Here is a 57,120-nt window from a genome sequence, read left to right on the forward strand (position 1 = left end):
CCTGGTGTAGCGGTTCGCCGCCTTGTGCCACGATGGTACAAACACAACCAATCTTTACTACTCCCAGATTCGCCGTGCTGACATGCGTCAGCGCGGCAACCCCTCATGCCTGGTGACCATAGCGAGTCGGAACCACCCCTTCCCATCCCGAACAGGACCGTGAAACGACTTTGCGCCGATGATAGTGCGGACTACCCGTGTGAAAGTAGGTCATCGCCAGGCTCTTATACCCAGAACCCCCAGCCCCATAAAGGCTGGGGGTTTTGCTTTGTGGGCTTCCGATTCAGCATACTGCACGTGCGATCGGAATTGTCCGTCGCGCCGTGGCTTCCGGATCGCGTACCGGCATCGGTGCCGCGACCGGCGTATCCATCAGCTTCCGATACCAGCCGTGGAAATGGCGCATGCCATCTTCCAGCGGGGTCTGGTACGGACCCGCATCTGTCTTTCCTTGTCGATATAGCGCGCGCCGGCCGGCGTCTACGCGCTCGGCAATCTCGTCGTCCTCGATCGCCGTTTCCATATAGGCGGCGCGGTGCGCCTCCACCAGTTCGCGGTCGAACGCGGCCAGCTCCTCCGGGTAATAGAACTCGATGACATTCATCGTCTCGTGGACACCCTTCGGATAAAGCGTCGACAGCACCAGCGCGTACGGGAAGACCTCGATCATATGGGTCGGATAATAGGTCGCCCAGATCGCACCGAAGTCAGGTACCCGGCCATCGCCGTAAGCGAGCAGTCGCTCATGCCAGGTACGGTACGTGTCGGTGCCTGCGATCTCCAGCGTTGGATGCACGTCGATCCGCTGCACGCTGTACCAGTCTCCATATTCCCAGCTCAGTCCCTCGCTATGCACGTAGCGGCCCAGTCCCGGGTGGAAGGGGCCGATGTGATAGTCGTCGTTGTAGATTTCGACGAAGGTCTTCCAGTTGCAGTCGCAACGGTGCATTTCCACGTGGTCGAGCACGTAGTCGCCAAAATCCAGTTCGGGCCGGTCGAACAGGCCGCGCAGGTCTTGCGCGGCGTTGCGCGGGCCCTCGAACAGGAAGCCATTCACGTTCTGGAGCGGAAAGCGCTCCAGGTTCCGGCACGGTTTTTCAGGAAATTGCGGTGCGCCGATCAACTGGCCGCTGCTGTCGTAGGTCCAGCCGTGGAGCGGGCAGACGATGTTGCCGCCGCGCTCGCGCAGGTTACCCTGGCCGTTGCCGGCAGTCGCGCCGGGTCCGCCGGGTCCGCCGGGTCCGCCGGGTCCGCCGGGGCCGTATTGGCCGAGCATGAGCGCCTGCCGATGCCGGCAGACATTCGAGATCAATTCCACGCCATGGTCGGTGCGCACCAGGACGCGTGCGTTGTCCTCATGGCCCAGCGCGCGCCAGTCTCCCGGGTCGGGCACCATGCGGTCGTGGCCGATATAGCTTGAGCTGCGCGGGAAGATGCGTTCCATCTCCATCGCAAAGACGTCTTCATCGCAATAACTTGAAACCGATAACTGCAAGGCCTCCGCTTCGAAGTGGGAGGACTGACTCAGATCGGACATGGGTGTTCTCCTTGCACGGATGAGCGCCGCCGCGCATGGCGGACGCATACGAGGAAAAATCAGAAAAAAGTGAGAGAGGGGACGCGGGCGGGCTAGGGCCCGTCGCGGGCAGCGAGTCGTGCCAGGCGCTCGGGTACGCGTTGGCGCGGACAGGTGGCGCACATCTCGCCGTCGGTGCGGCGGTAGTGGAGGCAGCAACCCTTGCGGGCGAGGGCGAGCCGTTCGGCGCCGCTGCCATCGCGGTAGGCGAGGAAACCGCATTCGCCGCCCAGGCCGATGGCCTCGAGCCAGCGTTGTCCCAGCGCATGCATGCGCGGCGCGTCCCAATCGGTTCGCTCGCGTTGCACGCACAGTAAGGCGCCGAGGACGCAATCAGCCAGCAGTCGGCCGGCCGCCTTGACCGGCAGCGGGCCGACGTCACGCCATTGCGCGTGCAGCCGAGTCCAGCCTTCGGCGATCTGGCGGGCGACGCCCCGCAGCCCGTCATCCTCCGCGCCCAGCCGCGGCGTATGCGGCGCGATGCGGAAACCGTGGATGCCGCCCGCCTCGGTGCGCTGGGACAATGCCGACAGATCCGGCGCGCACGCACAGCAATGCACGCCAACTATGCCGAGATACACCGGTTGCCAGATATGCAATCCCCAAGCGCGAAGTGACCAATAGTGCGCCCCGGCTTCGGGGACATGCGTGCCGAGGTGCCGCACCATCGGTGCGATGTCCTCCGCGCGCGCCTCACTCCACGCGCGCCCGCCCCGGCCGCCGCCATCGTCGATTCCGTTGATTCCGTCGATTCCGTCGATCGTGCCGATGGTGCCGATGGTGCCGTCAAGTCCCGGCACCACACGTGCCGCCGTGGCCAGCAGCGCGTGGAGCCGGTCCGGCGCGGGCGCGAGCATCAGGCGGCCGCCTTGACGTTGGCGGAGCGGGCGCGGCCCGCCATGGGGTTGGGCAGCGACCCCGCCATGGTCAGGCTCGACGCCGGATCCGCCAGGTTCACCATCTGCAGGTTGTTCTTGAGCTGCAGCCGGTTCAGGCACGAGTGCAGGAAATCCGGCGCGAAGAAGTCGTAGCGCGCGAACTTGTGCTGCAACTCGGGATGCGCCGCCTGGTAGTCGTGCGCGCTGTCCGCCACCACCTGCCAGAAGTCGTCCTCGGAACAGCTGCCGCCCTCCACGAGGATCTGGGCCATGTGCCGGAACACGCCGTCGAACACGTCGATGAAGATGCCGAGCAGCTTGTAGTCCTCGGGCACGTCCACGGCGAGCCGCTGGATGCCTTCCGGCAGCACCGCGTCCTTGTTCAGGATGGCCGACTCCTCGGCGATGTCCTTCATGAACACCCGCGCGACGGTATGCCCCTCCAGCACCAGGATCAGGTTTTCGCAATGCGGCATGAACACGAGGTCGTGCGCATAGAAGCAGTGCATCAGCGGTTCGAGGTAGGCGCGCAGGTACTGGCGCAGCCACGTCCGCGCGGAGAGCCCCGAGCGGCGGATCAGCGCCGGCAGCAGGGCGTCGCCCTGCGGGTCGGTGTGGAGCAGCGCGGCCATCGTCATCAGCCGTTCACCCTCGCGCAGCTTGCCGAGCGGGCTTTCGCGCCAGAGCGCCGACAGCATCTTCTTGTGGGGGCTGTCCGTCTCGAGCGCAGCCTCGTAGTAGCGGTTGCGATAGCCGACCGACGCCACCTCGCGCAGGATGCTGAAACCGTAGCCGCGCAGCGTGGCATCGTCGTTGATCAGCCCGTCCAGGAAGGCGTTGATGGCGGGCGTGCCGGCCATGTAGTACGGCGACAGCCCGCGCATGAAGCCCATGTTCAGCACCGACAGCGAGGTCTTCACATAGCACTTGTCCGGCTGGGAGGCGTTGAAGTACGTGCGCACCGACTGCTGGGCGGTGTACAGGTCGTCGCTGTAGCCGAGCGGGATGATCTTGCGATTGGCTACATCGGCGGCAAACGCGATGCTGAGCTTGTTGAACCACTGCCACGGATGAGCCGGCATGTAGAGGTAGTCCTCTGGCGCTACATCGGCCTGCGCCAGCGCCTGGCGGAACGCGGCCAGGCGCGCTTCGCCCAGTTCGCTCGCCATGTGGGCCTCGTAGTCCAGCCCGGGAATGCTGGCGAAGTGGGCGTTGTCACGATGCACGGCCAGCCAGATCACGGCGAAGCGCGAGCCGGTCTCCGGGGCGAAGGCGCGGTAGTCCTCGGCATCGAAGCCGAGCCGGCCGTTGTTCGCCACGAAGCCCGGGTGGCCTTCGATCATCGCCCACTCGTAGGTCTGGAAATCCGCGTCGAGCAGGGCCTCTGCGCTCGGCGCCTGCGGGTTGTGCTTGTAGGCCGCGCCGAACAGCGTGCTGCTGATCTCGTCGAGGTAGACCGGCAGCTTGTCGGCGGGAATGCCGAGCGTGTGCTTGAAGTCGTTGATGAAGGTCAACGCGTCCAGCGGCACGCTGGCGCCGTCGAGCACGCGCTCGATGCTGGCCGGGTCGATGCGCCAGTGGCGCAGGGCCATCGGCTGGCCGTCGAAGGTGTAGTGGCAGTTGGGCGTGTCGGCGTCGATGCGGTAGCGGGTCCAGCCGTCCGCATCGGCCGCGCCTTGCGCCGCCGGCGTGATGACTACCTCGTGCGCGTATTCGGCGATGGCCTTGCGCACGAGCAGGCGGTTCACTTTGGCCCAGACGGCCGGTTCGAGGTGGCTGACCACATGGCGCGGCTCGCGCGTGGTCTGGGCTTGCAAGGTGGCGTGGATGGTGGCGTCAAGCGGGGCGTTCATCGGTGAAATCTCCTCGGATGGATCGTTCGAAATCGGGGCGGGTGCAGAAGGCCAGCCAGGCGGTCTTCTGCGGCAGGGTGATCTGGCGGTCGTAGGCGAAGCCCACGGCGCGGTTCAGGGCATGGACCTTGTCGTTGCGCGCATCGGGCTCCACCACCACGCGCTGGGCGCCCAGTGTGTAGAACGTGTGCGCCATGACGTGGCGCAGCACGTCGCGCGTGAAGTGGCGCACCGGTGCGGCCGGCGGCCCGACGAAGAAATGCATGCCGATGTCACTGGCGCGCGGCGCGAAGTGCGTGCCGACGGGCTCGTGCGCGGGGTCGTAGCATTCGATCAGGAACGCCGGCGCCCTCTCGCAGAGGCCCATGTAGGCGCCGCCATGGCCGCTCGCGAGCAGATCCGTGTAGAAGCGGCGCGTCTCGTCGAGCGTCAGGTCCTGCATGTTCCAGAAGCGCGCGTAGTCCATGGTGAACCAGCGATGGAGCAGGCCGATGTCGTGGTCGAGCGACAGCGCCCGGATCGTCATGGCCGGGTGGAGCGACAGGCGCAACGCGGCGGGAATCGGCTCGGCGCCTCCACGGGTGATGTCCCAGCGGTCAGCTTGCATGGGGCGCTCCAGCAAGTCCGGCGGTACCCGCGGCATCGGTCTGAGGTTGCGCGGCTGGCGCCGCGTGGCGACGATCCACCCCAAAGGTCCAGCGGTCCAGCGCGGCGGTCAGCAGCATGCCGGCGGCGGCCAGCACGAAGGTGACCTCGATGCCGAAGTGGCTCACGATCAGCCCGGCGCCGAACGACGACAGCAGCACCCCCAGGTTCTGGAAGAAGTTGGCGATGCTGAAGTCCTTGGCGTAGGCGTCCGGCGTGCTGACCTTGAACAGCGTCACCTCCAGCTTCACGATGACCTGGAACATCGACCACCCGTACAGGCAGCGTCCGATCAGCACCAGCGCCGGGGACGGCGCCGCCTGCAACAGCAGCCCCACAGTGCCCAGCAGCAGGTTGCCGAGCGTATGGTCGAGCAGCTTGCGGCCGTCCCGCGTGGCCCGCTTGTTGGCGATCAGCGCCACCAGCGCGACCACGCCCGGAATCGCGAACACCAGCCCCGTCAGCATCTGGTTGTGCATGCCGGAGATCTGCTCCCAGTACACCGAGAAGAACGGGCGGACGAGGTAGGCGCTGAAGTCGAACAGCAGCATCAGCAGGCTCAGGCGCAGGATCAGCCCCAGCGTGCCGCGCCGCGCCGTGCTGGCGGCACTGCCTGCCGCCGGCGGCGGCGCATCGGTGCCCAGCACGCGCACCACCCGGCCGGTCCGGATCAGGTAGATGCACAACGCCATCTGCACGAAGTCGCCAGCGGCCATCATCCACAGGCAGGTGCGCGGGCCGAACTGCTGGAGCGCCATCCCGCCCGCCATCGCCCCGAAGATGCCGCCGATATGCACCACCACCGAGAGCAGGCCGATGGTGGCGCCGTGCGTCTCGGCCTTCTCCAGCCGCATCAGGTACGGAAACATCAGCAGGTAGCTGCTCTTGGTCATGAACATCAGCATGGTCAGCACCCAGAAGGCGGTGACCGTCTCCGCCCAGGCGCTCAGGGCGCCGAAGGTGCCGGCTACGAGCTGGGTGTAGACCAGCAGGTGCATGGTTTCCACGCGCCGCGCCACGCGCGCCCAGAGCGGCAGCGTGCACATCACGGCGATGGAGATGGCGGCGATGTAGGCGCCCACGTGCACCGGGCTGGTGATGCCGTAGCGCACTTCGAAGAACTGCGGGTAGAACGCGATCAGGATGGCGTCGCTGATGACGCCGAACGCGGACATGATGACGATGGTGAGTCGCAGGCTCATGGTCTATCCCGCCACCGTGATCAGCTGCGCCAGCGCTGGCTGGGCCGGCATGGGCGTGCCGTTGCCGGGGGCCGGCACGGTTGCCGAAGCTTCCGTCGCCTCGATTCGCTCGAAGCCGCTGTTGGCGCGCGGGGCGAAGTCCTGGAACGTGGTGCGCGCCTCGGCGCGATAGTGGTCCACGCCGGTCAGCGCGTGCAGCAGCCGTGCATTGCGATGGCAGGCCATGCCCAGGTCCGGGTTGGTCAGGCCGTGGCTGTGGAAGCCGGCGTTCTGCACGAAGATCTCGTCGCCATGCACGTCTACCGCGAAGTTGCGCGCCTGCTGGTAGCGGCCGCCCGCGTCCCAGCGGATGCGCTCGCGAATGCCGTCGATAAAGGCTGGCACGCGATGCGTGTAGCCGGTCGCCATGACCACGCCGTCGGCCACGTGGCGGTAGGCCTCGCCCAGATCCATGTGGCGGAACGTCATCTCGTACTGGCGCGCGGCGGGGTCGAAGTGCATGCCGTCCAGCGCGAGGTTGGTCAGCAGTTGCGTGCGGGCCCCGGCGCGGTGGCGCTTTTCGTCGAGCGTGTCGTAGATCTGGTCGATCAGCGTCTTGTTGATGCCGTTGTAGATGCTGCGCTGGTCCTCCAGCACGCGCGTCTTCACGGATTCGCCCAGGTCGTAGAAGTGGTCGCTGTAGGCCGGCGAGATCAACTCCAGCGTGAGCTTGGCGTTCTCCATCTGGAAGAAGCGCGGCGAGCGGGTCACCCAGTTCAGCGTATAGCCGTGGGTGTCGCAGTCCTTGAGCAGGTCGTGGTAGACCTCGGCGCCGCTCTGCCCGCTGCCGATGACAGTGATGGTGCGGCGCTGCTGGAGCCAGCGCTTGTTGGCGAGGTAGGCGGAGGTGTGGATCGGCGCGTGCTCGCCCGCGCAGCAGGCGGGCAGGTTCGGCGTGCTGCCGATGCCGAGCACAAGCCGCCGCGCGCGATGCCGGAACGGCGTTCCGGTGTGCGTATCGACGCCACTCACCACGTAGCCGGGCAGCGACGGGTCGTGACGGATGTCGAGCACGTCCTGCCGATAGCGCACGTTGGGCAGCTGCCCGGCGGCCCACTTGCAGTAGCGGTCGTACTCCTGCCGCGTCAGATAGAAGTTCTCGCGGATGTAGTAGTTGTAGATGCGGCCCTGCTGCTTGCAGTAGTTCAGGTAGCTGAAGCGGCTGGTGGGGTCTGCCATCGACACGAGGTCGGCCAGGAACGGGTTCTGCAACGTCGTGCCGTCCACGAGCATGCCCGTGTGCCAGCCGAACGCTTCCTTCTTCTCGAGGAACAGGCTGCGTACGCCGGGCAGCGGATCGGCCAGGCACGCGAGGCCGAGATTGAACGGGCCCAGTCCGACGCCGATAAAGTCATAAGGATCTTCATTGCTCATGTTTAGCCCTGGTGGATCGCGAAACAGGAAGGCTTCCGCAGTGGAAGGGGGATACCCATCAAGACGAATGGCCTCGTCATTCGTTTAGTTCGGCCATGTCATTCACTTAAAACATGCGGGGCTGTGCGGGCTCGCGTCATCGAAGCCGTGCTACGCGTGCCCGGGCACGCGCGAGGCACGCATGGCGCGTGCACGTGTGGAAGATCGGCAAGCGGAAGGAGAGCGGCGCGCGGCATCCACCGCGCGGCCGTAGAGATCAGCGGGCGACGGTCATCGCGCAGCCGTGCGCTCAGCGCGCGATATTCATCGCACTGAGGGCGCTGCGCGCATCCTGGAGGATGAAGTTCACCATCGTGGCCGAGATGCCCAGCCGCTCGGCGATGCGCTTCTGCGTCTGGTCCTCGTAGTAGTACTGCACCACCGCGTCGCGGGTGCGTGATGGCAGGCGCCGCATCGCGTCACGCAGGCAGGTGGTTTGCTCATGCGCCATGGCGATGCAGTCCGGCGAGTTGGTGTCGAGCGGTGCGTCCTGCTCGGGCACATCGCCGATGAATAGTCGCTTCTCCAATTGTTGGCGCCGGTAGCTATCCAGCGCGAGATTGCGCACCACCCGGCTGATGTAACTCGCCTCGCTGCGCAAGGCTTCGGGGCAGGGCTCCTGGCAGAGCTTGAGAAACGCGTCGTGCAATACGTCCTCGGCCAGGCAGGGGCAACCCAGGATGCGGGTGGCCACGTGGAGCAGGCTGCGCCGCTGGGCGATGAAGGTGTGTAAAACCGTGCCGGATGGATCGTGCGCAGGGGGCGTGTCAGCGCGGGCAGGGGGCGTGCGATCGTCGATCACTGTCATGTGAACTCCATGGGAAGGGCCATGCGTTCCCCGCAGCGGGGATGTACCGTTTTCAACGAGGCGCCCATCCTAAAGTAAATGCGAATCGTTCTTATTAATGACCGCGCCGCACAAGTGGTCACTGGGGACGAAAGCTGAACACAGACTTAAATGACGTGATATGCGAGGAAGATACGTCTTGTTACACGCACGATGGCGACAGCACGCCAGTGCAGGCCTTACCCATCGGTTGTAATTCCGGAGCGCTCCCTAGGCGGCACGCGGCCCCCAGGGCGCCCGGCACCGCACGTGCGGGACCGGCACGGCTTTCGCTACCTCATGAAGGGAGCGGTGGTGATTTCCTCCCGCCGCAAACGATTTGCCATGTGGAGGTAAGCCATGAAGACCATGAAGACGATGCGCGCCAGCAGTGTGTTGGCCGCCGGGGCGCTGGCGCTGATGTCGGTGTCGGCGCTCGCGCAGATGACGCCGGGCCCGCGTGACCCCTACACGCAGGGCGGTGTCACGTCCACGCCGGTCGACCCCTCGACCAGCGGCGCGCGCACGGGCGACAAGTTCGACCCGTACTCGCAGGGCGCGGCGCAACCGACGCGACAGGATCTGGCCCCGCAGCAACAGCAGCAGATGCAGATGCCTTCGCAAAAGTACGATCTGGTGCCGGGCGCGACGACCACGACCAATCGTAGCTATGGCAGCGCCGCCTATCAGGGCGACATGCGCTGGACCACGCCGAATCTTGGCCGGCCCATCGGCGAGCGGAATCGCTATCTTGATGGCGCCTGATCGTTGATCGGACCCCAAATAAGAAACGCCCCCGGTAAAACGGGGGCGTTTCTTATTGAGGCGGCAAGGCGCAGTCGGACGCGTGAGCGTCACAAAAGTGCGCCATAATCCACTGAAAGCCGCTATCCGTACTCACCCGCCGTGTATTTCAGTGCATTACACGGCAAGTCCTGTCATCCAGATTCTTCTTCAAGCTGGTACGATGACGCGCATCTCGTCATTCGGCTATGGAACTAGTTGCAATCCTGTTAGCCGAATGCTGCATTGCATCACGACGGCGACGGCTTCCCTGGAGGAGACGGTTGTCTTTACCCTGATACAAAGGGTGCCGCCGTGCGGTGCAGACATTACCGTGGCAATGCGCCGCCAGCAAGCATCGGGAAAACCGATTATTGTGGCGGCCGGCAAGACGTAGCGCGACGTTCAGATCGGCGCACGGGCTGGCGCGAAGCACGGTGAACCGGACAAGCGAAGGAACGTGCAGGACATTTCAGAATACGGGGAGCAGGGCGGTTCCACGAACCCCCTGCGGCCGGACACGCGCGCGCGGCGCGGCCGGTCTTGTGTTTTCCTCCAGGCCAGCAAATGGCGAAAGCAGGGGCCCATGGCGACAATCCGCTGAACCCGACGACCGAATTTCGTGCCGGCGACCCGGCACGCCACTTGCGTCCACGCGCTGCGCCGTGGCGCCCGCCTGGTCTACGGGGCCAGGCCACAACATTCCGTTTCATCCTCGAGGAAATCGCTATGCAAGCAATGCGCGCCAGGCGTGCTTTGATTCCGGGCATGCTGGCCATCGCCGTCACGGTCCTTGCCGCCTGCGGCAAGGAAAACAAGCCGCCCGCAGCCCAGACGCCGGAAGTAAAGGTCGTGACGCTGAAGGACGAGACCGTGACACTCGACTCGTCGCTGCCCGGCCGGACCACGGCCTTCCGGATCGCCGAAGTCCGCCCGCAGGTGGACGGCATCATCCTGAAGCGGCTGTTCGTGGAAGGCTCCGACGTCAAGCAGGGCCAGCAGCTGTACCAGATCGACCCGGCTACCTACGAAGCCACGGCCAAGAGCGCCGATGCCACGCTGGCGTCGTCGCGCCTGCTCGCGGAGCGCTACGGGCGCCTGGTGGGCGAGGAAGCGGTCAGCAAGCAGCAGCACGACGAAGCCAAGGCTGCCTACCTGCAGGCCCAGTCGACGGCGGACCGCGCCCATATCAACCTGCGCTACACCAAGGTGCTGTCCCCGATTTCGGGCCGCATCGGCCGCTCGGTGGTCACCGAGGGGGCGCTGGTCACCAATGGCCAGGCCACCGCGCTGACCACCGTGCAGCAGCTGGACCCGATCTACGTGGATGTGACGCAACCGTCCACCACGCTGCTGCGGCTGCGGCGCGAACTGGCCGACGGCCGGCTCCAGGCCGCCGGCGCCAACGCTGCCAAGGTGATGCTGATGCTCGAGGATGGCAGCACCTATAAGGAAGCAGGCCGGCTGGAGTTCTCCGAAGTGTCCGTGGACCCGAGCACCGGCTCGGTCACGCTGCGCGCGGTGTTCCCGAACCCGCGCCACGAACTGCTCCCGGGCATGTTCGTGCACGCGCGGCTGGCCGAAGGCGTGAAGACCTCGGCCATCCTGGCGCCGCAGCGCGGCGTCACGCGTGACCTCAAGGGCCAGGCGACCTCGCTGGTGGTGAACGCCAACAATGAAGTCGAGCAGCGCGTGCTGAAGACCGACCGGACCATTGGCGACAAATGGCTGGTCACGGACGGCCTGAAAGCCGGCGACCGCGTCATCGTGGAAGGCCTCCAGTTCGTGCGCCCCGGCGCCAAGGTCAAGGCCACCGAGGCCAGCGCCACCGCCACCGCCGTTACGGCCCCCAATGCCGCCTCGGCCCCGGCCGCCGCTTCCGCGCCCGGCGCGGCCAAGTCCTGACCGGGACCGACGCATGAGGAATCGCCATGTCTAATTTCTTCATCGACCGGCCGATCTTTGCCTGGGTGATCGCGCTGGTCATCATGCTGGCAGGGGGCTTGGCCATCCGGTCGCTGCCTATCAACCAGTACCCGGCCATCGCCCCGCCGACCATCGCCATTTCGGTGAACTACCCGGGTGCGTCCGCGCAGACCGTGCAGGACACCGTGGTGCAGGTCATCGAACAGCAGATGAACGGGCTGGACAAGCTGCGCTACATCTCGTCGGAGTCGAACTCCGACGGCAGCATGACCATCACCGTGACGTTCGAGCAGGGCACCAGCCCGGACATCGCCCAGGTACAGGTCCAGAACAAGCTCGCCCTGGCCACGCCGCTCCTGCCGCAGGAAGTGCAGCAGCAGGGTATTCGCGTGACCAAGTCCGTGCGGAACTTCCTGGTCATCGTCGGCCTGGTGTCGACCGACCCCAGCCAGACGCGGGAGGATCTGTCGAACTACATCGTCTCGAACCTCCAGGATCCGATCTCGCGGACCGCTGGCGTGGGTGACTTCCAGGTGTTCGGCTCGCAGTACGCCATGCGCATCTGGCTGGACCCGGCCAAGCTCAACAGCTTCCAGCTGGCGCCGCTGGACGTGAGCACTGCCATCAAGGCGCAGAACGTGCAGGTGGCCTCCGGCCAGCTGGGCGGCCTGCCGGCCGTGCGCGGGCAGCAGCTCAATGCGTCGGTGATCGGCAAGACCCGTCTCCAGACCGCCGAGCAGTTCGGCAACATCCTGCTGAAGGTCAATCCGGACGGCTCGCAGGTGCGCCTCAAGGACGTGGCCGACGTGGGCCTGGGCGGCCAGGACTACAACATCAACGCGCAGTACAACGGCCGCCCGGCTTCGGGTATCGCCATCCGGCTGGCCTCGGGCGCTAACGCGCTGGATACGGTGAAGGCCATCCGCGCCACGCTGAACCAGCTCGAGCCGTCGTTCCCGGCGGGCATGCAGGTGGTGTTCCCGTACGACACGACGCCAGTCATCGCCGATTCGATCCACGAAGTGGTGAAGACGCTGCTCGAAGCCATCGTGCTCGTGTTCCTGGTGATGTATCTGTTCCTGCAGAACTTCCGCGCCACGCTGATCCCGACGATCGCCGTGCCGGTGGTGCTGCTGGGCACGTTTGGCGTGCTGGCGGCGTTCGGCTACTCGATCAACACCCTGACGATGTTCGGCATGGTGCTCGCCATCGGCCTGCTGGTGGACGATGCCATCGTGGTGGTGGAGAACGTCGAGCGGGTGATGTCCGAGGAGGGGCTGGGGCCGAAGGAGGCCGCCCGGAAGTCGATGGGGCAGATCCAGGGCGCGCTGGTCGGCATCGCGCTGGTGCTGTCGGCAGTGTTCCTGCCGATGGCGTTCTTCGGCGGCTCCACGGGCGTGATCTACCGCCAGTTCTCGATCACGATCGTCTCGGCGATGGTGCTCTCGGTGCTGGTGGCGCTGATCTTGACCCCGGCACTGTGCGCGACCATGCTCAAGCCGATCGAGAAGGGCGACCACGGCGAGCACAAGAAGGGCTTCTTCGGCTGGTTCAACCGCAGCTTCATCCGCTCCACGCAGCGCTATGAGCGCAGCGTGGTCGGCATCCTGAAGCGGCGCGTGCCCTACCTGATCATCTACGTGCTGATCGTGGCGGGCATGGCCTTCCTGTTCACGCGCATCCCCACCTCGTTCCTGCCGGAAGAAGACCAGGGCGTGCTCTACGCCCAGGTGCAGACCCCGGCCGGCGCCACGGCGGAGCGCACGCAGGCGGTGCTCGACCAGATGCGGAACTACCTGCTCAATGACGAGGGCAAGATCGTCAGCTCGCTCTTCACCGTGAACGGCTTCAACTTCGCCGGCCGCGGCCAGAGTTCGGGCCTGGCGTTCATCCTGCTCAAGCCGTTCAAGGAGCGCGAGGGCGACGCCACCAGCGTGTTCGACCTCACCAAGCGCGCCCAGGCCAAGTTCAGCACCTTCCGGGACTCGCTGGCCTTCGCCTTTGCGCCGCCGGCCGTGCAGGAGCTGGGCAACGCCACCGGCTTCGACTTCTACATGCAGGACCAGGCCGGCCTGGGGCATGACGCGCTGATGGAAGCCCGCAACAAGTTCCTGTCGCTGGCCGCCAAGGACCCGGCGCTGCAACGCGTGCGCCCGAACGGGCTGAACGACGAGCCGCAGTACCAGCTGGAGATCGACGACGAGCGCGCCCGCGCGCAAGGCGTGTCGCTGGCGGACATCAACAGCACCATCTCCATCGCCTGGGGTTCCAGCTACGTGAACGACTTCATCGACCGCGGTCGCGTGAAGCGCGTCTACCTGCAGGGCCGCCCCAACGCGCGCATGAATCCGGAAGATCTGGACAAGTGGTTCGTGCGTAACGACAAGGGCGACATGGTGGCGTTCTCGACCTTCGCCACCGGCAAGTGGGGCTATGGCTCGCCCAAGCTCCAGCGCTACAACGGCGTGCCGGCGGTGGAAATCCTGGGCGAACCGGCGGCGGGCAAGAGCTCCGGCGAGGCCATGGCGGCGGTGGAAGCCATCATGAAGCAGATGCCGCAGGGCATTGCCTACTCGTGGACCGGCCTGTCGTACGAAGAGCGGCTGTCGGGCTCGCAGGCGCCGGCGCTCTACGCGCTGTCCCTGCTGGTGGTGTTCCTGTGCCTCGCCGCGCTGTATGAAAGCTGGGCGATTCCGTTCTCGGTGATGCTGGTGGTGCCGCTCGGCGTGGTCGGCGCGCTGCTGGCGACGATTGGCCGGGGCTTGTCCAACGACGTGTTCTTCCAGGTGGGCCTGCTGACGACCATCGGCCTGTCCGCCAAGAACGCGATCCTGATCGTGGAATTCGCCAAGGAACTGCACGAGCAGGGCAAGAGCCTGGTCGATGCGGCCGTGGAGGCGTGCCGGATGCGCCTGCGGCCGATCATCATGACCTCGCTCGCGTTCATTCTCGGCGTGTTCCCGCTGGCGGTGTCGCAAGGCGCCGGCTCGGGCAGCCAGCACGCCATCGGTACCGGCGTGATCGGCGGCATGCTCACGGCCACGGTGCTGGCCATCTTCTGGGTGCCGCTGTTCTTCGTGGTGGTGAACGCGCTCAAGGAGCGCCGCGAGAAGCACGATTCCTCCTCCCTCGAAAAGGAGGCCAAAGCATGAGACAAACGCTAATCAGCATGGCCGTCGCCGCTAGCGCGGCGCTCGCGGGGTGCAGCCTGATCCCGACCTACGAGCGTCCGGCGGCGCCGGTGGAAGCCGCCTATCCGCAGGGCGAAGCCTACCCGGCCGCCAACGGCGCCGGCCAGGTGCCACCGGCCGCGGAACTGGGGTGGCGCGACTACTTCGCCGATCCGCGCCTGCAGCGGCTGATCGACGTCGCGCTGCAGAACAACCGCAACCTGCGCGTGGCGGCCCTGAACGTGGAGGCGTACCGCGCGCAGTACCGCATCCAGCGCGCGGACCTGTTCCCGCAGGTGGGCGTGGCGGCGCAGGGCACGCGGCAGCGCGTGCCGGCCGACCTCTCCAGCACGGGCCAGCGGGTCATCAGCAGTTCGTATGGCGTGTCGCTGGGCACCACCGTTTGGGAAATCGACCTGTTCGGCCGGCTGCGCAGCCTGAGCCAGGCAGCGCTGGAGCAGTATTTCGCCAGCGACGAAGCCCAGCGCAGCACGCATATCGCGCTGGTGGCCAGCGTCGCCAACGCCTACCTGACGCTGCGCGCCGACGAGGCGCAGCTGAAGCTGACGCGCGAGACGCTGGTGACCTACGAGCGGACCTACAACCTCACGCGCCGCAGCTACGAGGAAGGCATTTCCTCGCGGCTGGACCTGCGCCAGTCGCAGACCCAGGTGGAAAACGCCCGGGCCTCGCTGAGCCGCTATACGCGGCTGGTGGCGCAGGACACCAATGCGCTGACGCTGCTGCTCGGCGCGAGCCTGCCGGCGGACCTGCCCGAAGGGCTGCCGCTCGATGGCAAGCTGGTGGCGGACGTGCCGGCGGGTTTGCCGTCTGACCTGCTCCAGAACCGCCCGGACATCCTCGCCGCCGAGCACCGCCTGCTGTCGGCCAACGCCGATATCGGCGCGGCGCGCGCGGCGTTCTTCCCGAGCATCTCGCTGACCGCCTCGGCGGGCACGGCGAGCCGCCAGTTGTCGGGGCTGTTCGATGCGGGTTCGGGCACGTGGCTGTTCTCGCCGCAGATCAACCTGCCGATCTTCACGGCGGGTAGCCTGAGCGCCAGCCTGGATTACGCGCGGATCCAGAAGGACATCAACGTGGCGACGTACGAGCAGACCGTGCAGTCGGCCTTCCGCGAAGTGGCGGACGGGCTGGCGGCGCGCGGCACGTACACGGAGCAGCTCCAGGCGCAGGTGCGCCTGGTCGAGGCGAGCCGGGACTACTTCCAGCTCGCCGAGGGCCGCTATCGCACCGGGGTAGACAACTACCTGACGCTGCTCGACGCGCAGCGGCAGCTGTTCGCGCAGCAACAGGTGCTGATCGACTCGCGCCTCAACCAGCTGACCAGCGAGGTCAACCTGTACAAGGCGCTGGGCGGTGGGTGGAACGAGGTGACGGCGCAGGCGAAGGGCGGCTGAAGACGTTCTCCCCTCTCCTGCTTGCGGGAGAGGGGAGCCCAAGCCAGCGCTGCTACAGCGTCGACTTCCCGAACAAGCTTTCCAGCAGGTCCACCACCAGCTCGGCCGTCTGATTGTGGACGTCCCGGGCCGGGTTCAGCTCCAGCACATCGAGCGACCCCAGCGCCCCGGTATCCTCGATCATCTCCAGCGCCAGATGCGCCTCCCGATACGTCGGCCCGCCGCGTACCGGCGTACCCACCCCCGGCGCGATCTGCGCATCCAGGAAATCCACATCGAAGCTGACATGCAGATGCGTATTCGCGTCGATGCCGGCGAGCGCCTGCTCCATCGTCTGACGCATGCCGTTTTCGTCGATATAACGCATGTCGTAGACCGTCAGCCCCAGCTCGCGCAGGCGCAGCTTCTCCCCGGCATCCACGCTGCGGATGCCCACCTGGCGGATCGACTGGGCCGACATGGCCGGCGTGACGCCGCTCAGGGCGGTCAGCGGCGCGGGACCGTCGCCGCACAGGCAGGCCACCGGCATGCCGTGGATATTGCCCGTGGGACTGGTGCTGCCGGTGTTGGCGTCCGCGTGGGCATCGAGCCACAGCACCAGCAGTCGCTTGCCGGTCTCGCGGCAGTGGCGCGCGGCGGCGCTGATCGAGCCGATGGCCAGGCAGTGGTCGCCGCCCATCAGCAGCGGCATCTGGCCGCTGGCGAAGCAGGCATAGGCGGTGTCGAACACCAACTGGTTCCACGTCAGCACTTCCTGCAGGTGGCGCATGCCGTCGACGGGAAGCTGGCCGGGGTTGCCCGGGCCGCTGAGGTTGCCGAAGTCGGTCACCTGCAGTCCGTTGCGCGCCAGCGCCCCGGCAATATCGGCCACGCGCAGGGCCTCCGGCCCCATCGACGTACCGCGAATGCTGGCACCGACATCGGTGGGCGCGCCAATCAGCGTGACAGGATGCATGGGAGGCTCCGGTAGTTGCGGCTCCTCCCCATATTAGGCGCTATTCCGCCGCCGGGGCCGGCGCGCCCTGGTGGATAGGCGCCGACTGGATGGCGAACAGGGCCGCGCTGGCCGCCAGCCCCAGCCCGCCCGAGACCCAGAGCGCCTGTGCACCCCAGACGTCGATACAGAGCCCGAACAGCCACGGTGCCAGCGCCTGCGCGATGCGCGCCGGCACCATCAGCACACCCTGCCGATGCCCATACCCCTGCGGCCCGAAGATGACGAGCGGCAGCGTGCCCTTGGCGATGGTCAGGATGCCGTTGCCGGCGCCGTGCAGCACCCCGAACAGCGTGGCGGCCGGCGCGCCCGCGACCATGAAGGCCGCCGCGCCGATCGGGTGCAGGGCCGCCGCCAGCCGTGCCGACAGCAGCGGATGAACCTTGCGTAACAATCCGAACTCCAGCAGCCGGGCGCCAACCTGCGACGGCCCGATCAGCGCGCCGACGAGCACGGCCGTCGCCAACGTGGCGCCGCCGGCCTGCAACAGCCGCGGCAGGTGCGCGGCCATGGCCGTGCTGATGAACCACGTCGCCGCGAACACGAAGGCCAGTACCCAGGTGGCCGGCGCGCCCGACGCCGGTCCGGGCGCCGCCGGTTTGCCGGCTGCGGGTGCCGTGGATGGGGGCGCCGGATCGGCCCCCGCGCGCGGCAGGCTCGCATTGAGCGCGAGGCCCACCGTCAGGTGCAAGGCGGCCCAGACCAGACAGGCCACGCGCCAGCCATAGTGGCTCTCCAGCCAGGATGACAGCGGCCATCCCACGGTGCTGGCAAAGCCGGCGATCAGCGTGATGCCAGTGATCGCATTGCGCGAGCGCGTGCCGTACAGGCGCACCAGCGTGGCGAACGCCGCTTCGTAGAGCCCGCTGCCCATGCCGATCCCGATGACGAGCCACGCCAGGAACAGTCCCACGCTTTCCCGGGCCAGGCCGAGCCCCGCCAGGCCGGCCGCGAAGACGAGGCTGGTGGCCATCAGCACCGGCCGTCCGCCCAGCCGGTCGATCAGCCGGCCCGCGTAGGGGCCGAGCAGCGCCGAGACCACCAGCGCGGCGCTGAACGCCGCGAAGACCGTCGGCACCGACACGCCGGTGTCGCGCGCCATCGGCACCGCGAGCATGGCCACTAGATAGTAAGAGGATGCCCAGGCGAGCGTCTGTGCAGCCCCGAGCCGTGCCACGAGGCTGCCATTCGGTACGTCGGTCATGGTTGGCCTTATTCGACTTCGCCTTCGTCGGTGTCGCCCGCAGCCGCTTGGCGCTCGTGGTCCATCGCCGCCGCCGCCAGCGCCGCCGCCCGGGCCGGCGCGGCGTCCTTGCGCTCGCTGTAGCGGTCGGTCAGGTAGTCGGAGCGGTCCCGGATCAGCAGCGTGAACTTGTACAGCTCCTCCATGACGTCGACCACGCGGTCGTAGTAGGCGGACGGCTTCATGCGCCCGGCGTCGTCGAATTCCTGGTACGCCTTGGCCACGGAGGACTGGTTGGGAATCGTCACCATGCGCATCCAGCGGCCCAGCACGCGCAGCGCGTTGACGGCGTTGAACGACTGCGATCCGCCGCAGACCTGCATGACCGCCAGCGTGCGGCCCTGCGTAGGGCGGATGCCGGCGCTTTCCAGCGGCAGCCAGTCGATCTGGTTCTTGAACACCGCGGTCAGCGTGCCGTGGCGCTCGGGGCTGCACCAGACCTGGCCTTCCGACCATGCGGACAGCTCGCGCAGTTCCACCACCTTGGGGTGATCGGCGGGCACGCTGTCAGTGACCGGCAGGCCGCTCGGATCGAACACGCGCGTCTCGGCGCCGAAGTGGCGGAGGATGCGTTCGGCTTCCAGCGTCAGGAGCCGGCTGTAGGACGTCTCGCGCAGCGAGCCATAGAGCAGCAGGATGCGGGGCGGATGGGTGCTGACCCGCGTGGGCTCGAGCTTCTGGACGTCGGGCGTCTCCAGCAGCGCCGGCACGACATTGGGCAAGGCAATCGTCATGGACCCACCCTCCGGCCCTGCGCGTCGATGACCACCTCGCCATCCTCCTTGGTGAACGGGCTTTGCTGCGGCGACGGCAGGATATCGAGCACAAGTTCAGACGGCCGGCACAGCCGCACGCCGAGGTCGGTCACGACGAACGGGCGGTTGATCAGGATGGGATGGGCGAGCATGGCGTCCAGCAACTGGTCATCCGTCAAGGCCGGATCGGCCAGCCCCAGCGCGGCGTAGGGCGTGCCCTTTTCGCGAATCGCCTCGCGCACGGTCAGCCCGGCTTGTCCGATCATGGCCTGCAACTGCGCCCGCGACGGCGGCGTGTGCAGATATTCGATGACTTGCGGCTCGATCCCGGCATTGCGGATCATCGCCAGCGTGTTGCGGGACGTGCCGCAATCAGGATTGTGATAAATCGTGACAATCATCTTGGTTCCTCAGGGGAGCTTGGCCTCGTACCACCGCTGCGAGCGGTTGACGATGTGGACGACCAGCAGCATGACCGGCACCTCGATCAGCACGCCGACCACCGTAGCCAGCGCCGCGCCGGACTGGAAGCCGAACAGGCTGATCGCCGTGGCCACGGCCAATTCAAAGAAGTTACTCGCGCCGATCAGGCTGGACGGCCCCGCCACGCAGTGCGCCACGCCAAGCCGGCGATTGAGCAGGTAGGCGAGACCGGAATTGAAGAAGACCTGGATCAGGATCGGCACCGCCAGCAGCGCGATGACCATCGGCTGGTCGATGATCGCCTTGCCCTGGAAGGCGAACAGCAGCACCAGGGTCAGCAGCAGCGCACTAATAGAGTAGGGGCCAAGGTGTCGGAGCACGCGCTGGAAGTGCGCCGCGCCGCGCGCCAGCAGCAGCTTTCGCGCGATCTGCGCGATGACCACCGGCACCACGATGTACAGGCCGACCGAGGTCAGCAGGGTGTCCCACGGCACCGTGATCGACGACAGGCCGAGCAGCAGCGCTACCACCGGCGCGAAGGCCACGATCATGATGCCGTCGTTCAGCGCCACCTGCGACAGCGTGAAATACGGATCGCCTTTGCAGAGCTGGCTCCAGACGAACACCATCGCCGTGCATGGCGCAGCCGCCAGCAGGATCAGGCCGGCCACATAGCTGTCCAGCTGATCGACGGGCAGCAGCGGCGCGAATAAATGCCGCACAAACAGCCACCCCAGCAGCGCCATCGAGAACGGCTTGACGGCCCAGTTGATAAACAGCGTCACGCCGATGCCGCGCCAGTGCGATTTCACCTGCCCCAGCGCCGTGAAATCGATCTTCAGCAGCATCGGGATGATCATCACCCAGATCAGCACGCCCACGGGCAGGTTGACCTGCGCGTACTCCATGCGCCCGATGGCCTGGAACACGCCGGGCAGCATCTGGCCGAGCGCGATGCCGACCACGATGCACAACGCCACCCAGACGGTGAGATAACGTTCAAAGAATCCTATGGCGGGCGCGGAGGCGGCTCGGGCTGGCGCTGCAATGTCCGGGCTGCTCATCCTTCGGCTCCCTGCAACGGCGGGGTGGCGCAAGCCGCCGTCGGCCCGCACGGATTGCCGCCGCAGCAGTTCTCGGTGAGGAAGCCGATCAGGTCGTTCATGGTTTCGTAGCGGGCGGTGTAGATGACCGACCGTCCGGCCTGCCGGCTGTTGGCGAGGCCGGCCCGGTGCAGCTCCTTCAGATGGAAGGAAAGCGACGAGGCCGGCACATCCAGGAGCGTGGCGATCTGCCCGGCAGGCAGGCCCTCCGGCCCGGCCTGGACCAGCGCGCGGAACACCGCCAGCCGGGAGGCATGGGCGAGGGCGGCCAGCGCTTCGATGATTTGAGAAGATTCCATGATTCGAATGTAGTCGAAATATCGAATCGAAGCAACGCAGTTCTCCCACGTTCCGCCCTGCAAATTAAGGAAATTTCGACCTATAATCATTGACCGCACAACGATTGATCGGGCAATAGAATGACTTCCGCGTCGCAAGAAGGGCAGGGCGCTCCACATACGTCCGGCAACGGGCAAATCCTGCCGTTCCGGGAATCGCTGCTGGCGATGATCGGCATCGCCTTCGTGGTGATGCTCGTGGCGCTGGACCAGACCGTGGTGGCCACCGCGCTGCCGACGGTGGTCGCCGAACTGCAGGGCTTCGAGTACTACGCCTGGGTCGCCACGGCCTACCTGCTGACGTCGGTCGTCACCGTGCCGATCTTCGGCCGGCTGGGCGACTACTACGGCCGCAAGCCCTTCGTGCTGGTGTCGATCGTGGTCTTTCTGGTGGCCTCGGTGCTGTGCGGCATGGCGCCCAGCATGCCGTTCCTCGTGGCGGCGCGCGCCCTGCAGGGCATTGGCGGCGGCATGCTCGTGGGCACCGCCTTCGCCTGTATTCCCGATCTGTTCCCAGACCCGCACGTGCGCCTGCGCTGGCAGGTGATGATGAGCACCGCATTCGGGCTCGCCAATGCCATCGGCCCGTCCATGGGTGGCGTGCTGACCGAATGGTATGGCTGGCGCGCGGTGTTCTATATCAATGTGCCGGTGGGCCTGCTCGGCCTGCTGTTCGCGTGGCGCTACCTGCCGCATCTGCGCCATCAGGCGCACAAGGGGCCGATTCGCGTGGACTGGCTGGGCGCGCTGCTGATCGCGGCGGGGCTCGGTTGCCTCCAGCTCTCGGTGGAATGGCTGCCGGAGCGCGGGCTGGACATCGTGACGATTGGCCTGGCCGTGCTGTCCGTGGCGTCGTTCGTCGGCCTCTGGCAGTGGTCGCACCGCGCGGCGGACCCCCTGCTGCCGCTCGACATGTTCCGCAATCCGGCGCTGGCCTCGCTGTTCGTGCTTGGCGTGCTGGGCGGGTTTGCGATGTTCGCGCTGCTGCTCTACGCGCCGCTGCTGTTCCAGGGCGGGTTTGGTTATTCGCCGAAGGAGGCCGGACTGCTGGTGACGCCGATGGTGGTCTGCATCACCATCGGCAGCATTCTCAATGGCCGCATCATCACGCGCATTCCGGTGCCGAACAGCATGCTTTATGCGGGATTTGCGCTGCTGGCGCTCGCCTGCCTCGGTTTGTCGCAGGCCACGCGCGGCATGCATCACATGGTGCTGCTTGGGACCATGCTGCTGGCCGGCCTCGGGCTCGGCTTCGTGCTGCCGAACCTGACTGTGTTCGCCCAGCAGACGGCCGGCCGCGCCCACCTCGGCATTGCAACAGCGATGTTGCAATCGTTGCGGATGGTAGGCGGCATGGTCGGCACCGCGCTGGTTGGCACGATGGTGACGCGCAGCTATACCGGAGGCGTGGAGCGTGCGTTGCAGGCGGCTGGCGCGTCGGACTGGGCCGGGCGGATGACCGACCCCCAGATCCTGATCGACAAGGTCGCGCAAGCAGAATTGCTGACCAACCTTCAGGAGGCAGGGCACAATGGAGCCCTGCTGCTCGAGCAGGCGCGCCAATCGCTCGTCGGGGCCATCCATCTTGGCTTGCTCGTGGCGGCGATTGCGGCCCTGGTGGGGCTCTGGCGCGTACGCCGGGTCCCGCCGGTGAAGCTGACGCGGGTGCAGGAGCCCGCGATGGCAGCCGACTGATCCGCCTGAGATCACGGCGCCCCCGCGGATGCAAGCGTCCGCCTAAAGGAGATTCGGAGTGGAACTGGAGCGACAAAGCCTGGCCGTACTGCAACAGTTTGGACGCACTTACCGCGCCTATGCGGCGGCGTTCGAGCAGCGCATCGGTCATCCGCTGCCGCGCTGGCGCATCTTGTCCGCGCTGCATGGCCACGATGGCCCCATCGCGCAAAAGCCGCTGGCGGACCGCGTCGGCATGGACCCCGGCGCCCTCACGCGCCAGTTGAAGGCGTTGCAGGAACTGGGCTGGATCGAACGCACCACGAGCGAGCGCGACAATCGCATGACCAATGTCACGCTGACCCCGCTCGGGCGCGATATCGTCGAGCAGGCCCTGCCGCGCCGCTCGACCTTCCTCCAGGACGTGCTGGCCGATGTGTCCGAGACGACCATGCACAACCTCTCCAAGGGTCTGGCGCAGCTCGAGGCGGGCATTGCCGATGCCGCGGCCCGCACCGTGGCCGAGCGCGACGCCGCCTGAGCCGGTCCCCCATCCTTCCGCTATCCCGCTATCCCACCTTCCCGCCCAGCAGCGCCGCAATGGCCAGCGGGTTGGTCGGAAAATACAGATGCACATATGACGCCGTGAGCGAGCCGGTCTGGTAGACCGCCTCGCCCGGCGCGCCATCGCGCGGGGACACCGCCCGCACCGCCGGCGCCAGCGGCGAATCGGTCTTCGAATAGTGGAAGGTGTGGCCGCGCAGGGGTTCTCCGGGTTTGTCCGGCAGACCCGGAAACGTTACGGACTGGTGGCCGATGGCGGCAAGCCGCCGCTGCATCGTCACTGTGCCCGGCAACAGGCCGGCCATCTGGTGGCTGACGCCTTCCTTGTCTACCAACGTATCGAACAGCGCCATCATGCCGCCGCACTCGGCCAGTATCGGCAGGCCGTCCGCATGGGCGCGCCGCAGTGCCGTGCGCATGTCGGCATTGGCCGCGAGCGTGGCGCCGTGCAGCTCCGGATAGCCGCCGGGCAGCCACAGCGCGTCGCACGCGGGCAGCGCGCGGTCGCGCAGCGGCGAGAACCACACCACATCGGCGCCGAGCGCGAACAGCGTGTCCACATTGGCGGGATAGATAAAGCGAAACGCGTCGTCGCGGGCAATCGCCACGGTCTTATGTGCCAGCGGGCGCGGGCCGGGCGCAGCCGGCGGCGCTGGCGCCGGGAAGGGCACAGCGGGCGGCAACTGGCCGATCGGCAAGGCTTCCAGCGCGTCGGCCATGCGGTCGAGGCGCTCGATCAGGTCTGGCAGTTCGTCGGCGCTGAACAGGCCCAGATGGCGCTCGGGCAGGCTCGCCGCCGCGTCGCGCGCCAGCGCACCGGCCCAGCCGATGTCCGCCGGCAGGCTTTCGCGCAGCAGGTCGGCGTGGCGCGCCGTGCCGACCCCGTTGGCCAGTACGCGCATTGGCGGCAGCGGCGCCCCATAGTGCGCCAGCCCGTAGGCCAGCGCGCCGAAGGTCTGCGCCATGGCGCCGGCCTGGATCACGGCCAGCACCGGCAGGCCGAAGCGCCGCGCCACGTCGGCGCTGCTCGGCGTGCCGTCGTGCAGGCCCATCACGCCTTCCACGAGGATCAGGTCGGCCACTTCCGCCGCCTCGGCCAGCCGCGCGCGCGCGTCGGCCTCGCCCGTCATCCAGAGATCGATCGAATGCACCGGCGCGCCGCTGGCCGCCGCCAGCAGCGTCGGGTCGAGGAAGTCCGGGCCAGTCTTGAATACGCGGACGGTGCGGCCCTGGCGGGCATGCAGCCGGGCCAGCGCGGCCGTGACGGTGGTCTTGCCTTGCCCGGAAGCCGGGGCGGCCACGAGCAGGGCGGGCACGGCGCGGCCGGGGGTGCCGGGGGACGGCGGGGTGGTTGTGGCAGTTGTGGCGGGATGGTGTTCGGGCATGTCGGTAGGTGGCGCATGACAACGGTGTCATACGGCGAAATCGATTATAGCGAGCGGTCGCGATGGCAATGGCTTCGGTTTTGCTTCGGTCTTGCTTCAGTTTGGACTCAGTGTTGTCTCAGTTTCGCCCTAGGGGCAGGACGACGCCCTGCAGCGCCGCGCATTCGAACAGTTCGCGGTCGTTGCTGACGCCGAGCTTGTGCATCGCGCAGTTCTTTTGCCGGCTGATGGTCTTCACGCTGCGGCACAGCGTGGCGGCGATCTCCGTGACCGTGCGCCCGGTCAGGTATAGCCGCAGGACCTCGGTTTCGCGCGCGGACAGGCGCTGCACGCCGTTGCGCCCGCACGGCAGCATGGTGCGCAGCTCGGTGGGCGCCAGCGCGCGCAGCGCGGACTTGCCGATGTAGGTGAAGCCGCGCTGCGCCCGCGCGATGGCGGTGACGATCTCGGTCAATGGGCAATCCTTGAGCAGCAGGCCATGGACGTGCGCGTCCAGGATCGTGCGCAGGACCAGTGGATTGGTGATCATCGTCAGCACGATGATCGACAGCGCGGGGTAGCGCCGCCGCAGGCTGGTGATCAGCCGCACGCCGTCCAGTTCGGCCGGGCCGGGCATGTGGTAGTCCGTGACCACCACGTCGGGCTGCAGAATTTCCACCTGTTGATGCAGTTCTGTTGCGCTTGCCACTTCCCCGCAGACTTCCCAACCCGTCTGTGTCTGCAAGCACGCGCGGATTGCCGCCGTAATGACGGGATGGTCGTCGGCCAGCAAAATCCTCAATGTCATCCAATGCCTCCTGTGCACATGGGTCCGATACGACTTTTGGCAGGCGTGAAAAAAGGCGCCGCACGCGGGAGGGCGTGCGGCGCAAACACGCAGGCAACTGCGTGCACGCGTGCGCGCGGACCAAACGGGATACGACCCGGCGCACGTCAATGCCCGCTGAGATTAATGCGGACTCCTGCGCAAATGATTTGAGACGATTCGGAAAATGCAGGCGGCTGAGAGCCGGGACTTGCGCGGCAGGGGTTGGCCGGAAAGGAAAGACCCCGCGCGGCGGTTACCGCGCGGGGTCCGAGGGTGTCACGGAGGGTGTCCCGGCGCCGGGGCGCCGGGGGAGGAGCGTCAGGCCACCGCCAGGCGGCGCGGCTCTGGCCGGCCCTGCCGGCGGTTCTCGATGGCGCGGATGGGGTCCCGTAGCACGGCGGCGCCCACGTCCATGATGTCACGCATCGCCACGCGGTCCGGGGTTTGCTCGGCGGTCCAGAACTGGAGCGAGGCCCAGCCCGGGAAACTGCCCGGCGGCGCCAGCAGGCGCGTCTTGCGGTCGCGCGTGACCAGCGGCACGTTGAAGTCGAGTACCGGGCAGATGCCGCCGGCCGCGTGCAGCAGGGTGATCTGCGTGTGCCACGACGGCACCACGGTTTCCCGATGCCCCGGCGTATTGGCCTGCCGCGCCAGGAACGCCCGCAGCGGGCTGCCGGCCTCGCAGTCTTCCTGCAGCAGGATCCAGTCGCTCTCCGCGTCGTCGGGGCCATGGGCGCGCGCGGCGCTGACCAGCCGGCGCGGCGTGGCGAGGATGCTGTGCGGCATCACGCCGTCTGGCACGGTGGCGCCATCCACCACGAAGGCGCAATCGAGCTGACCGGTATCCAGGCTGCCGGCCAGGGAGGCATCGGCAATGACCGGCCGGGTCACAAAACTGTCTTGCGGGAATTGCTCGCACAGCGTGCTGAGGATCTCGGTGATGACCGGATCGCCAATCGACGATGAAAAACCAATGGAAATACGACGTCCGGTGGCACCGGTTTGTGTGCTTTCGGCCAGCGGGCGGACCAGTAGATTCCACTTTGCAAGAATCTGCCTGGCAGTATGCTCGAGCCGCAGCGCATGGGGCGTTGGCTCCAACGTGCCATTGCGCTTGACGAACAGCGCGTCGCCGGTGATCTCGCGCAGCCGCGCGAGGCTATAGGCCACGGTGGGGACACGGCCCTGGGTACAGGCGGCCACCGCGTTGAGGTCCCGATATTCCATCAACAGGACAAAGACGTGCAAAAGCTTGGTGCTGACGTGCCGCATGCTGACTTCTCCCGATCCAGATTGTTGGTTTTATTTTTTGTGGGCACTAAGGAAGTTGCGACTTCCTGCCTGTGTGGTCGCAGCTTGAAAGCGCGTCGGCACCCCCGTGCCGGACCAAGCCGAAACTGCCAGGACTTATGAACTGCTAGAGGGCGGGGAATTGCAAAGTGGTCAAGAGTCGCCCGGGTTACCGAAATCTGCAGTGCATGCCACGGGTTCGCCGCGCGACGCCGAAGCGTTGCATGGCACGTGACGTTAGCAGTGGTCCCCTTCTTCCTCAGGCCGGTTGGCGGCGGCAATGAAATCCGCGCCGATAGTCGCCTGTCCGAGAGCGCAGTGGCACTCTTTGCAGGCGTTTCGAAATTTAGTTGGTGCCGAGGAATCTTAATACATCATTTAGCAAACTACTAGGAACTCGGTTCGATTCCTGACAGAACAGGGATGCATATCGGGCCTTATGTCCGGACAATCAGACAACGCGAAAGCCGTGCCTGGCGCGCCTTGCAGGGCGATGGCCGACCCGCGTGACCGGCGTTTGCAAGTGTGAGCCAGCAATGTCCGACGGGTTTGAAGCGGCTGTCCGGCAGTGAGTGATGACATGAATTTGTCCAATTTGGAATACCGAAATTTGCGCCATTTCCCTGTCAACATCGGATACGCCTGACACGGACTCGGACCACGCGGGGCACGCGGCCGGGTCGTTAATTTGCTTAACTCGCGCTGCAAAGACACTGAATTCCTTTTGCCCGGGCATTGGGCTACCTTACCGGCAGGGTGGGCTGGCCGCGTGCATGCGCGGGGCGAGCGCTTGGTGCAAGCGGAGGCATTCGGATGAACAGACGCTATTCGGAGGAGCAGATCCGCATGTACCTGGCCGAGGCCGCCAGTGGGGTGCCCGTGCGGGAACTCTGCGCGCGCTATGGTTTCAGCGATGCGTCGTTCTACGGATGGCGTGCGAAGTACGGCCCGGCACGCGAGTCCGATGTGCCGGACGGGCGCCGCATGCGCCAGTTGCAGCAGGAGAACGCGCGTCTTAAGAGTATGCTTGCGGACGCACTGCTCAAGCTCGAGCTGCTGCGCAACCGTACCGGCCGCAATGGCGATGGCAACGGCAAGGACCGCTAGCGCATAGCGCGCGGATCGCCGTTGCCGGGCGCGCGGGCCGGTGTTTTTTATCATCATGGCGATGCATGCGTGCATCGCCGGCAGTTTCCGGAGTTTCCTGGTGAAGAGGTTTTTCGTAGCGTGGGGTGTGGGGTTTGGGTTGTTGATGACAGCGGGCATGGCATGGGCGCAGACGCCGCCGATCGACCCGGGCACGCCGATGATCGCGCCGCCGCCCCCGCGCATGCTCGACCCGGCCACGGCGACGCTCAACGGCGAAGGTGCCACGCCGGGCGTCTCGCAACGCGAGCATTGCCGGCAACTGCTGGACCAGATCAACGGCCTGTCCAAGGAGCCGCAGCAGTGGGAACAGAGCAAGTCGTCCGTGACCACGGCGGATGGCCGCACCTATTCCACGCTGGAACGCGCGCCTGATCGCAAGCGGCTGGAAGAGGCCTATCGCCAGGAGTGCGCGCAGTCGGCCAGGTAGTACCCCCTCGTCCGTCCTCATCCGTCATTGTGGGAGCCAATATGTACCGGTTGCGACGTATTCTGGCGTGGTGCTGTGGATGGATGTTGTTACTCGGCGGCGGGACCGCCTGGGCGCAGGCCAAGCTCGACAATGCGCATCTCGACCAGTTGCTGGCGCCCGTGGCGCTCTATCCGGACGCGCTGTTGTCGCAGGTGCTGATGGCGTCGACCTACCCGGCCGACGTGGCCGCGGCAGCGGAATGGTCGAAGGCCAATGCCAGCCTGTCCGGCGACGCGGCAACCAAGGCGGTGGCCAACGAACAGTGGGACCCGAGCGTGCAGTCGCTCGTCGCCTTCCCGTCCGTGATGGATATGATGGGCCGCCAGCCGCAATGGGTGGACTCGGTGGGCGACGCCTTCCTCGCCCAGCCCGATGATGTGATGGACTCGGTGCAGCGCCTGCGCGTACAGGCCCAGAAAGCCGGCACGCTGAAGACCACCGAGCAGCAGAAGGTGGTGACACAGCAGTCCGGCGGCACCACCATCGTGCAGATCGAGCCCGCCAATCCGCAAGTGGTCTATGTGCCGACCTACAACCCCACGGTGGTCTACGGCGCGTGGCCCTATCCGGCGTATCCGCCAGCCTACTATCCACCTCCGCCCGGATCGGTCTTCGCCAGCGCCGTGGTGGCGGGCGTGGGCTTTGGCCTGGGCGTGGCCGCGGTCAATTCACTGTGGGGCGGGTTCAACTGGAACTCGCACGACGTGAACATCAACGTCAATCGCTACAACAATATCAATGTGAATCAGCGGCTCGATGTGAACCGCTCGAACGTGAACTGGCAGCACAACCCGGCCAATCGCGGCAACGTGCCGTACAAGAATTCGAACGTGGCGAATCGCTTCGACACGCAGCGGCAGCAGGGGCTGGCGAACCGGCAGGCGGGGCAGGGCGGGCAGCGGCTTGGGCAGGGCGGCCAGGGCGTGCAGGGTGGCCGGCCTACGCCGCAGGCGGGCTCGCGCGATGCCGCGCGTGACCGCGCCGCGCAATCGTTCCAGGGCCGCACGGGCCAGTCGATCGCCGGACACGGGCCGAACGTCAATCGCGGCGGTGGGGGCGGCATGCAGAATCCCCGGCCCGCCGGCGCCGATCGGCAGCGGGCCGATCAGTCCGCCGCGCGCGACCGCGCACGGGACAGCAATCGTAATAGCGCCTTGCGCGATGCCGGCAACGGCGACCGCATGCGGCAGCAGGTGCAGCGCGGCGGGAATGCGGGCGGCTTCCAGCGCGGCGGGAATGCCGGTGGCATGCAACGCGCCAGCCATCCGGCGCAGCGGTCCATGCCGCAACGTGGTGGCGGTGGAGGGGGAGGGGGCGGCGCGCACTTCGGTGGAGGAGGCGGCGGTGGTGGCGGTCATCTTGGACATGGTCGGAGATAAGACATGATGAGAGCGACGTTGTCCGCCACCATGATGCGTATCGTGCGCCGGGTCCTGGGCGCCGCGATGCTGGCCGTGCCGTTGCTGGCGGTGTCCGTGCCGGCGCAGGCGCAGCGGGTCTATCCCTCGCCCGAGGCTGCCTCGGACGCCCTGGGCGACGCCATCGCCCGCAGCGACCATGACGCGCTCAAGGGCGTGCTCGGCCCGAACTACCGGACGCTGCTGCCGCCGCAGGGCGTCGATCAGGAGGATATCTACGAGTTCCTGGCCGCGTGGGCGCGCCACCATGCGGTGGAGCGCGCGGGCGAGGATACGGCGCGCGTGGCGGTGGGGGAGAGCGGCTGGACCTTCCCCGTGCCCATCGTCAAGCGCAAGGCGGGCTGGCAGTTCGATATGCCGGCTGGTCAGCGCGAGGTGCATGTGCGGCGCATCGGCCGCAACGAACTGGTGACGATGGACACGCTGCTCCAGCTGGCGGACGCGCAGCAGCGCTACGCCGAGCTGGCCGGCAATGGCCGCTATGCGGCCCAGCTCGTCAGCAGCCCGGGCAAGACCAACGGGCTCTACTGGCCGTCTTCGTCGGCCGAGAATGACAGCCCGCTGGGCCCCGATGCGCTGGCGATGGGCCCCGACACTCCGCCAAACGAGGCGTTCTACGGCTACCGGTACCGCATCATCGCCGCGCCGAAGGGCAGCAACGCGAAGTACGCGATCGTCGCGTGGCCGGCCCGCTATGGCGACAGCGGCGTCAACACCTTCATCCTGGACAGCGAGCGCCAGTTTTATGAGCGCGACCTGGGAACAGCCACCGCCAGCCGGGCTGCCGCACTGCGCACATTTTCGCCCGAGGGGTGGACGCGGGTAGCGGAACAGTAGATCCGGTTACTCTGCCGCATCATCTGTCGAACAGGCGCCTATATGGCGCCTTTTTCTTTCTTTTCCTGCTAAACGGCACAACGGTGCGCCCGGGCTCCATGGTAGCTGGCCGCCCTCCAGGCAAGGGGAAAACTGTTTCGAAATCTAATGTTGTGCTTTGCAGACAATGCCGCTAATCCATCACGCCGACTATGGTATGCTGCGTCGCACAATAGCGGAGGAGACCCGTTCCTAGATGAGCAGGAGTCTTCATATGGCCAAAAGCCTGTCGACGGACTGGGAAACGCAACTGCGACAAATCGGTCGCACGCAATTCCGGACCGCAAAGCAAATCCGAACATGGCTGGGGCGCCTTGACTTGGCGTCTCCGGCAACCCGCCGCCGCATGCCGGCCCCGGGTGATACCGCGCCGGGTGACCTGCCCGGCACGTGGCAATCCTTGAAGCTCAGCCTCGCCCCATTGCCGGGCGAACTGGTGCCGCAGCTCTCGTATCGTCTCTATATTCCAGCCGGTGCCAAGGGCGCGTTGCCCGTGGTGATGATGCTGCACGGCTGCCAGCAGACGCCGGAAGACCTGGCGGCCGGCACGCGCATGAACGCGCTGGCCGAGCGCGAGGGCTTTATCGTCGCCTATCCGCAGCAGCCGCTGCGGCGCTCGGTACATCGGTGCTGGCAGTGGTTCGACCTCGCCGCCGGCGAAGGCGGGCGCGAGGCGCAGGCCGTGGCGATGCTGATCGACGAACTGGCGAGCCGCCCCGACGTGCGCGCGGACCAGATCTATCTGGCAGGACTTTCCGCCGGGGCGGCGATGGCCGCAGTAGTGGCGCTGCGCTATCCAAGCAAGGTGGCGGCCGTGGGGCTGCATTCGGGCGTGGTGATCGGCGCTGCCGATACGCCCCGGGCCGGGCTCCGGGCAATGCAGCATGGCTCCCAGGCTGAACCGGCCTGGCTGCTCGACGCCGCCGGTGCGGTGCCGGGCGGCCCGGTGATGCCGGCCATCGTGCTGCACGGGCTGGCCGACGAGGCGGTGCACCCGATCAACGGCCGCCTGCTGGCGCGCCAGTTCCTGGCCTACAACCGTCTCGATGACCGCCTGGGCACCACGGCCGCCAATGACGCGCCGCCGGTACCGGATGGCGATTTCCGCGACGCCCGCTTCGGCCGCTGGAATCGCGATCTTGTGCGGCTGGTGGAAGTGGCCGGTCTGGGCCACGCCTGGAGCGGCGGCGACGGGAAGGTGCAATATCACAGCGATACCGGCCCAGACGCCAGCAAGCTGATGTGGCAGTTCTTCCGCGATCACCGACGCGGCGGGGCATAAAGAAACGGGGAAGGCCAGCAGCCTTCCCCGTTTTTCTTTGCGTCGGGAATCGGGACGTCAGTAATCGGGACGTCAGTGCGAACGCTTCCGCACGAACAGCGCCGTCACCACGCCAATCACACACACCGCCACCACGTAATGCGCCGGGGCGAGCGGGTCGTTCTTGAGCATCAGCGTCACTGCCACCGGCGTCAGGCCGCCGAAGATGGCGTAGGCCACGTTGTACGAGAAGGACAGGCCCGAGAACCGCACCTGCGGCGGGAAGGCATGTACCAGCACGTATGGCACGGCACCGATCGAGCCGACGAAGAAGCCGGCCACCGCGTACAGCGGAATCAGAAGGTCTGGGCGCGCGCCAATTGTCGTATAGAGCACATAGGCGCTGATGGCGAGCAGCGTGCCGCCCACCGACAGCGTCAGCCGGGCGCCGAAACGGTCGGCCAGCAGGCCGGCCACGATGCAGCCGACCGACAGGCACAGCGTGGCGATGCTGGTGGCCAGTTGCGCGGTGCGGCCGTCGAAGTGATATGACTTCTGCAGGAAGCCCTGCGTCATCAGGATCACCACCACGATGCCGGCGGACAGCATCCACGTGAGCAGCATCGACACGACTACCGCGCCGCGATGGTCGCGCACGACAGACTTCAGCGGCATTTCGGCGGCGAGTGCCTTGCGCTTCTGGAGTTCGGCGAACACGGGCGTCTCGTGCAGCCAGCGGCGCAGGTACATCGAGCCGATGCCGAACACGCCACCCAGCAGGAAGGGCAGGCGCCAGCCATAGTCATGCAGCTCCGCCGGCGTGAACACGGTGTTCATGCCGGTGGCCACGAGCGAGCCGAGCAGGATGCCGGCGGTCAGGCCCGCCGTGAGCGTGCCGCAGGCGTAGCCGATGCGGCGCGGCGGCACGTGCTCCGAGACGAAGACCCAGGCGCCCGGCACCTCGCCGCCGACGGCTGCGCCCTGAAGGATGCGCAGGATCAGCAGCGCGATCGGGGCCAGCAGGCCAATCGTCGCGTAGGTCGGCAGCAGGCCCATCAGCATCGTCGGCACGGACATCAGCAGGATGGACAGCGTGAACATCTTCTTGCGGCCGAGCAGGTCGCCGAAGTGCGCCATGATGATCCCGCCGAGCGGCCGCGCCAGGTAACCGGCGGCAAAAATGCCGTAGGTCTGGAGCTGGCGCAGCCAGTCCGGCACGGAAGGCGGGAAGAACAGCTCGCCAATTACCGTGGCGAAGAAGACGAAAATGATGAAGTCGTAGAACTCGAGCGCGCCACCGAGGGCGGCGAGGGCAAGCGTCTTGTAATCCTGTCCGGTCAGCGGGCGGGCGGCTTGGCCGTCCTGCGCACCCGGTGCCCCGACAGTACTGCTGGTGGTAGGCATGAAATGACTCGCATGGTGAATTCACATGCGAAGCGCGCAACACGGATGACGTGGAGGGGACGGCCGAACGGATGACAGCGCGGAATGGGCAGGCCTGTGGCCGGCGGGTAGGCCGGCGGGGGCGCCACGGGACGCTTCGCAAAGGCGTAAAGATACCAGAACGACCCCTCGCCCATTTGGTTTTGGCCCTGTCGGATTCAAAATCGCCCGTCGGCCTGCCATAATCCGTCACAATAATGCCAAAAGAAGTGAAATCCGGGATACAAAGCGCCATCGGCGAACCATAAAAAGCCGACCAAATTGGCGTGTGGGGTCAAATCTTCTGGGGTGACATGGCTTTCAAGGATTCCATCCAGGCCGCCACCGGGGCGGCCATGGCGACGCCCCGCAGGCGGGTGGCGTTGCGCGTGGCGGGCGGTGCGGTGGCCGCGCTGGCGATTTTCGGACTCGCCGGCTATTTTGGCGGGCCGCCGCTGATCAAATATCTGGTCGAGAAAAACGCGACTGAGGCGCTGGGCCGTAAGGTCACGCTCGGTGCGGCACAGGTGCGGCCGTTCGAGCTGGCCGCGACACTGAACGACCTGACCATCTTCGAGCCGGACGGCAAGACGCCGATGGTGACGCTGGGGCAGATCGAGGCCAATACTTCGGCGGCCTCGGTGTGGCACCTCGCGCCGGTGGTGGACTTCCTCCATATCGACCGGCTGGCCGTGCATGTGGTGCGTAATGCACAAGGGCAGATGAATTTCGCCGATGTGCAGGAGCGCTTCGCCGCGCAGCCGCCCAAGCCGGCGGATAGCAAGCCGGCGCGGTTCTCCGTCAGCAATATCGCGGTGTCCAACACCAGCTTCGTCTACGAGGACAAGGTGCTGGATACGGTGCAGCGCGTGGAGAATTTCACGCTGACGCTGCCGTTCCTCTCCAACCTGCCGCACGACGCCACGATCAACACGCGCCCGACGCTGTTCGCGAAGATCAACGGCACGCCGCTGGCGCTGGCCGGCACCACGCAGCCGTTCGCTGACACGCGCGAGACCAATCTCAACGTCAACCTGGACGGCCTGGAGGTGGCGCGCTATATGGCGTTCGCGCCGCGCCTGAAGGATGCCGAGGTCAAGGGCGGGCTGGTCGATACGCGCCTGAATATCGGGTTCCGGCAGGATAAGGACAAGCAGGACCTGTTCGTCACCGGTACGGTGACCCTGCGCGATGCCGATGTGCGAACCCACGCGGGCGCGGAACTGGTCAAGGCCGGGAAGCTGACCGTGGACGTGGGCCGGCTCGAGCCGCTCGCGCACAAGGTTCAGCTTCGCAGCATCGAGCTGGAAGGTCTGGGTTTGCAGGCCGCTCGGCGCGCCGACGGCACGCTGAACCTCGCCACGGCTTTCCTGCCGGAAGCCGCGAAGACGCCGGCACCTGCCGCCGCCGCGCCCGCTGCGCCCGCCTCCGCCCCGGCCGCTGCCGGCGTGCAGGCGCCACCCAAGGCGGACGAGGTGCCGTGGTCCTATGCCGTGGAGCGCGTGGCGCTCAAGAGTGCGCGGATTGGCTTTGTCGATGAACTCGCGCCGTCTGGCCCCGGCAAGCTCGATCTCGGCCCGATCAACGTGGACGTGGCCGGCCTGGCCAGCACCGGCGACAAGCCGGCGAAGCTCGACGCCACCGTGACCATCGCCGACGGCCAGACGCTCAAGCACACCGGGGAACTGGCGCTGACCCAGGGCACGCTGGCGGGTACGCTCGAATCCACGGGGCTGCGGCCGCAGGGCTTCGCCGCCTGGTGGCCGCGTGCGCTGCGCAGCCAGTTTGGCGATACCGGCATCAATGCCGAACTCCACTACAAGATGGCGTGGTCCCAGCCGGTGTTCCAGTTCACGCTGGAGAAATCGCGGCTGGAACTGTCGCCGGTCTACGTGGCCACGCGCGAGCCGATCGTCCTGCCGGCGACGCCGGCTGCGGCCGAGCGTCCGGCGAATGCCGAACGGCGTGCCGCACGCGCCGAATCGGCTGCCCGAGGCGACAATGCCGGCAACAACGCGGGCAACGGCAGGGGCCGCGGGCTGCGCGTGACGCGCCGCGCCGCCGATCTGGAGGGCGACAAGCTGCCGCTGGTCCGGGCGGAAAAGCTCGTGCTCGAGAACATCAGCCTCGACCTGGCGCGGCAGAACTTCGAGGCCGGGCAGGTCTCGCTCGTGAAGCCGCAGATCGCCGCCACGCGCGACTTTCACGGCGAACTGCTGGAAATGGCCCGCATCTGGGCGGTGGAATCCGCCGAGCAGAAGGCGGCGCCGGCCAGGCCGGCTGTCCCGACGACTCCGGCTGCGCCCGCTGCCGGCGCCACGAATGGCCGCAACAGCGCCGCCGCCCCGCCGGGCTGGAAAGTCCGTCTGGGCAAGGTGTCGGTCGAAGGGGGCGCCGCGCGGCTGGCGGACTACGCGCCGGCCGAGGGCAATCGTGGCCGGCCGGTCATCCATCAATTCCGCAATATCGGCCTGACCACGGGCACCGTGACGTGGCCGCTCGCGGCCGGCGCGATGCCGATGAAGCTGTACGCGGAGAGTGGCCGCAAAGGCGTGATGAGCCTGGACGGCGATGTCACGCCGACGCTGCCGGCCGCGCAATTGCAGGTGGATTTGCGCGACATCGACATGACATCGCTCCAGCCATACATGGCGGATCGCTTCAACGCGGCGCTGCGTAGCGGGTTGCTGTCGGTGAAGGGCAAACTCGGTGTGGTGGCGCCAACCGGCAAGCCGATCGCGGCGCGCTTCAACGGCAACGTGCTGGCCGGCAACGTCCGCACCGTGGACCGCATCAGCGGCGAGGACTTCCTGCGCTGGCGCGCGCTGGCCGTGACGGGCGTCGACTTCAATATGGACGAGGCCAAGGGGCCGCTGCAACTGGGGATCAACAGCGTGGCGCTGTCCGATTTCTATGCGCGCGTGATCCTCAACGCCAATGGCCGGCTCAACCTGCAGGACGTAATGGCCGGCGGCGCGGAGAAGGGCGAGGCGGCGCCCTCCACGAGCCTGACGCAGGCTAACCCCGCTTCGGCGCCCGCGGCCTCCACGCCGGCGGCACAGGCCAAGGCGCCGGCACCCGCAGGCCCGCGTCCGCAGATCCGGCTCGGCGGCGTGGCGATCCAGAAGGGCAACATCAATTTCTCGGACTTCTTCGTCAAGCCGAACTACACGGCGAACCTGACCGACATGAAGGGCTCGGTGTCGAAGGTGTCGTCGGCGGACCCCACGCCGGCGGATCTCGTGCTCGACGGCCGGCTCGACGACGACGCGCCGGTCAGCATCAGCGGCAAGATCAATCCGCTCGGCGAGCAACTGTATCTCGACATCGCCGCGAAGGCCGCGGGCGTGGAGCTGACGCGCCTGACGCCCTACGCGGCCAAGTACGCGGGCTACCCGATCACCAAGGGCAAGCTCACGGTGGACGTGGCGTACAAGATCGAGAACGGCAAGCTGGATGCCCGCAACCACCTCTACCTGGATCAGCTGACCTTCGGCGAGCGCGTGGACAGCCCGGACGCGGTGAAGCTGCCGGTGCTGCTGGCCGTGTCGCTGCTGAAGGACCGCAACGGGGTGATCGATGTGAACCTGCCGGTGTCGGGGTCGCTGTCCGATCCCGAGTTCAGCATCGGCGGCGTGATCGTGCGCGTGATCGTCAACCTGCTGACCAAGGCCATCACGTCGCCGTTCTCGCTGATTGCCTCGGCGTTTGGTGGCAGTGGCGAGGAACTGGGCTATATCGAGTTCGCGCCAGGTTCCTCCACGCTGACCGATGCCGCACGCGACAAGATCGCCACGGTGGGCAAGGCGCTCAACGACCGACCTTCGCTGCGCCTGGAGATCAGCGGGCGCATCGATCCGGCGACCGATGCCGATGGCGCCCGCCGCGTCTGGCTGGATCAGCGGGTGTCCGAAGCCAAGCAGCGCGAGTTGCGCCGCAGCGCACAAGCCGGTGCGCAGGCGGAAGAGGGCGAGGGCGGCCAGCAGGGCGCGCGGGTGACGGTGTCGCCGCAGGAATATCCGAAGTACGTGGAAGCCGTGTACAAGCGCGAGTCGTTCAAGAAGCCCACCAACTTCATCGGCCTGAACAAGTCCTTGTCCCCGCAGGAGATGGAAAAGCTGCTGCTGGAGCACGCCCCCGTGACCGATACCGAACTGCGGGCGCTGGCCGACCAGCGCGCGCTGGCCGTCAAGCAGGCGCTGGAACGCGATGGCAAGGTGCCGGACGCGAAACTGTTCCTGACTGCACCGAAGCTGACTGCCGAGGGGATCAAGGACAAAGGCGGACCGAACCGCGTCGACTTCTCGATTCGGCAATGAGGGAGGATGGCCGGACGCCGGGTCCGGTCATCAACGCCCCGTCATCCGGGATGGTGGGGTGGCTCGCGGCAGATGCCCACGCGGCGCCTGCGCTCGCGCGCACAGCGCCGGTAGCGCATCCGGTACGGATGGCTGCAGCGCCAAATGGCGCTCGCGACAGTCACGACGAGCAGCGCCGCCATCAGGGCGGCGAGCAGGGTGAGTGACATCGCGCCTCTCCTTCTCTCTCGCAGAGGCGCCTCGCTGCGTGTCCTGGCTAGATCAGCAGCGGCAGCGCCTCGAGAACCAGCACGCCCAGCAAGACCCCGATGATCGCGCCGGCACAACGGCAACTGATGCGCAGCGCCTTGGCAGCCACCGGAATCGCGCCCATCGCCAGTAGTCCGACGAGCGCCATGGGGATCAGAAATACAAGATCGTGCGCCTGTAGGTGAATCATGGCGGTCTCCTGTCTTGTTTCTTTGTGTTTCCAGTATAGGCCGTGTGTGGCGAATACAAGGCCGCCGCTCTCAGGGTTCACCCGTAGCGTTTGAAACGTGCGTGCAGTGCACGCGACACCCCAGGTATCTCCCAAGAGACTCTGCCCGCCCCAAGGTACGCATATCGGCACGGGCGGCTGCTACGCGTGGGCGCGTGTCCTATGCTGGACTCAGCGCACACCCCGGCGCTGCCGGGCGCTGCGCGTTGGATCGGAATCAATGTTCGACGTAGGAGGACGCCATGGAACTTCACATGCAATCGCACCATTACGTGCGCCGCTTGCCAGACTGGACAGCGGCTGCCGTATCGGGACTCGCAGCCGGCGCGCTGCTGATCGTGCTCGAAATGTTCTGGTCGACGATGGTATCGGGGGTCCATCCATGGGGCACCACGCGCATGATCGCTGCCATCGTGCTGGGGCGGGACGTGCTGCAGACCTCGCTGTTCAGCGTGGGCACGGTGGCCGTGGCCGTCATCATTCACTTCGTGCTGGGCGCGATACTTGGCATGGTGCTGTGCGCGCTCATCGCGCCGTTCCAGCTTGACTCGAGCGTGGGCATGTCGATGCTGGCCGGCGCCGTGTTCGGGCTGGTGGTCTACCTGTTCAACTTCTATGTCATGACGCGAGCCTTTCCGTGGTTCGTGGATGCGCGCGGCTGGCACACGCTGATCGGGCACCTGGTTTTCGGCATGGCCATCGCGCTCTGCTACTGGAAGCTGGAGAGCCGCGACGTATCGCACTAGATCCCTGGCGCGTTTGTGCATCGCCGCACGACGACGCGGCGATGTCGCCTTGCAGTGACCTGAGCCCATGCACTAGTCTTATTCCACCTGCGTGACCTGCGCATCCCTCGCGGTACTGCCTCCGCGTGGAGGAGGGTGGATATGGCGATAGCCATCGCACTCGTCGTCATCGTCGTTGCTTCGGTGCTCTTTCATTTCGTGAGCCCGTGGTGGGCGACGCCGCTCGCGTCCAACTGGAAACAGATGGACGATACGTTGACCATTACGCTGGTCATCACGGGCTTTCTCTTCATCGTCATCAACCTGTTCGTCGGCTACATCGTGTGGCGCTACCGCCATCGCGAGGGGCATCGCGCCGCCTATCAGCCGGAGAACCGCAAGCTGGAGCTATGGCTGATCGGGCTCACGGGCATCGGCATCATTGCGATGCTGGCGCCGGGGCTGATCGTCTACGCCGACTACGTGCGGCCGCCGCGCGACGCGATGGTGGTGGAGGTGGTAGGCCAGCAGTGGCAATGGGCATTTCGCTTTCCCGGGAAGAGCGGGCAACTCGGTACATCCGATGCGCGCTTCGTCACGGCGTCCAATCCGCTCGGGATCAACCCGGACGATCCGCGCGGGCAGGACAACATCGTGGTGGTGGGGCCCGAGGTGCATCTGCCGCTGAACCGGCCGGTGAAGGTGCTGCTGCGCTCGAAGGATGTGCTGCACGATTTCTACGTACCGCCGATTCGCGCGCGCATGAACATGGTGCCGGGCATGGTCACCTCGTTCTGGTTCACGCCAACGCAGGTCGGCAAGTTCGACATCCTCTGCGCGCAGCTGTGTGGCGTGGGGCACTACAACATGCGCGGCCACATGGTCGTGGAGGATCAGGCTTCGTTCGACGCGTGGCTCGCCAAGCAGCAGACCTTCGCGATGACGATGGCCAAGACCGCGCCGCCGATCGCCGCGGCGCCGGGCACGGCGGCAACGCCCACGCCGGAGACCACGGTGGCCTCCGGCACCGACCTCGTCGAGCAGGGCCGCGCGCTGGCGCAGAGCAAGGGCTGCGTGGCGTGCCACAGCGTGGACGGCAAGCCCGGCGTGGGGCCGACGTGGAAGGGGCTGTACGGCAGCACGCAGACGTTTGCCGATGGCAGCAGTGCCTCGGTGGATGACGCGTTCCTGAAGACCGAGATCGTCGATCCGCACGCGCGGCTGGTCAAGGGTTTCGGGCCGCTGATGCCGCCATTGCCGGTCACCGATGCGGAAATCGCCGCGCTGACCGCCTATATCCGTTCGCTCGGCAGCGGCGCGGCCGCCGCGCCGCAGGCGGGCAAGTAACGCGCGGGAGGAGGATGAGATGGCTTACGCCGATGATGCCCACCACGGCCCGCAAACCTTCGGGGCGCGCTACATCTGGAGCCAGGACCACAAGGTGATCGCGGTGCAGTACACCATCGTCGCGATCATCGTGGGGCTGGTCGGCGTCGCGCTGTCCAACCTCATGCGGATGCAGCTGGGCTTCCCGGGCAAGTTCGATTTCATCGACGCCAACCGCTATTACCAGTTCGTCACCATGCACGGCATGATCATGGTGATCTACCTGCTGACGGCGCTGTTCCTGGGTGGCTTTGGCAACTACCTGATCCCGTTGATGGTGGGCGCGCGTGACATGGTGTTCCCCTTCCTCAACATGCTCAGCTTCTGGGTCTATTTCCTGTCGGTGATCGTGCTGCTGGCGAGCTTCTTCGTGCCGGGCGGGCCCACAGGTGCAGGCTGGACGCTTTACCCGCCGCAGGCCATCCTGCCCGGCACGCCTGGCTATGACTGGGGCATCATCCTGATGCTGGTGTCGCTGCTGATCTTCATCGTCGCGGCCACGATGGGCGGCCTGAACTACGTGACCACCGTGCTCCAGGCGCGCACCGAGGGCATGACGCTGCTGCGCATGCCGCTCGCCGTGTGGGGCATCTTCATGGCGACCATCCTCGCGCTGCTGGCGTTTCCGGCGCTGTTCGTCTCGGGCGTGATGATGTTGCTCGACAAGACGCTGCACACGAGTTTCTTCATGCCGGCGATGGTGTCGATGGGGCAGCAGCTCGACTACAAGGGCGGCAGCCCGTTGCTGTTCCAGCACCTGTTCTGGTTCTTCGGGCATCCCGAGGTCTATATCGTGGCGCTGCCGGCCTTCGGCATCGTCTCGGACCTCGTCAGCGTGCATTCGCGCAAGAGCATCTTCGGCTATCGCACGATGGTGTGGGCCATCCTCGCCATCGGCCTGCTTTCCGTGGTGGTGTGGGCGCACCATATGTTCGTCAGCGGCATGAATCCGTACTTCGGCTTCTTCTTCGCCACGACCACGCTGATCATCGCGGTGCCGACGGCCATCAAGGTCTACAACTGGGTCATCACGCTGTGGCGCGGCGATATCCACTTCTCGGTGCCGATGCTGTTTGCGATTGCCTTTATCAGCACCTTCGTGATCGGCGGGCTGACCGGCCTGTTCCTCGGCAATGTCAGCGTGGACATCCCGCTGTCCAACACCTATTTCGTGGTCGCGCACTTCCACATGGTGATGGGCGTGTCGCCGATCCTGGTGGTGTTTGGCGGCCTCTATCACTGGTATCCCAAGGTGACCGGGCGCATGCTCAACGACACGCTGGGCCATATCCACTTCTGGGTCACCTTCATCGGCACCTACGCCATCTTCTTCCCAATGCACTACCTGGGCGTGCTGGGCATGCCCCGCCGCTACTACGCGTTCGACAACTACAGCTTCATTCCCGAGTCGGCGCACGTGATGAATATGTATATCTCGATCGCCGCGTTCGTGGTGGCCTTCGCACAGTTGCTGTTCGTCTTCAATCTCGCATGGAGCGTGCGGCACGGACGGCCCTCCGGCTCGAATCCCTGGCGCGCGGCATCGCTGGAATGGCAGACGCCGGAGACGCCACCCGTGCATGGCAACTGGGGGCCGCACCAGCCGGTGGTCTATCGCTGGGCTTATGCATACAGCGTGCCGGACGCGCCCGAGGACTTCATCGCCCAGAACGCGCCGCCTGAGGCCGGTGGGCATGAGCCCGAGCCATACGAAAGCAAGGGGGCCGTGGCATGAACGCCGAATCGATCGCCACGCAAGCGCCGTCAGGCGTGTTCCGGGTCTCACGCGAGGGGCCGAACGGCGGCCCCGGCGGGGGCGGCGCCATGCACGACCGCGAGGTGCGCGCGCCCGGCAGCGTTGGCCTGTGGGCGTTTATTGGTGTCGTTACGTCGCTGTTCTCGCTGTTTCTCGTCGCCTTTGCAATGCGGATGGATAGCCCGGACTGGCATCGCGTGGCGCTGCCCTGGCAGGTGTGGCTGTCCACGGGACTGCTGGCTGCAGCCAGCGTGGCGATGCAGGTTTCCACGCGTGCCGCGCGGGCCGGTCAGATGGAGCGGGCGCGCAGGGCACTGCGCCTGGGCGGTCTTGGCGCTGCGGCCTTTGTGGCGTCGCAGCTCTGGGCCTGGCAGGCGCTGTACGCGCTGCACGTGGTGCCGGCCAATAATCCGGCCGGCAGCTTCTTCTACCTGCTCACGGCCATGCATGGCCTGCACGTGGTGGGCGGGCTGGTCGCGTTCGCGTACGTGGCGATGGATCGCGGCAGCGGCACGCGCACCGTGACGCGTATCGGCCTGTGCACCCGGTACTGGCATTTCCTGCTGGCGCTGTGGATTGTGTTGCTAGGGGCGCTGGGCTGGCTGACGCCCGAGATCGTTCGCTACATCTGCGGCACCGCCTAGCGGAGAGGGGGAATACCGATGACCTCGCAAGTTTCGTCGCCCACATCGCCGACTTCACCCACGCCGCCGGCGCACGGCATGGCGGACCATCTGCCGTCCGGCATGAAGGGCCTGCTCGCGGACTGGTCATCGGACCAGATGGCCTTCAAGGTGTCGTGGGGCAAGGCCATGATGTGGATCTTCCTGCTGTCCGACACCTTCATCTTCAGTTGCTTCCTGACCGGCTACATGACCGTGCGGATGTCGACGACGGTGCCGTGGCCCAATCCGAGCGAGGTGTTCGCGCTGGAGATTGCCGGCCGGCAAGTGCCGCTGATCCTGATCGCCATCATGACGTTCGTGCTGATCACGAGTAGCGGCACCATGGCGATGGCCGTCAACTTCGCCTACCGGCGCCAGCGCCGCGAGTGCGCAATGTTGATGCTGGCCACGGCGCTCCTCGGAGCATCGTTCGTCGGCATGCAGGCGTTCGAATGGTCGAAGCTGATCCACGAAGGCGTGCGGCCGTGGGGCAACCCGATGGGCGCGGCGCAGTTCGGATCGACGTTCTTCATGATTACCGGCTTCCACGGCTTTCACGTGTCGTGTGGTGTGATCTACCTGCTCGTCATCGCCAACAAGGTGCGGCAGGGGCACTACGACGTGACGGGCAACTACCAGCCCGTGGAGATCGCCGGGCTGTACTGGCACTTCGTGGACCTGGTCTGGGTCTTTATCTTCGCGCTGTTCTATCTCTGGTGAGGCTGGCCATGGCATCGACTCCCACCGCTCCCGATCCGGCCATCGAACCCTCGTCGCATGGCGGGCAGGCCCATCCGATCGGCCTGTACCTGAAGGTCTGGATCCTGTTGTTCATCCTGTCCACGATGTCGTACATGGTGGACTACTTCCACGTGCAAGGCTTCCTGCGCTGGGCGCTGATCCTGATCTTCATGGGGCTGAAGGCGGGGCTGATCGTCGCCGTGTTCATGCACATGGCGTGGGAGCGCATGGCACTGATCTGCGCCATCCTGCTGCCGCCGCTGTGCCTGCTGGTGCTGGTATGGCTGATGGCGGAAGAGGCCGACTACACGTTCCTGACGCGGGGGGTGTTTTTCAAGTAGGGAAGGGCACCTGGATGATCGGTTGCAAAACAAAGGCTGGGTTTCCCCGGCCTTTGTTCTCAGCTTGCGGACGACGCGCGCCCGCTCTTACGCTCAAATCTGCGTAATAAACTTCGTCACCAGATACCCGTCGAATGTCTCCATCCCGCCTTCGCTGCCGATGCCGGAGTCCTTGATGCCGCCGAACGGTGTTTCGGACAGGGCCATGCCGAAGTGGTTGATGTTGACCATGCCGGCTTCCAGGCCGTTGGAGACCAGGTGGGCCGTCTTCAGCGAGTTGGTGAAGACGTACGAGGCCAGGCCGAAGGGCAGGCTGTTGGCGCGGCGCAGGACTTCCTCGGCGTCCTTGAAGCGCGTGACCGGCGCTACCGGGCCGAACGGCTCGTCCACCATCAGCTTGGCGTCGTCGGGCAGGTCCGTCACCACGGTCGGGGCGAAGAAGAAGCCCTTGTCGCCGATGCGTGCGCCGCCGGCCACGATCTTGCCGCCGCGGTGGTTGGCATCGTCGAGGAACTGTTCCATCGATGCGATGCGCCGCTCGTGTGCGAGCGGGCCCATTTGCGTGCCATCGTCGAGGCCGTTGCCGACCTTGATCGAACCGATGACCTCGGTGAAGCGCGCCAGGAACTTGTCGTAGGCTTTTTCCTGGACGTAGAAGCGCGTCGGGGAGACGCACACCTGGCCGGCGTTGCGCAGCTTGAAGCGCGCCAGCATCTCGGCGGCCGGTTCGATGTCGGCATCGTCGAAGACGAGCACTGGCGAGTGACCGCCCAGTTCCATCGTCACACGCTTCATATGCGCGCCGGCCAGCGCGGCCAGCTGCTTGCCCACCGGCACGGAGCCCGTGAACGAGATCTTGCGCACGATCGGCGATTCGATCAGGTAGGTCGACACCTCGCTCGGCACGCCCCAGACGATGTTCAGCACGCCCGGGGGCAGGCCGGCGTCATGGAACAGGCGCGCCAGCGCCACTACGGCACTCGGCGAATCCTCCGGGCCTTTCAGGATCAGCGTGCAGCCGGCGCCCAGCGCCGCCACGATCTTGCGGATGGCCTGGTTGAACGGAAAGTTCCACGGCGTGAAGGCGGCGCAGACGCCAATCGGCTCGCGCACGACGATCTGGCGCACGGCCGGGTTGCGCGGCGGAATCACGCGGCCGTAGATCCGGCGGGCTTCCTCGGCATGCCATTCGGCGTGCTCGGCGCAGATCATCACTTCGCCCACGGCCTCGGCCAGCGGTTTGCCCTGGTCCAGCGTGATGTCGCGGCCGATTTCCTTGGCGCGCTGACGCGTCAGTTCTGCCACGCGGCGCAGGATCGCGGAGCGCTCCAGCGGCGAGGTCTTCTTCCACGTCTCGAAAGCGCGCTGCGCCGCAGCCAGGGCGCGATCAAGGTCGCCGCGCGTGGCGTGGGGCAGCTTGCCAAGGACTTCCTGGGTCGCCGGGTTGATGACATCCTGCTCGCGCCGGTCGCCTCCCTTGATGAATTCCCCATCAATATAGAGGGCGAGATCCTGGTACATGCGTGTCTCCTGAGTCGGTCGGGTCGAGAAACCGCAAGCTTAACGCGTCGGACCGGAACGCGCACGGGGTCGTAGTGGCCGATAATCGGCCACTTGCCCGCGGGAATCCACGCTAGACTGGCGGACCCGAGATGCCGCATATCGTCCCAACCGCCCTCCATGAAGCCAGACGCCAGACTGACCACGGGCCCGATCGGCCGCACGCTGTTGCTGTTCTCGCTGCCCGTGCTGGGCAGCAACATCCTTCAGTCGTTGAACGCGTCGATCAACTCGGTCTGGGTGGGCCGCTACCTCGGCGAGGCCGCGCTGACGGCCACGTCCAACGCCAATATCATCCTGTTCTTCCTGCTTGGCGTGGTGTTCGGCATCAGCATGGCCAACACGATCATGATTGGCCAGGCCGTGGGCGCCCGGAATGTCGACGAAGCGCGCCGCGTGGTCGGCACCGGCACGACGTTCTTCGTGGGCCTGTCGATCCTGGCGGCGGTGCTCGGTTTCGTCTTCACGCCACACATCCTCGCGGCGATGCATACGCCCGACGATGCCGCGCCACTGGCGGTGATCTACCTGCGCATCATCTTCGTGGCGCTGCCGTTCATGTACTTCTACAACTTCGTGATGATGACGCTGCGCGGGGCAGGGGACTCGCGCACGCCGTTCTATTTCATGCTGTTGTCGGTGGTGCTCGACGTGGTGCTGAACCCGGTGCTGATCTTTGGCGTCGGGCCGTTGCCGGCGCTCGGCATCGCAGGCTCCGCGCTGGCTACGCTGATCGCCCAGCTGGTGAGCCTCGTGGCGATGATCGCGGTGCTGTACCGGCGACGCCATTTCCTGCTGCTGCACAAGGAGCAACTGGCGCTGCTGTGGCCCGATCCGGCAATTCTCCGTGCGCTGGTGGCGAAGGGCTTGCCGATGGGCCTGCAGATGGTGGTGATCTCATCGTCCGCGATTGTCATGATGTCGCTGGTCAATACCTATGGCTCGCAGACCACGGCGGCCTACGGGGTGGCCTCTCAGTTGTGGACTTACGTGCAGATGCCGGCCCTGGCCGTAGGCGCCAGCGTGTCGTCGATGGTCGCGCAGAATGTCGGTGCGGGCCTATGGCCGCGCGTGGCCCGTATCACGCGCATGGGTCTGCTGTTCAATCTGGTGATGACCGGGGCGATTGTGGGGCTGATCTACCTGTTCAACCGGCATTCGCTTGGCATCTTCCTGGGCGATGACAGCACGGCAATCGGCATCGCCCAGCACATCAACCGCGTGGTGCTGTGGTCGTTCATCCTGTTCGGCTTCACCATCGTCGTGTTCGGCACGGTGCGCGCCACCGGGGCGGTCATGGCGCCGCTCGTCATCCTGTTCGTGTCGATGTGGGGGATACGGCTGCCGTTCGCATGGCTGCTGGAGCCGCATATCGGCGCGGAGTCGATCTGGTGGAGCTTCCCGGTTGGTTCGATCGTGTCCGTGGCGCTGGCCTTTGCCTACTACCGCTTCGGCAACTGGAAGCGCAGCCACATCATGCCTGCCGAGCCGCATGCGGAGGCCGTCGGCCTCGCGCCCGATACCAGCATGGGCACGCCTTGCGAAGACGCCGATACCACAACGGCGCCCGCGCGGTGATCGGATGACAGGTGAGTGCGCTTTCACCTGAGAGACATTTGAGTCGCCGCGCGCGCCGCGGTGCAGCAATGTAAGGCATTCGAAAGCCACGCCTTCCCCAAATATCAGAACGCCGCTTCATGCGGCGTTCTTTGCTTTCAGTCCCCTTTCGCCCAGCCTTTCAGTTGACTTTCACGCGTTGTCAATCATATCGGTTAAATACATCACAACATGATGTATTGGAGTCGGCCCACTTCTGATAACGGAATCAGGAATTACCCTGAAGCCAGACAAATGAAAGGCGCCTGAAAGATCGCGTCTCTACTGTTCGCTCCGTCGCATCGGATGCTTTGCCTGTCATGCATCCGCAGTGCGGGCGCCAGAGCCGGCGGCCGCGCGGTACCGATTTTCACCACTTTGAGGAGATTCATTTTGCGCATACGCAGCCAAAAGGACTTTGCCTCCGGCCTGATGTTCGTCCTGGTCGGCCTGGGCTTTTCCTTCGTCGCGCGCGGCTATTCCATGGGAACGGCGGCGAAGATGGGGCCAGGATATTTTCCGTTCCTGCTCGGACTCGTGCTCGCCCTGCTGGGCGCGATCGTGACGGTGGGTTCGCTCTCGACGAAGGGCGAAGACGACCAGCTCGCGCGCTGGGACCTCAAGACGCTGTTGTGGATTCTCGGTTCCGTGGTGCTGTTCGGCCTGTTGCTCAAGCCGCTCGGCATGGTGTTGTCGGTCTTTGTGCTGGTGCTGGTCTCGTCGATGGCGAGCCATGAGTTCAGCTGGAAGGGTGCACTCCTGAACGGCGTGGTGCTCGTGCTGATCAGCCTGGGCGCGTTCGTGTACGGCATCAACCTGCAGATGCCGGTGTGGCCTGCCTTCATTACCGGCTAAGGAGCCCGTCCAAATGGAATTGTTCGATCACCTTGCCCTGGGCTTCTCCACGGCATTGTCCCTGCAGAACCTCGCGTACGCCTTCCTCGGGTGCGTGCTGGGGACGCTGATTGGCGTGCTGCCGGGCCTCGGCCCTCTCGCCACCATCGCCATGCTGCTGCCGGTCACGTACACGCTGCCCCCGGTGGCTGCGCTGATCATGCTGGCTGGTATTTACTACGGCGCCCAGTACGGCGGTTCCACCACCGCCATTCTGGTGAACCTGCCCGGTGAGTCGTCGTCGGTGGTGACCACCATCGATGGCTATCAGATGGCGCGGCGCGGCCGTGCTGGCGTGGCGCTGGCCACTGCCGGTCTCGGTTCGTTCTTCGCTGGTTGCGTGGCTACGCTGATTCTGGCGGCTTTCGCAACGCCGCTGTCGGAACTGGCATTCAAGTTCGGCCCCGCCGAGTACTTCTCGCTGATGGTGCTGGGCCTGATCGGTGCCGTGGTGCTGGCCTCGGGCTCGCTGCCGAAGGCCGTGTCGATGATCGTGCTGGGTCTGCTGCTGGGCCTGATCGGTACCGACGTGAACTCGGGTGCCGCGCGCTTCTCGTTCGACGTGCCTGAGCTGACCGACGGCATCGACTTCGTCGCACTGGCCATGGGTATGTTCGGCTTCGCGGAAATCATCGCGAACCTGGAACAGAAGGAAGCCCGCGAGACGTTCACGAACAAGGTGACGAACCTGTTCCCGACCAAGGAAGACTTCCGACGCATGATCCCGGCGGTGCTGCGTGGCACGGCCCTGGGTTCGGCGCTGGGTATTCTCCCCGGCGGCGGTGCGGCACTGGCTTCGTTCGCGGCTTACTCGCTCGAGAAGAAGACCTCGAAGTACGCGCATGAATTCGGCAAGGGCGCCATCGAAGGCGTGGCGGGTCCGGAATCGGCCAATAACGCCGCGGCACAGACGTCCTTCATCCCGCTGCTGACGCTGGGCATTCCGCCTAACGCCGTGATGGCGCTGATGGTGGGCGCGATGACCATCCACAACATCCAGCCCGGCCCGCAGGTGATGACCAGCAACCCGGCGCTGTTCTGGGGCCTGATCGCCTCGATGTGGATCGGTAACCTGATGCTGATCATCCTGAACCTGCCGATGATCGGTATCTGGGTGAAGCTGCTGACCGTGCCGTATCGCTTCCTGTACCCCGCGATTCTCGTGTTCTGCGGCATTGGCGTGTACTCGGTCAACAACCAGACGTTCGACGTGTTCATGGCGGCTGGCTTCGGCGTGATCGGCTATCTGTTCCTGAAACTCAAGTGCGAACCGGCCCCGCTGCTGCTCGGCTTCGTGCTGGGACCGATGATGGAAGAGAACTTCCGCCGCTCGCTGCTGCTGTCGCGTGGTGACTTCACCGTATTCGTGACGCGTCCGCTGTCGATGGGCCTGCTGATTGCTGCTGCCGCACTGGTGGCCGTGGTGGCACTGCCGTCGATCAAGGCCAAGCGCGAGGAAGCGTTCCAGGAGGAATAGCGCTCCGTGGCGCTCTCCTGAGCAACACCGGCTTTTGCCGGGCACACAACGCAAGCTTTCGGGGTGCCTCGTGCACCCCGTTTTTTTAAGGACTTTCCAAAGCGACTGCGCCCATGATCACGCCTTCGCTCGACCGGGTCGTTTCCCGGCTCTACATCCTCAAGCTCGTCCAGGCCAGCCCCTCTACCGTCTTCAGTCTGATGGAGCGGCTGCGCGAGCGCGGCATCGACAAGAACATCCGCGCACTGCGGCCCATTCTGCGCAGCCTGATGATCGCTCGCTCGATCACGGCGGAACTCGTGGAAGGTAACGGCCGCGTCTATACCATCACCGACAGCGGTCGCGCCGAACTGGACGCGTACCTCTCGCACCTCGACGTACTCAAGTCCGACCTGCCGGGCGCAGGCAACCACGCGCAAAAGAAAGACGCCGCCTGAAGCGGCGGCGTCCTGGCCCGAGGAGAGGGCTCTTGCTATGTAGCGGGGCTTACTGCTGGCTGACCAGTTCCTGCGCCGTGGCGTTGCTCGTGCTGCTCTGTGCCACCAGGACCTTGATCTTGTTCGGCACCACGGCACCGAAGCCGTCGGCCGGGATCGTGGTAATCAGCCAGTCGTCGTTCTTGTTCACGGTCAGCGCGCCCGAATCGAAGATCACGGTCTTGGTACCGGCCGCGGTCACGCGCAGGCGATAGGTGCCGCCATCCACATAGATCGAATCCTGACCCGAAGCCGGCACCGCATTCTTATAGCTGATGGCGGCGATCGTCGGGTTCACGGCGGCGATGTCCTGCGCCGGCGTGGTCAGGTACATGTCCACGTTCTGCGCATTGATCGAGGCGTTCAGACCACGAATCCGGGCGGAGGTGTCCAGCAGGCCCTTGCCGTACGGATCGTCGATCTGCAGCACGTCGGCGGCCGTCGTGCCAGGCAGCGCCACCACGGTGTACTTGTGGCCGGTGTGCGCCGAAACCGTGGTCGCACCGATCTGCGTGGACGTGTTGGCCAGGTTGAACGCGAACAGGTTATTGCCTTCCTCGACGTTGAAATAGCCCGAGACTGTCTTGTAGGGGATGTTCCTCAGCGAGGTCAGCGCGCCGTTCTGCAGCACGTCGACGTTGGGGCCGGCCGTCACGGCGTGGATGACGCGCACCGAGGGCTTGCTCAGGCCCACGCGGTCGTCGATGCCGTCATCGCCGCCACCGCACGCTGCCAGGACTGCCGTGGTCGCGAGCGCCAGGCCCAGAATGATGTTCCGCTTGATTTCCATGGTTCTTCACCTCTTTTACGTTGGGATCATTGGGGCGCGCGACACGCACAAGACCTCACACCGACCCAATGCGCCGGTGCTCTCTCGAATGGCGATGGTGGCGTGCCGCGCGGGCAATCGTTACTGTTGCTGCTGGCAGCCGTGCGTGAATGCGCTTGCCTGATGCAACGATAGACATGCGGGGAGAGGGGAGACAGCCGGGCGACTCCGATATCAATGTCGGAGAATTCCCACAGTTCGGTTACAAAGCTGATACAAGTACACGTTGTGTCGCGCGCATCGAGCATGGGGAATGCCGCGCGAAGACATGGCGCGGCACGTGGTCCAAAAGGGTGAGGTAGTTCTTACACGGCGCTATGCGTTGTCGGCCGTGGGGCAAGAGGGGTGGCGCGCGGCGCGGTGCCGCGCGCGGGAAATACTTACACCATCACGACCTGATTGCGGCCGTTGCGCTTGGCCTGATAGAGGCCGGTATCCGCTGCCTGCACGAGGCGGCTGGCATCGCCAGTTTCATCGGGCACGATCACCGCGCCGCCGATGCTGATGGTCACCACGCCACTGGTGGGCGACCCGTTGTGCGGAATCTGCAGCGACTCGATCGCGCGCCGCACCTTCTCCGCGAGCAACCTTGCACCGCCCGCCGAGGTGGCCGGCAGGATCATCGAGAACTCCTCGCCCCCAAAACGCGCGGGCAGGTCAGCCGGCCGCGCGCAGTTGTCGCGGATCACGCCCGCCACGCGGCGCAGCACCTCGTCGCCGGCCACGTGGCCGTAGGTGTCGTTGTAGGCCTTGAAGGCATCCACGTCGATCATCAGCAGTGCGAGTTGCGTCTGCTCGCGCTGTGCGCGCCGCCACTCGGCGCCGAGGTACTCGTCGAAATAGCGGCGGTTCGAGAGCCCGGTCAGGCCGTCGGAGTTGGTCAGCCGCTGCAGTTCGAGGTTGGTTTCGAGCAACTGCTGCTGGCTCTGCCGGAGTGCCCGATACGCTTCGTCGCGCTGCAACAGGTTCAGGTAGGAGCGCGAGTGATAGCGGATGCGCGCCACGAGTTCTATGGTGTCCGGCAGCTTCACGAGATAGTCGTTGGCGCCAGCCGCGAACGCGGCGCTCTTCATCGTCGCCTCTTCCTTGGTGGAGAGCACGATGATGGGGATGTCGCGCGTGCCCGGGTTCTCCCGATAGCGCCGCACAAGCGTCAGGCCGTCGGTGCCCGGCATCACCAGGTCCTGCAGGATGACGGTTGGCTGCGTGCGCTCCGCCACGGCCACGGCCTCGTCCGGCTGCGCGCAGTAGTGGAAGTCGATGTCGGGCTCGCCGGCCAGCGCGCGGCGCACCGCTTCGCCGATGATGGCCTGGTCGTCGACCAGCAGCACCATCGCCATGTATTCGTTGTTGGCGCCTTTTGTGCTGTTCGCGCTATTTGCCGCCGCATCGGCTTGAGGTTTAGGTCTTGGCATTTTCATGCATCCTGTGCTTTGTTCTTGTTCTGGTGGCCGCCGCCGCACGCCTTCACCAGCCGCGCGGCAATCCGCGGCAGCGGCAGGATCTCGACGGCGGCGTCCAGTGCCGCAGCCGCCTTGGGCATGCCGTACACCGCGCTGGTGGCCTGGTCCTGCGCAATGGTGAGGTAGCCACGGTCGCGCATCGCCTTGAGGCCGAGGGCACCGTCGCGGCCCATGCCGGTGAGCAGCACGCCGACCGCCTCGCCGCGCCAGTGCTCCACCACCGATTCGAAGAACACGTCGATGGAAGGCCGGTACAGGTAATCGCCCGGCTCCGGGGTGTAGGCCATCCGCGCGGCATGTATCAACCGCAGATGATCGTTCGTGCCCGCCAGGACCACGGTGCCGATTCGCGGCCGCTCGCCGGCGCGCGCGATGCCCACCGGCAGCGCGCACTGGGCGTTGAGCCACTCGGCCATGCCGGGCGCGAACGCCTCGTCCACGTGCTGCACGGCGACCACCGCCGCGCCGAAGTCAGCCGGCAGCGCGCCCAGCAACGTGGCCAGTGCAGCCGGCCCGCCTGCCGAGGCGCCAATCGCCACCAGGCGGGGCGCGGCCGGCGTAGGCGTGGCGGCAGTCAGGGAATGCGATGCGATGGCGCGGCCATTCAGCAGCCGGGCGATGTTGCGGAGCTTGCGCAGCAGCGGCCCCGCCGCGAGTTGCGCGTCCGGTTCGGTCAGGGTGGGCGTGTCCACCGCATCGATCGCGCCGTGACCCATCGCGGCGAACACCTGGTCCGCGTTGCGCCCGAGGTCCATCGTCACCACGACGATCGCGCACGGCGTGGCGGCCATGATGCGCCGTGTGGCTTCCACGCCATCCATGACCGGCATCAGCAGGTCCATCAGGATCAGGTCGGGCGTTTGCGTGGTCGCCATGCGTATGGCCTGCTCGCCATCGCCGGCCACCCAGATGATCTCGTGCGTGGCATCGAGCGCGATGGCGCGCCGCAGCGCCGCCACGGCCAGCGAAGAATCATTGACGATACCGATCTTCATGCACGTGCCTCGCCGATGAGATCCAGCACGGCGTCCAGCAACGCCGTGTCATGGAAACTGCCTTTGGCCAGATAATAGTCCGCGCCAGCCTGCAACCCGCGTTCGCGATCCTGCTCGCGGTCCTTGTACGACACGATCATCACCGGCAACTGACGCAGGCGCGGCTCCTCGCGGATGCGGGTGACCAGTTCGATGCCGTCCATGCGCGGCATGTCCACGTCCGTGATGACGAGGTCGAAGGGCTCCGCGCGCAGGACGTTCCAGCCATCCATGCCGTCCACGGCCACGGCCACATCGTAGCCACGCCCGGCCAGCAGCTTGCGCTCCAGTTCGCGCACGGTCAGGGAATCGTCGACCACCAGCACCCGCTTGCGGCGGACGTCGGCAGTGCCGGCGCCGGCCTGGCGCACGCGCTCGATCCGGCCATCCGACACGAGTTTCTCGACCGAGCGCAGCATGTCCTCGACATCGAAGATCAGGACGGGCGTGCCGTCGTCGGTCAGGCTGCCCGCCGCGATGTCCTTGATCTTGCCCAGCGCCTGCGCCAGCGGCTGCACCACCAGCATGCGTTCACCCAGCAGGCGGTCCACGGCAATGCCGTAGACGCGATCCTGCTCGCCGATGATGACTACTGGCACGGTGTCGGCGTCCGGGGTGGCGGTCTCGGGCCGTTGCAGCAGTTGCGCCGCGCTGACGAGGCCTACGGGCCGGCCGTCATGGCGGAAGTGCTGGTGCTGTTCCACCTGCTCGATCTCGTCCCGGCGCACCGCCACGGCACGCATGACGTGCCCGAGCGGGAAGGCATAGGCTTCGCCGGCGACTTCTACCAGCAGCGTGCGCACGACGGACAGCGTAAGCGGCAATTCGAGATGGAAGTGGAGCCCGCTGCCGGGCTGCTGCGAGAGCCGCAGGCTGCCGCGCACGGCGCGCACCATGTCCTGCACCGCATCCAGCCCGACGCCACGCCCCGAGACATGAGACACCGTCTCGCGCAGGCTGAAGCCGGGCAGCAGCAGGAATTCGAGCAGTTCCGTCTCGGACATCCGCGCCGCCGTCTCGGGCTGCGCCAGGCTGCGGCGCACGATGGCCTCGCGCAACGCGCCGAAGTCCACGCCGGCCCCATCGTCGAAGATCTCGATGACAAGCCGCCCGGCGTTATGGCGTGCGTGCAGCGAGACGCGCCCTTCCTCGGGCTTGCCGGCGGCGCGGCGCACTTCGGGCGGCTCGATGCCGTGATCCACCGCATTGCGCAGCAGGTGGGCCAGCGGGGCGTCGAGCTGTTCGAGGATGTCGCGGTCCACCTGGGTTTGTTCGCCCGCCAGCGCCAGATGCACGGGCTTACCGAGCGCGCGGCCGAGGTCGCGCACCATGCGCGAATAGCCCATGATGCCGTCCGAGAGCGGTCGCATGCGACAGGACAGCGCGGTGTCGTAAAGCCGGCGCGACAGCCGGCTCGCCCGATGATCGTACTGGTCGATCTCCTCCACGCGCTGCGAAAGCTGGCCGTGGCTGTCCTCAAGCAACTGGCGCGCTTCGGCCAGCGCGGCGCGCAGCCGTGGCACGGTACCGTCGGCACTGGCCAGCAGGGCCTGGATGCCTTCCAGCGCCTGGAGCGCGCGCATTTGCTGGCGCCGCGCCTGCTGCATGGCGCCGCCGAACGGGCGCAGCCAGTGCGTCTCCACCATGGATTCGCCGGCCATGGCCAGCAGCCGGTCCAGCCGGTCCGCGTTGACGCGCAGCATGCGTTCCTGCGGGTCGGCGGCGGCCGTGGCCTGAGGGGCGGGCGGGACTTCGGGGGGGAAAACCTCGGGCGTTGCTGCGGATACCGCCGGCATCCGCGCGGGGGCCGGCTCCAGTTCAGTGCCGTCGAGCAGCGCGTTGAGGTGCGCGACGCAGGCGTTGATCTCGGCCAGTCCTTCCCGTTCGGGCCAGTCGAGCGCGCCGCCCGGGGGATGGCCGATCCGTTGCAGCAGGTCGGTGCCCTGCAGCAGGGCGTCGATATGGGACGGCGTCAGCAGCAGGCCGCCACGCTGCGCGGCGACGAGGCAGTCTTCCATCACATGCGCCACGCGCACGCCGCCATCCAGCCCGACGATGCGCGCTGCACCCTTGAGCGAGTGGGCGGCGCGCATGCACGATTCCAGGTGCGTGGCCGCCGCAGGCTCGCGTTCGAGCGCCAGCAGCCCCGCGTTCAGGATTTCCGCCTGCGCGTCCGCCTCCAGCGCGAACAGTTCGAGCATCGAGGCATCGCGGAGCTGTTCGGGATTCATGACAGGCTCCGCGACAGCGCCTGCCGGAGCAGGTCGGCATCGAGCAGGCCGACCGTGTGGCCGTCATGCTCGAACAGGGCGCGCGTGTAGTGCGCGGAGGCGCGGGCGAGCGTAGCCGGTAGCGGCAGCAGCGCGGCGTGGGGCACGTGCTGCACGCCTGCCACTTCGGCCACAGGCAGCGCAATGGCATTGCGCCCCTGGCCCAGCATCAGGAACCGTCCCGCGCGGCTGGTATCGGCCGCCGTGCCGCCGAACAGCAGCGCCAGCGACACGCAGGTCAGCAGCGCCCCCCGCACCGATGCCACGCCAACCAGCGCCGCGTGGCGACGGTGCGGCAGCGAGTGGATCGGCGCGGGCGCGGTGACTTCGCCGAGCACGGCGGTCGGCAGCGCGAGCCATTCATCGCCCACGCGGAAGACCACGCAAGACTGCCCTGCGGCACGGTCGACATGGAACGCACTCCCGGTAGGTTGATCGAGCGTGGCGGCATCCACAAGGTCGTCGACGGCCAGCGCGTCGAGCAGCGCCGTGGCGGCTTGCGCGTAGGTCGGGCAGTTGCGGCAGTGGACATGCGTCGCCAGCAGCGGGCACGAGGCGTCGCCGGACACGCCGATGCGTCGCCAGCAATCGTCGATGGCGGCAAGGTTCGGCAGCAGGGTGGCGGAGGTTTCAACCATGGCTCATGCGGGCGTGACGTTGGGCGCGTTCGCGCAGGCGCGCGGCACCGCCGGCGTCGCCCTCGCTATCGAGCAGGGCGGCAAGGTGGTAGAGGGCTTCCTCGTGGCCGGGATCGAGGTACACCGCCTTGCGGTAGGCGGCATGCGCATCGGCGACGTGGCCGGCGGCGTCGTGCAGCACGCCGAGCAGGCAGTAGGCGTTGGCGGATGGGCCGCGCTGTGCCAGGTATTGCTCGCACGCGACGGTGGCGTCGGCCACATCGCCACGGTCAGCCATGGCAGCAATCTCCGCGAGCGCATCGCCGCCGGCTTGCTGCGCGGGCGGGCGCGCGTGCGTGGCGGCGGGCGGCGCGGCGCGCAACGCGGGGGCCGGCTGGGGCCGGCGCGCGGGAGCGGCGGGGGAAGCCGGCAGCGGCGCACGGGGTAAGGCCGATGCCAACGACGCCGGCACGTCCCGCACGGGCGGGCGCACCGCGTGGGGATGGAAGGCGAAGGCGAGCGGCACCCCGGCGCCGGCGAGCCCTTCGCGCGTCAGCAGGCTGGCTTCGGCCGGGCCGACGAAGATCAGGCCGTCCGGGCGCGCCAGGCGCACCAGCGCCTGCGCCGCGCGGCGCTGCGTCTCCGGATCGAAATAGATCAGCAGGTTGCGGCAGAACACCACGTGGTAGGGCGGCTCGGCTGCGAGCAGCGACGGGTCGAGGAGATTCCCGGATAGCAGCCGGACCTGTGCCCGGACGCCATCGGCAATCTGGTAGCCCGCCGCCACCGGCGCGAAGTAGCGCTCGCGGAAGTCCAGCGGCCGGCCCCGGAACGCGTTGTTGCCATAGTGGCCGGCGCGCGCGCGCTCCAGCGCCCGGGCGCTGACATCCACGGCATCCACGCGAAACCGTTCGGGCGGCACGCCGGCGTCCAGCAGCGCCATGACGATGGAGTACGGCTCCTCGCCGGTGGAGCAGGGCACGCTCAGCACGCGCAGCATCGGCACACCATCGCCGAAGATGCGGTGGGCGGCAAAGCTCGCCATGGCCAGCAGCGCTTCACGATGGCGGAAGAACCAGGTTTCGGGCACCACTACGGCTTCGATCAGCGCCTGCAGCTCGTCTGGCACCGCGTGCAGCACGTTCCAGTAGTTGCCGAGATCGGCGGCGCCCACGGCGATCTGACGTTCCAGCACGGCGCGCGCGATGGTGCCGGCGCCGATGGCGCCCGCATCGAGCCCGATGCGTTCTTTCAGCAACACCTCGATGGGCGTGAGCGGGTGCGGGGCGTCGGTCATGCCGGGGCTGGATCGGGAAACAGCAGGTCGTGCACGGCATCGGGCAGCAGCGCGCCCACGCGCACCCATTGCACGAGGCCGCGCGCGTCGTGCAGCACGGGCCCGAGGTAGCGCACCGGGGCAGGGTCGATGCCGCCGTCGACGAAGGCGGCAGGATCGGCGCGCAGGGTTTCCGTGGCGTATTCGAGCCGCAGGCCGAGCAGGCGGGCGGGTTGGTCGTGGGTTGTGCGGCGATAATGCACCAGCACGGTTGCGTGCTCCGGCGCGCCACGGCGGGCGTGCCCGTGGCCAGCGC

The 57,120-nt window shown here is 66.5% G+C and carries 49 protein-coding genes, 1 rRNA gene and 1 pseudogene (1 of these 51 only partly in view); 24 read left to right on the forward strand and 27 right to left on the reverse strand.

What is annotated here, in order from left to right:
- The first annotated feature begins 108 nt into the window (after positions 1-108).
- Positions 109-222, forward strand: a 5S ribosomal RNA gene (rrf, locus tag BM115_RS12995).
- A gap of 61 nt (positions 223-283) precedes the next feature.
- On the opposite strand, the gene BM115_RS13000 is transcribed toward rrf, so the two are convergent.
- The 7 genes from BM115_RS13000 to BM115_RS13030 all read right to left on the reverse strand — a co-directional run bounded on the left by BM115_RS13000 (position 284) and on the right by BM115_RS13030 (position 8,414).
- Positions 284-1,537: an aromatic ring-hydroxylating oxygenase subunit alpha gene (locus BM115_RS13000; RefSeq protein ID WP_092294407.1), complete on the reverse strand. Its 1,254-nt coding sequence runs from the start codon at positions 1,535-1,537 to the stop codon at positions 284-286.
- A gap of 92 nt (positions 1,538-1,629) precedes the next feature.
- Positions 1,630-2,433 carry a siderophore ferric iron reductase gene (locus tag BM115_RS13005; protein WP_092294409.1) on the reverse strand — a complete coding sequence of 268 codons (804 nt, stop codon included), beginning with the start codon at positions 2,431-2,433 and terminating at the stop codon, positions 1,630-1,632.
- Positions 2,433-4,271 (reverse strand): IucA/IucC family protein, encoded by a 1,839-nt coding sequence (locus BM115_RS13010; protein WP_369823433.1) that lies wholly within the window; start codon positions 4,269-4,271, stop codon positions 2,433-2,435. Before BM115_RS13010 ends, BM115_RS13005 begins: the two co-directional genes overlap by 1 nt.
- A 19-nt stretch (positions 4,272-4,290) precedes the next feature.
- Positions 4,291-4,914 carry a GNAT family N-acetyltransferase gene (locus BM115_RS13015; protein ID WP_177219908.1) on the reverse strand — a complete coding sequence of 208 codons (624 nt, stop codon included), beginning with the start codon at positions 4,912-4,914 and terminating at the stop codon, positions 4,291-4,293.
- Positions 4,904-6,154, reverse strand: coding sequence for an MFS transporter (locus BM115_RS13020; RefSeq protein ID WP_092294415.1), 1,251 nt, complete (start codon positions 6,152-6,154; stop codon positions 4,904-4,906). The genes BM115_RS13015 and BM115_RS13020 overlap by 11 nt, the downstream gene beginning before the upstream one ends.
- 3 nt (positions 6,155-6,157) lie before the next feature.
- The gene (locus BM115_RS13025) at positions 6,158-7,567 is read right to left on the reverse strand and encodes a lysine N(6)-hydroxylase/L-ornithine N(5)-oxygenase family protein (RefSeq protein WP_092294417.1); all 1,410 of its coding nucleotides are present in this window, start codon (positions 7,565-7,567) and stop codon (positions 6,158-6,160) included.
- 289 nt (positions 7,568-7,856) lie between these two features.
- Positions 7,857-8,414: a sigma-70 family RNA polymerase sigma factor gene (locus BM115_RS13030; protein WP_092294419.1), complete on the reverse strand. Its 558-nt coding sequence runs from the start codon at positions 8,412-8,414 to the stop codon at positions 7,857-7,859.
- A 378-nt stretch (positions 8,415-8,792) separates the two neighbouring features.
- On the opposite strand from BM115_RS13030, the gene BM115_RS13035 reads away from it, so the two are divergent.
- The 5 genes from BM115_RS13035 (at position 8,793) to BM115_RS13050 (ending at position 15,729) form a co-directional block, all read left to right on the forward strand.
- Positions 8,793-9,197, forward strand: a complete 405-nt coding sequence (locus BM115_RS13035; RefSeq protein WP_255370807.1) for an endonuclease — start codon at positions 8,793-8,795, stop codon at positions 9,195-9,197.
- A gap of 82 nt (positions 9,198-9,279) precedes the next feature.
- Complete coding sequence (locus tag BM115_RS27090) at positions 9,280-9,612, forward strand: hypothetical protein (RefSeq protein ID WP_143093888.1); 333 nt, start codon at positions 9,280-9,282, stop codon at positions 9,610-9,612.
- A gap of 332 nt (positions 9,613-9,944) precedes the next feature.
- Complete coding sequence (locus tag BM115_RS13040; RefSeq protein WP_143093889.1) at positions 9,945-11,120, forward strand: efflux RND transporter periplasmic adaptor subunit; 1,176 nt, start codon at positions 9,945-9,947, stop codon at positions 11,118-11,120.
- Positions 11,121-11,146: 26 nt separating this feature from the next.
- The gene (locus tag BM115_RS13045) at positions 11,147-14,293 is read left to right on the forward strand and encodes an efflux RND transporter permease subunit (RefSeq protein WP_092294423.1); all 3,147 of its coding nucleotides are present in this window, start codon (positions 11,147-11,149) and stop codon (positions 14,291-14,293) included.
- Positions 14,290-15,729 carry an AdeC/AdeK/OprM family multidrug efflux complex outer membrane factor gene (locus BM115_RS13050; protein ID WP_092294425.1) on the forward strand — a complete coding sequence of 480 codons (1,440 nt, stop codon included), beginning with the start codon at positions 14,290-14,292 and terminating at the stop codon, positions 15,727-15,729. The genes BM115_RS13045 and BM115_RS13050 overlap by 4 nt, the downstream gene beginning before the upstream one ends.
- Positions 15,730-15,781: 52 nt before the next feature.
- On the opposite strand, the gene rocF is transcribed toward BM115_RS13050, so the two are convergent.
- The 6 genes from rocF to BM115_RS13080 are packed head-to-tail and all read right to left on the reverse strand — an operon-like array spanning position 15,782 to position 20,546.
- On the reverse strand, positions 15,782-16,684 hold the full coding sequence (gene rocF, locus BM115_RS13055) for an arginase (protein ID WP_092294427.1): 903 nt from the start codon (positions 16,682-16,684) through the stop codon (positions 15,782-15,784).
- Between the two features lie 40 nt (positions 16,685-16,724).
- Positions 16,725-17,927, reverse strand: a complete 1,203-nt coding sequence (locus tag BM115_RS13060; RefSeq protein WP_092294429.1) for an MFS transporter — start codon at positions 17,925-17,927, stop codon at positions 16,725-16,727.
- An 8-nt stretch (positions 17,928-17,935) separates the two neighbouring features.
- Positions 17,936-18,700 carry an arsenical resistance protein ArsH gene (arsH, locus tag BM115_RS13065; protein WP_092294431.1) on the reverse strand — a complete coding sequence of 255 codons (765 nt, stop codon included), beginning with the start codon at positions 18,698-18,700 and terminating at the stop codon, positions 17,936-17,938.
- The gene (gene arsC, locus BM115_RS13070; protein ID WP_092294433.1) at positions 18,697-19,122 is read right to left on the reverse strand and encodes an arsenate reductase (glutaredoxin); all 426 of its coding nucleotides are present in this window, start codon (positions 19,120-19,122) and stop codon (positions 18,697-18,699) included. Before arsC ends, arsH begins: the two co-directional genes overlap by 4 nt.
- A 9-nt stretch (positions 19,123-19,131) precedes the next feature.
- Positions 19,132-20,208, reverse strand: a complete 1,077-nt coding sequence (arsB, locus tag BM115_RS13075; protein WP_092294435.1) for an ACR3 family arsenite efflux transporter — start codon at positions 20,206-20,208, stop codon at positions 19,132-19,134.
- The gene (locus BM115_RS13080) at positions 20,205-20,546 is read right to left on the reverse strand and encodes an ArsR/SmtB family transcription factor (protein WP_092294437.1); all 342 of its coding nucleotides are present in this window, start codon (positions 20,544-20,546) and stop codon (positions 20,205-20,207) included. Before BM115_RS13080 ends, arsB begins: the two co-directional genes overlap by 4 nt.
- 120 nt (positions 20,547-20,666) lie before the next feature.
- Between BM115_RS13080 and BM115_RS13085 the strand changes: the two genes are divergently transcribed.
- Both BM115_RS13085 and BM115_RS13090 read left to right on the forward strand, forming a co-directional pair.
- Positions 20,667-22,280: an MFS transporter gene (locus BM115_RS13085; RefSeq protein WP_092294439.1), complete on the forward strand. Its 1,614-nt coding sequence runs from the start codon at positions 20,667-20,669 to the stop codon at positions 22,278-22,280.
- Between the two features lie 58 nt (positions 22,281-22,338).
- On the forward strand, positions 22,339-22,800 hold the full coding sequence (locus tag BM115_RS13090; RefSeq protein WP_092294441.1) for a MarR family winged helix-turn-helix transcriptional regulator: 462 nt from the start codon (positions 22,339-22,341) through the stop codon (positions 22,798-22,800).
- A gap of 28 nt (positions 22,801-22,828) precedes the next feature.
- Here BM115_RS13090 and BM115_RS13095 read toward each other — a convergent pair whose 3' ends face one another.
- The 3 genes from BM115_RS13095 to BM115_RS13105 all read right to left on the reverse strand — a co-directional run bounded on the left by BM115_RS13095 (position 22,829) and on the right by BM115_RS13105 (position 26,288).
- Positions 22,829-24,130 (reverse strand): cobyrinate a,c-diamide synthase, encoded by a 1,302-nt coding sequence (locus BM115_RS13095; protein ID WP_255370829.1) that lies wholly within the window; start codon positions 24,128-24,130, stop codon positions 22,829-22,831.
- A 196-nt stretch (positions 24,131-24,326) separates the two neighbouring features.
- A complete protein-coding gene (locus BM115_RS13100; protein WP_092294445.1) occupies positions 24,327-24,995 on the reverse strand; it encodes a response regulator in 669 nt (222 codons plus the stop codon).
- A 339-nt stretch (positions 24,996-25,334) separates the two neighbouring features.
- Positions 25,335-26,288: a LysR family transcriptional regulator gene (locus BM115_RS13105; RefSeq protein WP_092294447.1), complete on the reverse strand. Its 954-nt coding sequence runs from the start codon at positions 26,286-26,288 to the stop codon at positions 25,335-25,337.
- Positions 26,289-27,119: 831 nt separating this feature from the next.
- On the opposite strand from BM115_RS13105, the gene BM115_RS13110 reads away from it, so the two are divergent.
- From BM115_RS13110 to BM115_RS13130, 5 genes are all read left to right on the forward strand, one after another.
- A complete protein-coding gene (locus BM115_RS13110) occupies positions 27,120-27,413 on the forward strand; it encodes a transposase (protein WP_092294449.1) in 294 nt (97 codons plus the stop codon).
- Between the two features lie 157 nt (positions 27,414-27,570).
- The gene (locus tag BM115_RS13115) at positions 27,571-27,882 is read left to right on the forward strand and encodes a hypothetical protein (protein WP_092294451.1); all 312 of its coding nucleotides are present in this window, start codon (positions 27,571-27,573) and stop codon (positions 27,880-27,882) included.
- A gap of 41 nt (positions 27,883-27,923) precedes the next feature.
- Positions 27,924-29,303 (forward strand): DUF3300 domain-containing protein, encoded by a 1,380-nt coding sequence (locus BM115_RS13120; RefSeq protein ID WP_092294453.1) that lies wholly within the window; start codon positions 27,924-27,926, stop codon positions 29,301-29,303.
- Positions 29,304-29,306: 3 nt separating this feature from the next.
- Positions 29,307-30,179: a DUF2950 domain-containing protein gene (locus tag BM115_RS13125; RefSeq protein WP_092294455.1), complete on the forward strand. Its 873-nt coding sequence runs from the start codon at positions 29,307-29,309 to the stop codon at positions 30,177-30,179.
- 385 nt (positions 30,180-30,564) lie between these two features.
- Positions 30,565-31,500, forward strand: coding sequence for an extracellular catalytic domain type 1 short-chain-length polyhydroxyalkanoate depolymerase (locus BM115_RS13130; RefSeq protein WP_255370808.1), 936 nt, complete (start codon positions 30,565-30,567; stop codon positions 31,498-31,500).
- Positions 31,501-31,572: 72 nt separating this feature from the next.
- Here the strand turns inward: BM115_RS13130 and BM115_RS13135 are convergent, their stop codons facing one another.
- Positions 31,573-32,883, reverse strand: coding sequence for an MFS transporter (locus BM115_RS13135; RefSeq protein ID WP_092294459.1), 1,311 nt, complete (start codon positions 32,881-32,883; stop codon positions 31,573-31,575).
- 332 nt (positions 32,884-33,215) lie between these two features.
- On the opposite strand from BM115_RS13135, the gene BM115_RS13140 reads away from it, so the two are divergent.
- Positions 33,216-37,220 carry a DUF748 domain-containing protein gene (locus tag BM115_RS13140; RefSeq protein ID WP_092294461.1) on the forward strand — a complete coding sequence of 1,335 codons (4,005 nt, stop codon included), beginning with the start codon at positions 33,216-33,218 and terminating at the stop codon, positions 37,218-37,220.
- Positions 37,221-37,261: 41 nt separating this feature from the next.
- On the opposite strand, the gene BM115_RS27290 is transcribed toward BM115_RS13140, so the two are convergent.
- A complete protein-coding gene (locus BM115_RS27290) occupies positions 37,262-37,429 on the reverse strand; it encodes a hypothetical protein (RefSeq protein WP_177219909.1) in 168 nt (55 codons plus the stop codon).
- A gap of 47 nt (positions 37,430-37,476) precedes the next feature.
- Complete coding sequence (locus BM115_RS13145; protein WP_066736414.1) at positions 37,477-37,659, reverse strand: hypothetical protein; 183 nt, start codon at positions 37,657-37,659, stop codon at positions 37,477-37,479.
- A 281-nt stretch (positions 37,660-37,940) separates the two neighbouring features.
- Between BM115_RS13145 and BM115_RS13150 the strand changes: the two genes are divergently transcribed.
- The 6 genes from BM115_RS13150 (at position 37,941) to BM115_RS13175 (ending at position 43,312) form a co-directional block, all read left to right on the forward strand.
- Positions 37,941-38,444: a hypothetical protein gene (locus tag BM115_RS13150; protein WP_092294463.1), complete on the forward strand. Its 504-nt coding sequence runs from the start codon at positions 37,941-37,943 to the stop codon at positions 38,442-38,444.
- A gap of 141 nt (positions 38,445-38,585) precedes the next feature.
- Positions 38,586-39,770, forward strand: coding sequence for a cytochrome c oxidase subunit II (locus tag BM115_RS13155; RefSeq protein ID WP_092294465.1), 1,185 nt, complete (start codon positions 38,586-38,588; stop codon positions 39,768-39,770).
- A 19-nt stretch (positions 39,771-39,789) separates the two neighbouring features.
- Positions 39,790-41,544 carry a cytochrome c oxidase subunit I gene (gene ctaD / locus BM115_RS13160; RefSeq protein ID WP_092294467.1) on the forward strand — a complete coding sequence of 585 codons (1,755 nt, stop codon included), beginning with the start codon at positions 39,790-39,792 and terminating at the stop codon, positions 41,542-41,544.
- On the forward strand, positions 41,541-42,209 hold the full coding sequence (locus tag BM115_RS13165; RefSeq protein WP_092294469.1) for a cytochrome c oxidase subunit 3 family protein: 669 nt from the start codon (positions 41,541-41,543) through the stop codon (positions 42,207-42,209). Before ctaD ends, BM115_RS13165 begins: the two co-directional genes overlap by 4 nt.
- Positions 42,210-42,227: 18 nt before the next feature.
- Complete coding sequence (locus BM115_RS13170; RefSeq protein ID WP_092294471.1) at positions 42,228-42,950, forward strand: heme-copper oxidase subunit III family protein; 723 nt, start codon at positions 42,228-42,230, stop codon at positions 42,948-42,950.
- Between the two features lie 8 nt (positions 42,951-42,958).
- Positions 42,959-43,312 (forward strand): cytochrome C oxidase subunit IV family protein, encoded by a 354-nt coding sequence (locus BM115_RS13175; RefSeq protein WP_092294473.1) that lies wholly within the window; start codon positions 42,959-42,961, stop codon positions 43,310-43,312.
- A 93-nt stretch (positions 43,313-43,405) separates the two neighbouring features.
- On the opposite strand, the gene BM115_RS13180 is transcribed toward BM115_RS13175, so the two are convergent.
- On the reverse strand, positions 43,406-44,833 hold the full coding sequence (locus tag BM115_RS13180) for an NAD-dependent succinate-semialdehyde dehydrogenase (protein ID WP_092294475.1): 1,428 nt from the start codon (positions 44,831-44,833) through the stop codon (positions 43,406-43,408).
- 159 nt (positions 44,834-44,992) lie between these two features.
- Between BM115_RS13180 and BM115_RS13185 the strand changes: the two genes are divergently transcribed.
- The 4 genes from BM115_RS13185 (at position 44,993) to BM115_RS13200 (ending at position 49,276) form a co-directional block, all read left to right on the forward strand.
- Positions 44,993-46,450, forward strand: coding sequence for an MATE family efflux transporter (locus BM115_RS13185; protein WP_092294476.1), 1,458 nt, complete (start codon positions 44,993-44,995; stop codon positions 46,448-46,450).
- A gap of 411 nt (positions 46,451-46,861) precedes the next feature.
- A complete protein-coding gene (locus tag BM115_RS13190; RefSeq protein WP_092294478.1) occupies positions 46,862-47,323 on the forward strand; it encodes a tripartite tricarboxylate transporter TctB family protein in 462 nt (153 codons plus the stop codon).
- Positions 47,324-47,336: 13 nt separating this feature from the next.
- Positions 47,337-48,839 carry a tripartite tricarboxylate transporter permease gene (locus BM115_RS13195; protein ID WP_092294480.1) on the forward strand — a complete coding sequence of 501 codons (1,503 nt, stop codon included), beginning with the start codon at positions 47,337-47,339 and terminating at the stop codon, positions 48,837-48,839.
- A 113-nt stretch (positions 48,840-48,952) separates the two neighbouring features.
- Entirely contained in the window at positions 48,953-49,276 is a 324-nt protein-coding gene (locus BM115_RS13200; RefSeq protein ID WP_092294482.1) for a helix-turn-helix transcriptional regulator, read from the forward strand.
- A gap of 49 nt (positions 49,277-49,325) precedes the next feature.
- Here BM115_RS13200 and BM115_RS13205 read toward each other — a convergent pair whose 3' ends face one another.
- The 7 genes and pseudogenes from BM115_RS13205 to BM115_RS13235 all read right to left on the reverse strand — a co-directional run.
- Entirely contained in the window at positions 49,326-50,105 is a 780-nt protein-coding gene (locus tag BM115_RS13205) for a DUF4397 domain-containing protein (protein ID WP_092294484.1), read from the reverse strand.
- A gap of 419 nt (positions 50,106-50,524) precedes the next feature.
- Positions 50,525-51,559, reverse strand: coding sequence for a response regulator (locus BM115_RS13210; protein WP_092294486.1), 1,035 nt, complete (start codon positions 51,557-51,559; stop codon positions 50,525-50,527).
- A gap of 2 nt (positions 51,560-51,561) precedes the next feature.
- Positions 51,562-52,602, reverse strand: a complete 1,041-nt coding sequence (locus tag BM115_RS13215) for a chemotaxis response regulator protein-glutamate methylesterase (protein ID WP_092294488.1) — start codon at positions 52,600-52,602, stop codon at positions 51,562-51,564.
- Positions 52,599-54,872 carry a hybrid sensor histidine kinase/response regulator gene (locus tag BM115_RS13220; protein ID WP_092294490.1) on the reverse strand — a complete coding sequence of 758 codons (2,274 nt, stop codon included), beginning with the start codon at positions 54,870-54,872 and terminating at the stop codon, positions 52,599-52,601. The genes BM115_RS13215 and BM115_RS13220 overlap by 4 nt, the downstream gene beginning before the upstream one ends.
- Positions 54,869-55,549 (reverse strand): chemotaxis protein CheW, encoded by a 681-nt coding sequence (locus BM115_RS13225; RefSeq protein WP_092294492.1) that lies wholly within the window; start codon positions 55,547-55,549, stop codon positions 54,869-54,871. The genes BM115_RS13220 and BM115_RS13225 overlap by 4 nt, the downstream gene beginning before the upstream one ends.
- Positions 55,542-56,825 (reverse strand): CheR family methyltransferase, encoded by a 1,284-nt coding sequence (locus BM115_RS13230; protein ID WP_092294494.1) that lies wholly within the window; start codon positions 56,823-56,825, stop codon positions 55,542-55,544. Before BM115_RS13230 ends, BM115_RS13225 begins: the two co-directional genes overlap by 8 nt.
- Positions 56,822-57,120 (reverse strand): annotated as a pseudogene (locus BM115_RS13235) (chemotaxis protein CheW); it runs 171 nt beyond the window's last position. The gene BM115_RS13230 and the pseudogene BM115_RS13235 overlap by 4 nt, the downstream one beginning before the upstream one ends.

Source organism: Cupriavidus sp. OV096, assembly GCF_900115455.1.
Classification (GTDB): domain Bacteria; phylum Pseudomonadota; class Gammaproteobacteria; order Burkholderiales; family Burkholderiaceae; genus Cupriavidus.

Excerpts from the sequence above, each read along its gene's own strand:
- BM115_RS13060 (WP_092294429.1), bottom strand. The coding sequence starts at position 17,927 with ATGACCGACGTACCGAATGGCAGCCTCGTGGCACGGCTCGGGGCTGCA.
- BM115_RS13005 (WP_092294409.1), bottom strand. The coding sequence starts at position 2,433 with ATGCTCGCGCCCGCGCCGGACCGGCTCCACGCGCTGCTGGCCACGGCG.
- BM115_RS13230 (WP_092294494.1), bottom strand. The coding sequence starts at position 56,825 with ATGACCGACGCCCCGCACCCGCTCACGCCCATCGAGGTGTTGCTGAAA.
- BM115_RS13195 (WP_092294480.1), top strand. The coding sequence starts at position 47,337 with ATGGAATTGTTCGATCACCTTGCCCTGGGCTTCTCCACGGCATTGTCC.
- BM115_RS13135 (WP_092294459.1), bottom strand. The coding sequence starts at position 32,883 with ATGCCTACCACCAGCAGTACTGTCGGGGCACCGGGTGCGCAGGACGGC.
- BM115_RS13180 (WP_092294475.1), bottom strand. The coding sequence starts at position 44,833 with ATGTACCAGGATCTCGCCCTCTATATTGATGGGGAATTCATCAAGGGA.
- BM115_RS27290 (WP_177219909.1), bottom strand. The coding sequence starts at position 37,429 with ATGTCACTCACCCTGCTCGCCGCCCTGATGGCGGCGCTGCTCGTCGTG.
- BM115_RS13020 (WP_092294415.1), bottom strand. The coding sequence starts at position 6,154 with ATGAGCCTGCGACTCACCATCGTCATCATGTCCGCGTTCGGCGTCATC.
- BM115_RS13125 (WP_092294455.1), top strand. The coding sequence starts at position 29,307 with ATGATGAGAGCGACGTTGTCCGCCACCATGATGCGTATCGTGCGCCGG.
- BM115_RS13015 (WP_177219908.1), bottom strand. The coding sequence starts at position 4,914 with ATGCAAGCTGACCGCTGGGACATCACCCGTGGAGGCGCCGAGCCGATT.
- BM115_RS13220 (WP_092294490.1), bottom strand. The coding sequence starts at position 54,872 with ATGAATCCCGAACAGCTCCGCGATGCCTCGATGCTCGAACTGTTCGCG.
- BM115_RS13105 (WP_092294447.1), bottom strand. The coding sequence starts at position 26,288 with ATGCGGCACGTCAGCACCAAGCTTTTGCACGTCTTTGTCCTGTTGATG.
- BM115_RS13205 (WP_092294484.1), bottom strand. The coding sequence starts at position 50,105 with ATGGAAATCAAGCGGAACATCATTCTGGGCCTGGCGCTCGCGACCACG.
- BM115_RS13050 (WP_092294425.1), top strand. The coding sequence starts at position 14,290 with ATGAGACAAACGCTAATCAGCATGGCCGTCGCCGCTAGCGCGGCGCTC.
- BM115_RS13145 (WP_066736414.1), bottom strand. The coding sequence starts at position 37,659 with ATGATTCACCTACAGGCGCACGATCTTGTATTTCTGATCCCCATGGCG.
- BM115_RS13150 (WP_092294463.1), top strand. The coding sequence starts at position 37,941 with ATGGAACTTCACATGCAATCGCACCATTACGTGCGCCGCTTGCCAGAC.
- BM115_RS13155 (WP_092294465.1), top strand. The coding sequence starts at position 38,586 with ATGGCGATAGCCATCGCACTCGTCGTCATCGTCGTTGCTTCGGTGCTC.
- BM115_RS13085 (WP_092294439.1), top strand. The coding sequence starts at position 20,667 with ATGACTTCCGCGTCGCAAGAAGGGCAGGGCGCTCCACATACGTCCGGC.
- BM115_RS13175 (WP_092294473.1), top strand. The coding sequence starts at position 42,959 with ATGGCATCGACTCCCACCGCTCCCGATCCGGCCATCGAACCCTCGTCG.
- BM115_RS13080 (WP_092294437.1), bottom strand. The coding sequence starts at position 20,546 with ATGGAATCTTCTCAAATCATCGAAGCGCTGGCCGCCCTCGCCCATGCC.
- BM115_RS13045 (WP_092294423.1), top strand. The coding sequence starts at position 11,147 with ATGTCTAATTTCTTCATCGACCGGCCGATCTTTGCCTGGGTGATCGCG.
- BM115_RS13130 (WP_255370808.1), top strand. The coding sequence starts at position 30,565 with ATGCCGGCCCCGGGTGATACCGCGCCGGGTGACCTGCCCGGCACGTGG.
- BM115_RS13115 (WP_092294451.1), top strand. The coding sequence starts at position 27,571 with ATGGCATGGGCGCAGACGCCGCCGATCGACCCGGGCACGCCGATGATC.
- BM115_RS13000 (WP_092294407.1), bottom strand. The coding sequence starts at position 1,537 with ATGTCCGATCTGAGTCAGTCCTCCCACTTCGAAGCGGAGGCCTTGCAG.
- arsH (WP_092294431.1), bottom strand. The coding sequence starts at position 18,700 with ATGACGATTGCCTTGCCCAATGTCGTGCCGGCGCTGCTGGAGACGCCC.
- ctaD (WP_092294467.1), top strand. The coding sequence starts at position 39,790 with ATGGCTTACGCCGATGATGCCCACCACGGCCCGCAAACCTTCGGGGCG.
- BM115_RS13100 (WP_092294445.1), bottom strand. The coding sequence starts at position 24,995 with ATGACATTGAGGATTTTGCTGGCCGACGACCATCCCGTCATTACGGCG.
- BM115_RS13185 (WP_092294476.1), top strand. The coding sequence starts at position 44,993 with ATGAAGCCAGACGCCAGACTGACCACGGGCCCGATCGGCCGCACGCTG.
- BM115_RS13025 (WP_092294417.1), bottom strand. The coding sequence starts at position 7,567 with ATGAGCAATGAAGATCCTTATGACTTTATCGGCGTCGGACTGGGCCCG.
- arsB (WP_092294435.1), bottom strand. The coding sequence starts at position 20,208 with ATGAGCAGCCCGGACATTGCAGCGCCAGCCCGAGCCGCCTCCGCGCCC.
- rocF (WP_092294427.1), bottom strand. The coding sequence starts at position 16,684 with ATGCATCCTGTCACGCTGATTGGCGCGCCCACCGATGTCGGTGCCAGC.
- BM115_RS13035 (WP_255370807.1), top strand. The coding sequence starts at position 8,793 with ATGAAGACCATGAAGACGATGCGCGCCAGCAGTGTGTTGGCCGCCGGG.
- BM115_RS13165 (WP_092294469.1), top strand. The coding sequence starts at position 41,541 with ATGAACGCCGAATCGATCGCCACGCAAGCGCCGTCAGGCGTGTTCCGG.
- arsC (WP_092294433.1), bottom strand. The coding sequence starts at position 19,122 with ATGATTGTCACGATTTATCACAATCCTGATTGCGGCACGTCCCGCAAC.
- BM115_RS13140 (WP_092294461.1), top strand. The coding sequence starts at position 33,216 with ATGGCTTTCAAGGATTCCATCCAGGCCGCCACCGGGGCGGCCATGGCG.
- BM115_RS13200 (WP_092294482.1), top strand. The coding sequence starts at position 48,953 with ATGATCACGCCTTCGCTCGACCGGGTCGTTTCCCGGCTCTACATCCTC.
- BM115_RS13120 (WP_092294453.1), top strand. The coding sequence starts at position 27,924 with ATGTACCGGTTGCGACGTATTCTGGCGTGGTGCTGTGGATGGATGTTG.
- BM115_RS13040 (WP_143093889.1), top strand. The coding sequence starts at position 9,945 with ATGCAAGCAATGCGCGCCAGGCGTGCTTTGATTCCGGGCATGCTGGCC.
- BM115_RS13215 (WP_092294488.1), bottom strand. The coding sequence starts at position 52,602 with ATGAAGATCGGTATCGTCAATGATTCTTCGCTGGCCGTGGCGGCGCTG.
- BM115_RS13225 (WP_092294492.1), bottom strand. The coding sequence starts at position 55,549 with ATGGTTGAAACCTCCGCCACCCTGCTGCCGAACCTTGCCGCCATCGAC.
- BM115_RS13210 (WP_092294486.1), bottom strand. The coding sequence starts at position 51,559 with ATGCCAAGACCTAAACCTCAAGCCGATGCGGCGGCAAATAGCGCGAAC.
- BM115_RS13110 (WP_092294449.1), top strand. The coding sequence starts at position 27,120 with ATGAACAGACGCTATTCGGAGGAGCAGATCCGCATGTACCTGGCCGAG.
- BM115_RS13170 (WP_092294471.1), top strand. The coding sequence starts at position 42,228 with ATGACCTCGCAAGTTTCGTCGCCCACATCGCCGACTTCACCCACGCCG.
- BM115_RS13030 (WP_092294419.1), bottom strand. The coding sequence starts at position 8,414 with ATGACAGTGATCGACGATCGCACGCCCCCTGCCCGCGCTGACACGCCC.